This is a genomic window from Janthinobacterium sp. GMG1 (assembly GCF_034427795.1).
Taxonomy (GTDB): Bacteria; Pseudomonadota; Gammaproteobacteria; order Burkholderiales; family Burkholderiaceae_D; genus Janthinobacterium.
In genome coordinates this window covers 57,672-114,999 of sequence record NZ_JAXQNT010000011.1, presented here as the reverse complement: position 1 = coordinate 114,999, position 57,328 = coordinate 57,672, and the positions used below count along the sequence as shown (strand labels likewise).

51 protein-coding genes (1 of these 51 running past the window's edge) are annotated in these 57,328 nt (G+C 63.6%); 16 read left to right on the top strand and 35 right to left on the bottom strand.

The window, feature by feature from the left end; translation table 11 throughout:
* Positions 1–50: 50 nt before the first annotated feature.
* Both SJI03_RS24095 and SJI03_RS24090 read left to right on the top strand, forming a co-directional pair.
* Positions 51–1,268, top strand: a complete 1,218-nt coding sequence (locus SJI03_RS24095; RefSeq protein ID WP_322428889.1) for a hypothetical protein — start codon at positions 51–53, stop codon at positions 1,266–1,268.
* 25 nt (positions 1,269–1,293) lie between these two features.
* The gene (locus SJI03_RS24090) at positions 1,294–2,328 is read left to right on the top strand and encodes a ParB/Srx family N-terminal domain-containing protein (protein ID WP_322428888.1); all 1,035 of its coding nucleotides are present in this window, start codon (positions 1,294–1,296) and stop codon (positions 2,326–2,328) included.
* A gap of 77 nt (positions 2,329–2,405) precedes the next feature.
* Here SJI03_RS24090 and SJI03_RS24085 read toward each other — a convergent pair whose 3' ends face one another.
* From SJI03_RS24085 to SJI03_RS24065, 5 genes are all read right to left on the bottom strand, one after another.
* Entirely contained in the window at positions 2,406–3,515 is a 1,110-nt protein-coding gene (locus SJI03_RS24085; RefSeq protein ID WP_322428887.1) for a sn-glycerol-3-phosphate ABC transporter ATP-binding protein UgpC, read from the bottom strand.
* 9 nt (positions 3,516–3,524) lie between these two features.
* Entirely contained in the window at positions 3,525–4,394 is an 870-nt protein-coding gene (locus SJI03_RS24080) for a carbohydrate ABC transporter permease (protein ID WP_034777933.1), read from the bottom strand.
* Positions 4,391–5,275, bottom strand: a complete 885-nt coding sequence (locus SJI03_RS24075; protein WP_034777935.1) for a carbohydrate ABC transporter permease — start codon at positions 5,273–5,275, stop codon at positions 4,391–4,393. The genes SJI03_RS24080 and SJI03_RS24075 overlap by 4 nt, the downstream gene beginning before the upstream one ends.
* Positions 5,276–5,390: 115 nt before the next feature.
* Entirely contained in the window at positions 5,391–6,644 is a 1,254-nt protein-coding gene (locus SJI03_RS24070) for an ABC transporter substrate-binding protein (protein ID WP_034777937.1), read from the bottom strand.
* A gap of 245 nt (positions 6,645–6,889) precedes the next feature.
* Complete coding sequence (locus SJI03_RS24065) at positions 6,890–8,203, bottom strand: carbohydrate porin (RefSeq protein ID WP_322428886.1); 1,314 nt, start codon at positions 8,201–8,203, stop codon at positions 6,890–6,892.
* A gap of 346 nt (positions 8,204–8,549) precedes the next feature.
* On the opposite strand from SJI03_RS24065, the gene SJI03_RS24060 reads away from it, so the two are divergent.
* Positions 8,550–10,463 carry a glucokinase gene (locus SJI03_RS24060; protein ID WP_099380657.1) on the top strand — a complete coding sequence of 638 codons (1,914 nt, stop codon included), beginning with the start codon at positions 8,550–8,552 and terminating at the stop codon, positions 10,461–10,463.
* The gene (locus SJI03_RS24055) at positions 10,447–11,511 is read left to right on the top strand and encodes a LacI family DNA-binding transcriptional regulator (RefSeq protein WP_322428885.1); all 1,065 of its coding nucleotides are present in this window, start codon (positions 10,447–10,449) and stop codon (positions 11,509–11,511) included. The genes SJI03_RS24060 and SJI03_RS24055 overlap by 17 nt, the downstream gene beginning before the upstream one ends.
* A 7-nt stretch (positions 11,512–11,518) precedes the next feature.
* Here SJI03_RS24055 and SJI03_RS24050 read toward each other — a convergent pair whose 3' ends face one another.
* The 4 genes from SJI03_RS24050 to SJI03_RS24035 form a co-directional block, all read right to left on the bottom strand.
* Positions 11,519–12,442 (bottom strand): carbohydrate kinase, encoded by a 924-nt coding sequence (locus SJI03_RS24050; RefSeq protein ID WP_322428884.1) that lies wholly within the window; start codon positions 12,440–12,442, stop codon positions 11,519–11,521.
* A complete protein-coding gene (locus SJI03_RS24045; protein ID WP_322428883.1) occupies positions 12,439–13,653 on the bottom strand; it encodes an AGE family epimerase/isomerase in 1,215 nt (404 codons plus the stop codon). Before SJI03_RS24045 ends, SJI03_RS24050 begins: the two co-directional genes overlap by 4 nt.
* A gap of 68 nt (positions 13,654–13,721) precedes the next feature.
* Positions 13,722–14,723: a tetratricopeptide repeat protein gene (locus tag SJI03_RS24040; RefSeq protein ID WP_322428882.1), complete on the bottom strand. Its 1,002-nt coding sequence runs from the start codon at positions 14,721–14,723 to the stop codon at positions 13,722–13,724.
* Positions 14,720–15,562 (bottom strand): tetratricopeptide repeat protein, encoded by an 843-nt coding sequence (locus SJI03_RS24035; RefSeq protein ID WP_322428881.1) that lies wholly within the window; start codon positions 15,560–15,562, stop codon positions 14,720–14,722. Before SJI03_RS24035 ends, SJI03_RS24040 begins: the two co-directional genes overlap by 4 nt.
* A gap of 134 nt (positions 15,563–15,696) precedes the next feature.
* Between SJI03_RS24035 and SJI03_RS24030 the strand changes: the two genes are divergently transcribed.
* Positions 15,697–16,086 carry a DUF1090 family protein gene (locus SJI03_RS24030; RefSeq protein WP_322428880.1) on the top strand — a complete coding sequence of 130 codons (390 nt, stop codon included), beginning with the start codon at positions 15,697–15,699 and terminating at the stop codon, positions 16,084–16,086.
* Here SJI03_RS24030 and mmsB read toward each other — a convergent pair.
* The 3 genes from mmsB to SJI03_RS24015 are packed head-to-tail and all read right to left on the bottom strand — an operon-like array spanning position 16,083 to position 19,757.
* Entirely contained in the window at positions 16,083–16,988 is a 906-nt protein-coding gene (mmsB, locus tag SJI03_RS24025; protein WP_099380664.1) for a 3-hydroxyisobutyrate dehydrogenase, read from the bottom strand. The two genes, SJI03_RS24030 and mmsB, sit on opposite strands and share 4 nt — an antisense overlap.
* Positions 16,989–16,998: 10 nt before the next feature.
* A complete protein-coding gene (locus SJI03_RS24020) occupies positions 16,999–18,513 on the bottom strand; it encodes a CoA-acylating methylmalonate-semialdehyde dehydrogenase (protein WP_322428879.1) in 1,515 nt (504 codons plus the stop codon).
* A 26-nt stretch (positions 18,514–18,539) separates the two neighbouring features.
* Positions 18,540–19,757 (bottom strand): ABC transporter substrate-binding protein, encoded by a 1,218-nt coding sequence (locus SJI03_RS24015; protein WP_099380666.1) that lies wholly within the window; start codon positions 19,755–19,757, stop codon positions 18,540–18,542.
* A gap of 124 nt (positions 19,758–19,881) precedes the next feature.
* On the opposite strand from SJI03_RS24015, the gene SJI03_RS24010 reads away from it, so the two are divergent.
* The 3 genes from SJI03_RS24010 (at position 19,882) to SJI03_RS24000 (ending at position 23,360) form a co-directional block, all read left to right on the top strand.
* On the top strand, positions 19,882–20,799 hold the full coding sequence (locus SJI03_RS24010; protein ID WP_099380667.1) for a LysR family transcriptional regulator: 918 nt from the start codon (positions 19,882–19,884) through the stop codon (positions 20,797–20,799).
* A 50-nt stretch (positions 20,800–20,849) separates the two neighbouring features.
* The gene (locus tag SJI03_RS24005) at positions 20,850–21,380 is read left to right on the top strand and encodes an isochorismatase family protein (protein ID WP_322428878.1); all 531 of its coding nucleotides are present in this window, start codon (positions 20,850–20,852) and stop codon (positions 21,378–21,380) included.
* 108 nt (positions 21,381–21,488) lie between these two features.
* On the top strand, positions 21,489–23,360 hold the full coding sequence (locus SJI03_RS24000; RefSeq protein WP_322428877.1) for a hypothetical protein: 1,872 nt from the start codon (positions 21,489–21,491) through the stop codon (positions 23,358–23,360).
* A 6-nt stretch (positions 23,361–23,366) separates the two neighbouring features.
* Here the strand turns inward: SJI03_RS24000 and SJI03_RS23995 are convergent, their stop codons facing one another.
* Genes SJI03_RS23995 through SJI03_RS23985 form a run of 3 tightly spaced genes read right to left on the bottom strand, consistent with a single transcriptional unit; the run spans position 23,367 to position 27,611 of the window.
* Positions 23,367–24,530: a DUF1624 domain-containing protein gene (locus tag SJI03_RS23995; RefSeq protein ID WP_322428876.1), complete on the bottom strand. Its 1,164-nt coding sequence runs from the start codon at positions 24,528–24,530 to the stop codon at positions 23,367–23,369.
* 3 nt (positions 24,531–24,533) lie between these two features.
* Positions 24,534–26,636, bottom strand: a complete 2,103-nt coding sequence (locus tag SJI03_RS23990; protein WP_322428875.1) for a TonB-dependent siderophore receptor — start codon at positions 26,634–26,636, stop codon at positions 24,534–24,536.
* Between the two features lie 54 nt (positions 26,637–26,690).
* A complete protein-coding gene (locus tag SJI03_RS23985; RefSeq protein WP_322428874.1) occupies positions 26,691–27,611 on the bottom strand; it encodes a LysR family transcriptional regulator in 921 nt (306 codons plus the stop codon).
* A gap of 120 nt (positions 27,612–27,731) precedes the next feature.
* On the opposite strand from SJI03_RS23985, the gene SJI03_RS23980 reads away from it, so the two are divergent.
* Entirely contained in the window at positions 27,732–28,718 is a 987-nt protein-coding gene (locus tag SJI03_RS23980) for a zinc-dependent alcohol dehydrogenase family protein (RefSeq protein ID WP_322428873.1), read from the top strand.
* Positions 28,719–28,788: 70 nt separating this feature from the next.
* Positions 28,789–29,112 carry a tetratricopeptide repeat protein gene (locus tag SJI03_RS23975; protein ID WP_322428872.1) on the top strand — a complete coding sequence of 108 codons (324 nt, stop codon included), beginning with the start codon at positions 28,789–28,791 and terminating at the stop codon, positions 29,110–29,112.
* Positions 29,113–29,117: 5 nt separating this feature from the next.
* On the opposite strand, the gene bla is transcribed toward SJI03_RS23975, so the two are convergent.
* From bla to SJI03_RS23915, 12 genes are all read right to left on the bottom strand, one after another.
* Positions 29,118–30,047 (bottom strand): subclass B3 metallo-beta-lactamase, encoded by a 930-nt coding sequence (bla, locus tag SJI03_RS23970; protein WP_322428871.1) that lies wholly within the window; start codon positions 30,045–30,047, stop codon positions 29,118–29,120.
* Positions 30,048–30,131: 84 nt separating this feature from the next.
* On the bottom strand, positions 30,132–31,883 hold the full coding sequence (locus tag SJI03_RS23965; protein ID WP_322428870.1) for a M56 family metallopeptidase: 1,752 nt from the start codon (positions 31,881–31,883) through the stop codon (positions 30,132–30,134).
* An 8-nt stretch (positions 31,884–31,891) separates the two neighbouring features.
* Entirely contained in the window at positions 31,892–32,284 is a 393-nt protein-coding gene (locus SJI03_RS23960) for a BlaI/MecI/CopY family transcriptional regulator (RefSeq protein ID WP_034757543.1), read from the bottom strand.
* 64 nt (positions 32,285–32,348) lie between these two features.
* Positions 32,349–33,869, bottom strand: a complete 1,521-nt coding sequence (locus tag SJI03_RS23955) for a hypothetical protein (protein WP_322428869.1) — start codon at positions 33,867–33,869, stop codon at positions 32,349–32,351.
* Positions 33,870–33,942: 73 nt separating this feature from the next.
* Complete coding sequence (locus tag SJI03_RS23950; RefSeq protein WP_099380676.1) at positions 33,943–35,289, bottom strand: DUF3422 family protein; 1,347 nt, start codon at positions 35,287–35,289, stop codon at positions 33,943–33,945.
* A 121-nt stretch (positions 35,290–35,410) separates the two neighbouring features.
* Entirely contained in the window at positions 35,411–36,619 is a 1,209-nt protein-coding gene (locus SJI03_RS23945; protein ID WP_322428868.1) for a multidrug effflux MFS transporter, read from the bottom strand.
* On the bottom strand, positions 36,616–37,290 hold the full coding sequence (locus SJI03_RS23940) for a CerR family C-terminal domain-containing protein (protein WP_322428867.1): 675 nt from the start codon (positions 37,288–37,290) through the stop codon (positions 36,616–36,618). Before SJI03_RS23940 ends, SJI03_RS23945 begins: the two co-directional genes overlap by 4 nt.
* Positions 37,291–37,413: 123 nt before the next feature.
* A complete protein-coding gene (locus SJI03_RS23935) occupies positions 37,414–37,884 on the bottom strand; it encodes a copper chaperone PCu(A)C (RefSeq protein WP_099380679.1) in 471 nt (156 codons plus the stop codon).
* A 19-nt stretch (positions 37,885–37,903) separates the two neighbouring features.
* Positions 37,904–38,500 carry an SCO family protein gene (locus SJI03_RS23930; protein ID WP_322428866.1) on the bottom strand — a complete coding sequence of 199 codons (597 nt, stop codon included), beginning with the start codon at positions 38,498–38,500 and terminating at the stop codon, positions 37,904–37,906.
* Positions 38,501–38,561: 61 nt separating this feature from the next.
* On the bottom strand, positions 38,562–38,948 hold the full coding sequence (locus SJI03_RS23925; protein ID WP_322428865.1) for a DUF2946 domain-containing protein: 387 nt from the start codon (positions 38,946–38,948) through the stop codon (positions 38,562–38,564).
* A 36-nt stretch (positions 38,949–38,984) separates the two neighbouring features.
* Positions 38,985–39,578 (bottom strand): hypothetical protein, encoded by a 594-nt coding sequence (locus SJI03_RS23920; protein ID WP_322428864.1) that lies wholly within the window; start codon positions 39,576–39,578, stop codon positions 38,985–38,987.
* Between the two features lie 62 nt (positions 39,579–39,640).
* Positions 39,641–40,312 (bottom strand): Crp/Fnr family transcriptional regulator, encoded by a 672-nt coding sequence (locus SJI03_RS23915; RefSeq protein ID WP_099380681.1) that lies wholly within the window; start codon positions 40,310–40,312, stop codon positions 39,641–39,643.
* A gap of 156 nt (positions 40,313–40,468) precedes the next feature.
* Here SJI03_RS23915 and SJI03_RS23910 point away from each other — a divergent pair, with 156 nt between their 5' ends.
* Complete coding sequence (locus SJI03_RS23910; protein ID WP_322428863.1) at positions 40,469–42,103, top strand: acyl-CoA synthetase; 1,635 nt, start codon at positions 40,469–40,471, stop codon at positions 42,101–42,103.
* 14 nt (positions 42,104–42,117) lie between these two features.
* On the opposite strand, the gene SJI03_RS23905 is transcribed toward SJI03_RS23910, so the two are convergent.
* The 4 genes from SJI03_RS23905 to SJI03_RS23890 all read right to left on the bottom strand — a co-directional run bounded on the left by SJI03_RS23905 (position 42,118) and on the right by SJI03_RS23890 (position 46,093).
* Positions 42,118–43,533: an MFS transporter gene (locus SJI03_RS23905; protein WP_322428862.1), complete on the bottom strand. Its 1,416-nt coding sequence runs from the start codon at positions 43,531–43,533 to the stop codon at positions 42,118–42,120.
* Positions 43,534–43,610: 77 nt separating this feature from the next.
* Positions 43,611–44,327, bottom strand: coding sequence for a ribonuclease T2 family protein (locus SJI03_RS23900; protein WP_322428861.1), 717 nt, complete (start codon positions 44,325–44,327; stop codon positions 43,611–43,613).
* Between the two features lie 69 nt (positions 44,328–44,396).
* Positions 44,397–45,497: a branched-chain amino acid aminotransferase gene (locus tag SJI03_RS23895; RefSeq protein WP_099380684.1), complete on the bottom strand. Its 1,101-nt coding sequence runs from the start codon at positions 45,495–45,497 to the stop codon at positions 44,397–44,399.
* Between the two features lie 95 nt (positions 45,498–45,592).
* Positions 45,593–46,093: a Fur family transcriptional regulator gene (locus tag SJI03_RS23890; RefSeq protein WP_322428860.1), complete on the bottom strand. Its 501-nt coding sequence runs from the start codon at positions 46,091–46,093 to the stop codon at positions 45,593–45,595.
* A 167-nt stretch (positions 46,094–46,260) separates the two neighbouring features.
* Between SJI03_RS23890 and SJI03_RS23885 the strand changes: the two genes are divergently transcribed.
* Positions 46,261–47,229, top strand: a complete 969-nt coding sequence (locus SJI03_RS23885; RefSeq protein ID WP_322428859.1) for an IS1595 family transposase — start codon at positions 46,261–46,263, stop codon at positions 47,227–47,229.
* A gap of 64 nt (positions 47,230–47,293) precedes the next feature.
* On the opposite strand, the gene SJI03_RS23880 is transcribed toward SJI03_RS23885, so the two are convergent.
* The 4 genes from SJI03_RS23880 to SJI03_RS23865 form a co-directional block, all read right to left on the bottom strand.
* On the bottom strand, positions 47,294–49,624 hold the full coding sequence (locus SJI03_RS23880; RefSeq protein ID WP_233516272.1) for a TonB-dependent receptor: 2,331 nt from the start codon (positions 49,622–49,624) through the stop codon (positions 47,294–47,296).
* 105 nt (positions 49,625–49,729) lie between these two features.
* Positions 49,730–52,126, bottom strand: a complete 2,397-nt coding sequence (locus SJI03_RS23875) for a TonB-dependent siderophore receptor (RefSeq protein ID WP_322428858.1) — start codon at positions 52,124–52,126, stop codon at positions 49,730–49,732.
* A gap of 94 nt (positions 52,127–52,220) precedes the next feature.
* Positions 52,221–53,237, bottom strand: coding sequence for a FecR domain-containing protein (locus tag SJI03_RS23870; RefSeq protein WP_099379556.1), 1,017 nt, complete (start codon positions 53,235–53,237; stop codon positions 52,221–52,223).
* The gene (locus SJI03_RS23865; RefSeq protein ID WP_322428857.1) at positions 53,227–53,823 is read right to left on the bottom strand and encodes a sigma-70 family RNA polymerase sigma factor; all 597 of its coding nucleotides are present in this window, start codon (positions 53,821–53,823) and stop codon (positions 53,227–53,229) included. The genes SJI03_RS23870 and SJI03_RS23865 overlap by 11 nt, the downstream gene beginning before the upstream one ends.
* Positions 53,824–54,004: 181 nt before the next feature.
* Between SJI03_RS23865 and SJI03_RS23860 the strand changes: the two genes are divergently transcribed.
* From SJI03_RS23860 to SJI03_RS23845, 4 genes are all read left to right on the top strand, one after another.
* Positions 54,005–56,515 carry a sulfite reductase flavoprotein subunit alpha gene (locus SJI03_RS23860; RefSeq protein ID WP_322428856.1) on the top strand — a complete coding sequence of 837 codons (2,511 nt, stop codon included), beginning with the start codon at positions 54,005–54,007 and terminating at the stop codon, positions 56,513–56,515.
* A 110-nt stretch (positions 56,516–56,625) separates the two neighbouring features.
* Complete coding sequence (locus tag SJI03_RS23855) at positions 56,626–56,811, top strand: hypothetical protein (RefSeq protein ID WP_070222074.1); 186 nt, start codon at positions 56,626–56,628, stop codon at positions 56,809–56,811.
* Positions 56,812–56,962: 151 nt separating this feature from the next.
* On the top strand, positions 56,963–57,118 hold the full coding sequence (locus tag SJI03_RS23850) for a hypothetical protein (RefSeq protein WP_158301299.1): 156 nt from the start codon (positions 56,963–56,965) through the stop codon (positions 57,116–57,118).
* 202 nt (positions 57,119–57,320) lie between these two features.
* Positions 57,321–57,328: the beginning of a bacteriohemerythrin gene (locus SJI03_RS23845; RefSeq protein ID WP_158301300.1), read on the top strand. 391 nt of this gene lie beyond the right edge of the window; only the first 8 of its 399 coding nucleotides appear in the window; it begins with the start codon at positions 57,321–57,323; the stop codon falls past the right edge of the window.

The window sequence follows — 57,328 nt, the reverse complement described above, 5'->3', positions numbered from 1 at the left end:
CAGATGCGCTATACAATAAACGCCTGCCCAACCGCTCAAACCAGGCCGCCATGACGAACAACGACAGCAACTCCTCCCTTCTCGCCGACGTGGCCGAACGCTACGTCAAGCTGGTCCTGGCCATGGGCCAGCACGATGTCTCGTATGTCGACGCGTATTACGGCCCGCCTGCATGGCAACAAGAAGCGGTAGAACAGCAACTGAGTTTGAGCGGCATCAAGGATGGTGCAAACGCGGCGCTGGCCCTGCTGACCGACGCCGACTGCCTGCGCGCCCTCAACCTGCGCAAGCAGTTGCAGGCCGTGCTGGCCAAGGCGGACATGCTGCAGGGATCGCGCCTGGATTTCGATACGGAAAGCGCGCGCCTGTACGACGCCGTCTCGCCCCATCACAACCGCGCGTACTATGCAGAACTGGTGGCGCAGATCGATGCCCTGCTGCCTGGCGACGGCACGGTCAGCGACCGGGTCAATGCCTTGCGCGCGCAACTTGTCATTCCCGCCGACAAGCTGCGCGCCGTCATGGATGCGGCCATCCGCGCGGGCCGCGAACGCACCTTGCAATACATCGCCCTGCCCGACGGCGAAGATTTCGTGCTGGAATTCGTGACCGACAAACCCTGGAGCGGCTACAACTGGTACAAGGGCAACTACCAGAGCGTGATCCAGATCAATATCGACTTGCCCGTGTACATCGATCGCGCCGTCGATCTCGGCTGCCACGAAGCGTATCCGGGCCACCACGTCTACAACGTGCTACTGGAACGCGACCTGGTGCGCGGCAAGGGCTGGATGGAATACTGCATCTATCCGCTGTATTCACCGCAATCCCTGATCGCAGAAGGCACGGCCAATTACGGCATCGAGCTGAGTTTTACGGAGGAAGAACGGCTGGCTTTCGAGCAGCAGGTGCTGTACCCGCTGGCGGGCCTGGACCCAGCGCTGGCGCCCCGCTATGCGCAGCTCAATGCGCTGCTGGCAAAGCTGAGCTATGCCGACAACGACATCGCGCGCCAGTACCTCGAAGGCAGCCTGAGCCGCGAAGAAGCGCTGGAATGGCTGGTCAACGTACGCCTGTACCCGGCCGAGAAATCCGCGCAGCGCCTGCAGTTCTACGATGCCATGGGCGCCTATGTCATCAATTACAACCTGGGCCAGGACATGGCGAAAGCCTATGTCGAACGCCAGGGCAGTTCGCGCACCGCGCACTGGGCCGCCTTCCGCGATTTGATGTCTTCACCGCGCGTGCCCAGCGCGCTGCTGGAATGAGGCGCTGGCGATAAAGGAGAAAAGCATGCCCCACCACACCACGCACGCCGCCAGCGCCCTGCTGCTGGCCCTGTCCTTCAGCCATGCGGCGTGGGCCAAGGATGCCGCCGTCGCAGCGGCACCGGCGCTCAGCGCGCGCCAGCAGGCGCTGATGGCGACAGTCGTGGGCAACGCCGCCCATCCGCGCATCCTGCAGGTACGCCTCGATGAACTGCACCCGACCCAGCCGGCCATCGGCTACGACCAGGTGTATTACAAACTGGGACGCTATGCGGCGGAAGAACAGCACATCGCCGACATCGCCAAGCCCAAGAAATTTGCCGACCTGTGTGAAGCCAATGGCCAGGGCGATGTCTTGCCCGGCACGGCCAATGCGGCCGGCGCCACCCTGGCCGCGCCACCAGCCGGCTACCGCTGCAAGGCGGCCGTGGGCAGCCGTCCGGATGACATGAAAAGCGTCGTCATCGGCCCGCAAGGCAAACTGTACCTGACCGATGGCCACCACACGTTTTCCACCTTCTGGGATGCCGATGGCGGGCGCAATCATCAATTGAAGGTCTGGGTCAAGGTCAGCGACAATTTCAGTGCGCTGGGAGACACGGCCTTCTGGGTCCGCATGCGCGCGGAAAACAAGGTATGGCTGAGAGATGGCCGCAACCAGGCCATCACGCCGCAGCAACTGCCGTCCGCCATCGGCCTCGCATCGCTGGGCGACGATCCGTACCGCTCGCTCGTCTACTTTACGCGCGAGATCGGCTACCAACCGCCGGAGCACGCCACGGAATTTCTCGAATTCTACTGGGCCGACTGGCTGCGCCGCAAACCGACGCTGGACCTGGCGCGTGTCGACCTGCTTGATCCCGTCGCATATGCCAGCGCCATCCTGCTGGCCGCGCAAGCGATGGTGAAACTGCAAGCATCCGACATCGTCAGCGGTGACAAGCGCGCGGCGGACCTGGGCGCGCTGCGCGACATCGGCCACGAAGCATTCGACGCACTGACCGAAGACAAGGGCAAGCTGGGCTACGCCATCGCCTATAAGAAATCGCTGGCCAAATAATCGCGGCGGCGTCAACAACAACGAACAACGGCCCGCCTGTCATTCGACAAGCGGGCCGTTTTTATGGGCAGCGTCGCTTACGCGATGCGTTCACCATTCTCCGGATCGAACAGGGCCGCTTTCGACAGGTTGAACGACAGCTGCATGGTCTGCCCCGGCAGCACGGCTTCGCGCGGATGCGTGCGGCAGGTGACGGAGGCGCCGTTCAAGCGCGTCGTCAGCAGGGTGTCCGGGCCGGTTGGCTCGACCAGGTCGATCAGGCAACCGAGTTCCTGGCCCACGTCGCCGTGCGCGCTGCTCATGTCCGTGATCTGCTCCGGGCGCACGCCCAAAATCACGTCGCGGCCCGCATAGCTGCGCAGCTTGTCGGTGGCGAACGGCAAGGCCAGGCGCATGCTCTTGCCCGCGTTCTCGATGGCGACAAACACCTCGTTGCCCTCGATGACAGGCTTGACGGTGATGAAGTTCATCGATGGCGAGCCGATGAAGCCGGCCACGAACAGGTTGGCCGGATTGTCGTAGATTTCCTGCGGCGTGCCCAGTTGCTGCACTACCCCATCCTTCATGACGGCGATCAAATCGCCCATCGTCATCGCCTCGATCTGGTCATGCGTGACGTAAACGATGGTGGCTTTCAGGCGCTGGTGCAGCAACTTGATCTCGGCGCGCATTTCCACGCGCAGCTTGGCGTCCAGGTTCGACAGCGGTTCGTCGAACAGGAACAGCGACGGCTTGCGCGAAATGGCACGGCCCATGGCCACGCGCTGACGCTGGCCACCGGACAACTGCGCCGGACGACGGTCCAGCAAATGCGTGATCTGCAGGGTTTCGGCGACGCGGGCGACGATTTCTTCCTGCTCCGCCTTCGGTACTTTTTTCACGTTCAGGCCAAACGCGATGTTTTCGCGCACCGTCATCGACGGGTACAGCGCATACGACTGGAACACCATGGCGATGTCGCGGTCTTTCGGCGGCAGGTCGTTGACGACCTTGCCATCGATGAGGATTTCGCCCGAGGTGACGCTTTCCAGGCCGGCCACCATGTTGAGCAAGGTCGACTTGCCGGAGCCGGAGCCGCCGACGAGGATCAGGAACTGGCCATCCTTGATCTCGATGTCGATGCCCTTGAGGACTTCGACGCCATTCGTGTACACCTTGCGGATGCTGCGTATCGATAAACTGGACATATTCTTTCCTTAACCTTTGACTGCGCCTGCGGTCAGACCGCGCACAAAATAACGGCCTGCGACCAGATAGACCAGCAGGGTCGGCAGCGCGGCAATCACCGCGGCCGCCATGTTGACGTTGTATTCCTTCACGCCCGTGGACGTGTTGACCAGGTTGTTCAAGCCCACCGTGATCGGCTGCGAATCGCCGCTGGCGAAGACGATACCGAACAGGAAGTCGTTCCATATCTGCGTGAATTGCCAGATGATGCAGACGACGAAAATCGGACCCGAAATCGGCAGCACGATCTTGCGGAAGATCAGGAAGAAGCCGGCGCCGTCGATGCGGGCCGCCTTGATCAATTCTTCCGGCACGCCGATATAGTAATTGCGGAAGAACAGGGTCGTGAACGCCGTGCCATACACCACGTGCACGAAGACGAGGCCCGTGGTGGTATTGGCCAGGCCGAATTCGCCCAGCAAGCGTGCCATCGGCAGGATCACCACCTGGAACGGAATGAAGCAGCCCACCAGCAAGGCGGCAAACAGGATTTCCGAACCGCGGAAGCGCCAATGCGCGAACACATAGCCGTTGAAGGCGCCCAGGAAGGTCGAGATCAGCACGGCGGGAATCACCATCTTGATCGAGTTCCAGAAGAACGGCTGCATGCCGTCGCAGGTGACGCCCGTGCAGGCCGAAGACCAGGCCTTGGACCAGGAATCGAATTGCCACACGTGCGGCAAGGCCAGCAGGTTGCCGCTGCGGATCTCGTCGAGCGACTTGAACGACGTCGACAGGGTCACGTACAGAGGCACGATGTAGTACACCGCAAACAGAATCAGCAGCAGGTATACAACCACCCGTCCGAGGGTGAGGCGATTATTGCGTGTAGGTGTCATCTCATCGCCTTTGCGCTGCGCGTTTCCAGGTACATCAGCGGCACGAGCACGGCCACGATGGTGGCCAGCATCATCATTGCCGATGCCGAGCCCAGGCCCAGCTGGCCGCGGGTGAAGGAAAACTGGTACATGAAGATGGCCGGCACGGACGACGAATTGCCAGGGCCGCCAGCCGTCAATGCGATGACCAGGTCGAAGCTCTTGATGGCGATATGCGCGAGGATCAGCAGCACGCTGAAGAACACTGGACGCATGGCGGGAATCACGATGCGCCAGTAGATCGTCGGCAGCGACGCGCCATCGACTTGCGCCGCCTTGATGATTTCATCATCGATGCCGCGCAGGCCGGCCAGGAACAGGGCCATGACAAAGCCGGACGACTGCCACACGCCGGCGATCACCACCGTGTAGATGGCCATGTCGGAGTTCACCAGCCAGTCGAAGGTAAACGAGGTCCAGCCCCAGTCGTGCATGACCTTTTCCAGGCCCAGGCTGGGATTGAGCATCCATTTCCAGGCCGTGCCGGTGACGATGAAGGACAGCGCCATCGGATACAGGTAGATGGCGCGCAGCGCGCCTTCGGCGCGGATTTTCTGGTCCAGCAGGATGGCCAGGAACAGGCCGATGGCGATGCTGCAACCGATGAACAGGACACCAAAGATGCCGAGGTTCTTGAGCGAGGTCCACCAGCGCTCGTTGTCGAACAGCTCGTAATATTGCACCAGGCCGGCGAACTCGTAGTTCGGCATCAGCCGCGATTCGGTCAGCGACAGCCAACCGGTCAAAAAGATAAAACCATAGACGAATACCAAGCTGGCGATGAGCGTGGGGCCCAACACCATCTGCGGTATCCATCGGTCGAATTGCTTGCGTATGGACATAGGACAGCCGTAGAAGTAGAACTGCGTGTGGCGCCGGCCTGGTCGAACGCCAGGGCGGACGCCTGCGATGCATGCGATGCAGCGGGCGCCGGCGGGAGTGCCGGCGCCGTCGTGATTACTTCACTTTTGCCGCTTTAGCCAAGGCTGCAACCGCGTCTTTCGAGCTCATGTTGGTGTTCATGAACTTGGCGATGACGTCGGTCACGGCGCCTTGCGTGGCCGATGGCAGCGCCATGCCATGGGCGAACGATGGCACCAGGCCGCCGGTCTTGTTGGTGGCGTCCATGTCTTCCATCGATTTCAGGGCGCAAGCGTCAAACTTGTCCTTGGAAACGCCGGAACGCACGGGGATGGAACCCTTGTTCAGGTTGAAGATCGACTGGAACTTCGGATTCATGATGGCGTTGGCCAGGGCGATCTGCCCTTTCTTCGCATTCGCATCCTTTTGCGTGAACATGGCAAACGAATCGATGTTGAAGGTATAGGCCTTGTCCGTGCCAGGCGCTGCCACGCACAGGTAGTCCTTGCCCGGCACCTTGCCGGCAGCCGTGAACTCGCCCTTGGCCCAGTCGCCCATGAACTGGAAGCCGGCCTTGTTGTTGATGACCATGGCGGTCGCCAGGTTCCAGTCGCGGCCTGCCGCATCCTTGTCGATGTAGGTCTTCACCTTGCCCAGGGTGTCGAACACCTTGAGCATGGTCGGGCCGGTCAATTCCTTCTGGTCCAGCTTGAGGATGGCTTTCTTGTAGAATTCCGTGCCGCCCACGCCCAGCGCGACGGATTCAAACACGGTGGCGTCCTGCCAAGGCTGGCCGCCGTGGGCGATCGCGATGCCGCCCGATTTCTTGATTTTCTCGGCCGCGTCAAAGAACGCATCCCAGGTGGTCGGGGTGGTGGCCACGCCGGCTTTTTTCAGCACTTCAGGATTGACCCACATCCAGTTGACGCGGTGGACGTTGACGGGAGCGGCAACGTAATGGCCCTTGTATTTCATGATGTCGGCGACGACTTTCGGCAGCACGGCATCCCATTTGCCTGGAATGGCGGCATCATCGATATTGGCCAGCACGCCTTCTGCGCCCCATTCCTGAATCGATGGACCCTTGAGCTGGGCGGCCGTTGGCGGGTTGCCGGAAATGACGCGGGTTTTCAGCGCGGTCGCGGCGTTTTCGCCAGCGCCGCCAGCCACGGCGAAGTCTTTCCAGCCGAAGCCGCTTTCCTTCACGATTTGCTGCAACTGGCCCACGGACTTCGCTTCGCCGCCGGAGGTCCAGTAGTGCAACACTTCCACGTCGGTTGCAAAGGCGCTGCCGGCAAATGCCAGGGTGGTCAACGCGGCCAGTTGGGTAATCTTGAATTTCAGTTTCATCTCCACATTCCTTTTTTGATCAAGCTTTTAGGGGGCTTCGGCATACGGGGGCCGAAAAAGGTGAAATCTGCGCCTGTACCGGCGCTCTTGTGCTCAGACCCGCTTGCAAACGGGCATCATCTTCAGTGAAAAGACGGCGCCGTGATCCATGACATGACTACATTGCCTTTATATCACGGGACGGCGCCAAAAACGCATCCGCGAAGGATGCGCCAGGTTGATCTAGACTTACAACGCCTGCAAACTTAGAACCAGGTTTCTACTTGGAAACCATACGAGGTGCCGCTGGTATTGTTGTTGTAGATCGGGCCGCCGTTGTTCGACGCATTGACCGAGGCGGTGGCTGCATCGTTCCATTTGCCGTAGGTAACGAAAGCGCGCAGTTCAGGACGCGACCAAAGGCCAGGGCCGGCCGAGATCGTCGGGGCGATGGTCAGCTTGGTCAAGCGCTTGGCCGGCAGGCCGCCCGCTTGCGTCACGCGGTCCGTGCCCAGTTCGCCCACCAGCTTGAAGTTGTCGGTGAAGGCATACACGGGACGCACGCCGACCGAGGTCCAGGTCGAGGAACCGTTGGCGTTCGACTCGTCTTTTTGCCACAGGGCGACGAATTCCATGCCGAAGTTGGCCATCGGCTGGATCGCCATGTCATTGAAGATACGCGTGCGTTTCACGTCCGAACCCAAACCGGTGTCGCCCGAGGCGCCGAACTGCGCGCCCTTGCCCGTACCAGGACCGACGCCGTACTGCACGCCGAAGGTATTGCCGCCGCCAAACACTTTACCTTGACGGTGGAATGCCGACAGCTGCCAGCCGTTGTGTTTCTTGCCGTATGAGTCGTTGTCCTTGCCTTCGCCGATGATGTAGGTCGCGGCCAGGTCCAGCGTGCCGTTTTCATTGACGGGAATCTCGCCGTAGATGAAGTTCTGGCGCACGGCCGAACGGGTGCCGAGGAAGGCGCCCGGCTTGCCGCTGATCGTGCCGAGGCTGTCATCGAACTTGTTGAAGTCGTTGTCCTTGAAGAAGGCGTACGAGAATTTACCCGGTCCTGCAGGAATGCGGTCCAGGCCGGCGCCCGTGCCGTTCATGTTGATGTACTGCAAGTCCAGCATGTGGATGTCAGGACGGTAGTAGAAGCGCTTACCGATCCAGGCCGTGCCGCCGTTCAGGAAATCGAGTCCCTGCGCTTCGACATAGGCCTTGACGATGCCCAGTTTGTTGTCGCCGAAATCCGAGTTTGGCGCGTAGGCGTTGACCCAGATGGTGGCCAGGTAGTTCACGCCGCCGGACTTGGCGACGGACTTGGTGTAGCCGAATTCCGTGTAGGCGTCGCACTCATTGCCCAGACGGTATTTCATGGTGTTGCCACCCAGGCCGAAGCAGCCTTGCGAACCGCCACCGCCCGACGTATTGCTGCCGGCGCCGGCGCGCAGGTAGCCGTGGAAGCCTTCGGAATCGGATGGGTACATTGGGTCGGCGGCAGCGGAACCGCTGGCGATGGCTAAGACGATGGCAGCTGGCAGTGTCTTCAACACGGCCTTCAACATGGTGCGATGCAGCATGGTAAGTCTCCTCAGTAATTTATTTTTTATCTAGTCATTCGTGGCCGAATGTACTGGCCAGAATTCTTTCCAGCAGGGACATAGTAACTATACTACGAACAAATATCAACATATTATGTTGTAATCCTACGACTACTCTGCGACACTTTATTTGCGTACCGATAGGCGAGTTGACTGCCCTGTTTTTTCCGCCGGCGCCACCCGTTTCCGGCACTGCAGGCAAGCATTTGCGCAGGCGCCCCGCATTTTTCGGCACGCGGCACGTATACGAATTAAAATCCTTGGTTTTTGCCATAACGACAGTGCGCCGCCAAGACAGCGCACGCAAACGAGACTAGGCACCGCCATGAAAATTGATGAAAAAATGGAAGTAGCAGGCAGCGATCCGGCGGAGCGATTCAGTGAAGGGCCACGCCTGCTGGCCGACATCGGCGGCACCAATGCCCGCTTCGTGCTCGAAACGCGCCAGGGCCACCTGGAAGCGGTCGCCGTGCTGCCCTGCGACGACTACGCGTCGCTGCTCGACGCCATCACCGCCTATATGGATAGCAGCGAGGCGCGCGCCGCCGGTTCGGCGCGCGTGCGCCATGCGGCCATCGCCATCGCCAATCCCATCGACGACGACAATATCCGCATGATGAACCACCACTGGTTCTTCTCGATCGAAGCCATGCGCGCCACGCTGGGCCTCGACACGCTGCTGGTGGTGAATGACTTCACGGCGCTGGCGATGGCCCTGCCCTACCTGCGGCCCGACCAGCGCCTGCAGATCGGCGGCGGCATGGCGCGCGCCGACAGCGTCATCGGCCTGCTCGGTTCGGGCACGGGCCTGGGCGTGTCGGGCATGATTCCCGCCGAAGACCGCTGGATCGCGCTGGGCAGCGAGGGGGGCCACGTCAGCTTCGCCCCGTGCGACCAGCGCGAGATGGACGTGCTGTCCTTCGCCTGGCGCGAGCTGTCGCACGTCTCGGCCGAACGCCTCGCCTCCGGGCGCGGGCTGGAACTGATCTACCGCGCCCTGTCCGAGCGCGCCGGCAAGCCCGATGCGCTGCCGCTGCTGGCAGCCGAAATCACCAGCCGCGCCCTGAACAATGAATGCGACGTATGCCTCGAAGCAGTGGACTGCTTCTGCGCCATTCTCGGCTCCATCGCCGGCAACGTGGCCATGACCCTGGGCGCGCTGGGCGGCATCTATATAGGCGGGGGCATCGTGCCGCGCCTGGGTCCCCTGTTCGAACAGTCGCAGTTCCGCGCCCGCTTCGAGCAAAAGGGCCGCCTGAACGAATACCTGGCGCAGATTCCGACCTTCCTGATCACGGCCGAACTGCCCACCTTCCTCGGCATCGCCGCCATCCTCGCGCAAAAGCTCAAGCGCGCCCATTCCGGCGCACCCGTGCTCGAATCCGTGCGCCAGGCGCGCGGACGCATGAGCCCCTCGGAATGCAAGGTCGCCGACTGGGTCCTGAAAGAGCCGAACGCCATGCTGACCCTGCCGATCGCCGAAATCGCCCAGCGGGTCGGCGTCAGCCAGCCGACCGTGATGCGCTTTTGCCGCTCCATCGGCGTGCAGGGCCTGGCCGATTTCAAGCTGAAGCTGGCCTCCGGCCTGACGGGCGGCGCCATCACGGTGGCCCACTGCCACGTGGAGATCTCGGATTCCGACGCGGAACTGGCGCGCAAGGTGCTGGGCAATAACGCCTCGGCCGCGCTGGCCCTGCGCGACATGCTCGACGTGAAAGCGCTGACGGCCGCCATCGAACTGCTGCGCGGCGCACAGCGCGTGGAATTGCTGGCCGTGGGCAGCGCCCGCGTGGTGGCGGACGACATGCAGCACAAGCTGCTCAACCTGGGCATCGTCAGCAGCTTCTTTGCCGACCCGCAGGCGCAGGAAATGAGCGCCGCCATGCTCAAACCGGGCGACGTGGCGCTGGTCATTTCCCGCTCGGGCGCCCTGCCCGACCTGCTGCGCACCGTCAAGGTGGCGCAAGGCTGCGGCGCGCGCGTGCTGGCCATTACGGCCAGCGGCTCGCCGCTGGCCAAGCTGGCCGACGTGCTGCTGACCTTGAACCACCCGGAAGGCAACCTCAATTTCGTGCCCATGATCGTGCGCCTGCTGCAACTGATGATGCTCGATATCCTGTCAGTGGGACTGGCGCGGCGCGACACGGCGCAGCGCACCAGCGCCGCCGAACTGGAAGAAGGTCAATTGCACGGCATGCGCATCAGCGGCAAGCTGAAATTCGGTGGCCACCTCGAATAAGGCGGCGCACGCCGCCCTTGATACCGCCAGCGGCGCCACCGTGCACGACGTGGCGCGCGTGGCAGGCGTGTCGGCCATGACGGTATCGCGCGTGATCAACGGGCGCGCCAGCGTCAGCACGGCCACGCGCGACAAGGTCGAGGCGGCGATCGCCAGCCTGCATTACCAGCCCAACCTGGCGGCCAGGGCGGCCCGTACGGGTACCTTGCGCATCGGCCTGTTGTACAGCAATCCGAGCGCCGCCTTCCTCAGCGAATTCCTCGTCGGCGCCATGGATCAATGCCGCCAGGGGGGCGGCCAGTTGCTGCTCGAACGCTGCGAAGATCTGGACAGCCAGCGCGCCGGCATCGATTGCCTGGTGGCGGCCGGCGTGGATGGCATCCTCGTGCCGCCGCCCCTGTGCGATTCGCCGGAAGTGCTGGCGCAGCTGAACCAGATGGGCATCCCCGCCATCGCCGTGGCCACGGCACGCCCCTCGCCCGGCGTCTCGGCCGTGCGCATCGACGACTACGAAGGCGCGCTGGCCATGACGCGCCATTTGATCGCACTGGGCCACCGCGACATCGGCTTCATCGAAGGCGATCCGGCGCACACGCCGGCCCTGCTGCGCCGCCAGGCATTCGAGGACGCCATGCGGGAAGCGGGCTTGCAAGTGCCGCCGCACAGAGTGGCGCAAGGCTACTTTACGTATCGTTCGGGCCTCGACGCGGCGCGCCAGCTGCTGGCGCAAGCACCGCACCCGAGCGCCATCTTCGCCAGCAATGACGACATGGCCGCCGCCACGCTGGCCGTGGCGCACGGCATGGGCCTGCAGGTGCCGGCGGAATTGTGCGTGTGCGGCTTTGACGACACGCCCGTCGCCACCACCGTCTGGCCCGAGCTGACCACCATCCACCAGCCCATCGCTGACATGGCGCGCGCCGCCGTCAATCTCGTCATCGACGAAATCCGCCAGCGCCGCGCCGGCGAAACAGCGCCCGCCACGCATCATCTGATGGCGTTCACCCTGATGGACCGGGCGTCGACGGGAACATACCGTCCCCGCTAGCCGACGCCTAGCGCACCACCGTGCGCTGCACCAGCGACTCCACCAGCTCCACCGAAGGGGGCGCGCCACCGGCCGCCAGGCAGGCGCCCGCGCCCGCCGCGACGGCAAAGCGCAAATGCTGGCCGCCGTCGGCCTCGGGACGGTACATCAGGCTGTACAGCAAGCCGCCGATGCTGGCGTCGCCCGCCCCCACGGAGTCGACCACCTCGATGACGGGCGGCGCCGCCTGCCAGGTTTGCTCGCCCTGATACAGCGCCGCGCCCTGCGCACCGCGCGTATATAAATAGGTGGCTTGCGGATTCCAGCTGCGCAGCATGGCAAACGCGCCATCGATATCTTCATGGCGGAACAGGCCCGCCAGGTCTTCGTCCGACACCTTGATCACGTCAGCCAGCTGCGTCATGCGGCGCAAGGTGGCGTCGTAGCGTTCATCCATCATGATGCGGAAATTCGGGTCGTAGCTGATTTTCACGCCAGCCGCCTTGAGTTCCTGCGCCAGCGCCAGCAGCTTGCCCGCCAGCGGTTCGCGCGCCAGGCTGATGCCGCCGAAATGCACCCACTGCGCACCCTGCATCCAGCCGGCCGGCAGGAGGGAAGAGTCGAAATGCAGGTCGGCGCTGTCGTCGCCGATGAAGTAATACGTGGGCGGATGCAGTTCGTGCACGATGGCCAGCAGCGGCGACTTCGCATGGCGCTGCAAAAAACGCATGTCCAGGCCCGCCGCCCCGGTGGCAGCGGCCAGCGCGTCGCCGAAGACGTCGAGGCTGACGCCGCCCGCAAAGGCGCTGGGCACGCCCAGGCGCGCCATCACGCGCGCCACGTTCCAGGTCGAGCCGCCCACCTGGCTGTTCCAGGAGTCGGCGCCCGTGCGCAGCATGTCCGTCAGCGCTTCGCCGGCCGACACGAAAGCAGGGAAAGAGGTGGCGTTCATGCGGCACCGCCGATCACGTTCAGCACTTCATAGCAGGCACCCATGGTGTGGTAATCGGTCTTGCCGGCCGGGCTTTTCTCCTTGCTGATCTTGCCGTTTTCCGGCGTCAAAATGCGGTACCAGGCGCCGTGTTCATGGTCGACGAAGTGCGTCCAGCTGTAGTCCCAGATTTTGTCGTAGCTGTGCCAGTAGGCGTCGTCGCCCGTGCGTGCGGCCAGCACGGCGGCGGCGGCGAAGCTTTCCGCCTGCACCCAGAAGTATTTGTCGCCATCGCAGATCTCATCTTGCGGGCCGAAGCCGTAATGAATGCCGCCATGCGCGCCATCCCAGGCCTTGGCCAGGGCCGTGTCGTACAGTTCGCGCGCGCGCGGCAGCAGCCAGTCGGACGGGCCGGCCATGAACCGGCTGTGGCGCTCCATGATCAGCAGCAACTTGGCCCATTCCGTGAAGTGGCCGGGCTGGTAGCCCCACGGACGGAAGATATTGCTCTTGTCGTGCAGGTTGTAATCCCAGTCGATAGCCCAGTCAGGCGTATAGTGCTCCCAGATCATGCCGTCCGCCAGGCCCGCCTGGCGCACCGTGATGTTGTGCGCCAGCGTTTCGGCGCGGTGCAGATAGCGCGCCTCGCCTGTCGCTTCAAAAGCGGCCAGCATGGCTTCGCAGGCGTGCATATTGGCGTTCTGGCCCCGGTAGCCGTCCAGGGTGGACCAGTCGGCGCTGGCCACGTCCGCATACAGACCGTGTTCGGGCAGCCAGAAACGCTGCTCCATCAATTCAAAGGTCTCGTCCAGATACGCGCGCGCTTCCGTCACGCCAGCTTGCAAGGCGTGGGCATACGCCAGCAGCACGAAGGCCAGGCCGTAGCAGTGGTTGGCGCCGTCTTCGACTGTCTTGACGCCGCCTTTCCACGACAGTTGCCAGGCATAGCCGCCCGTGGCCGGGTCGCGGTGCACGTCGCGCAGGAAGGCCACGCCGTGGCGCAGGGCCGCCTGGTAAGCGTCATCGCCGAAGTGGCGATAAGCCATGGCGTAATTGAAGATGAAGCGCGTGCTGCTGACCAGGTGGCGCGTGCTGGCGTCGTACACCGTGCCATCATCGAGGAAGAAGTGGTAAAAGCCGCCGCTCGGGTCAAAAGCGCGCGGGTGATAAAAGTGCATCGTGTGCAGGATATGCTTTTCAAGCGTCGCCCTGGAGCGGAAGTCGGGATTCATCGGTCTCTCATGATATTGTTATCGATAACAATGATGATAGCATGCCGTCCCTGCTCCGTCATGCCTGGTCAGGGAGTCTTCGCCAGTCTGAGCTTTTCGCGCCACAGCGCCGCCTGCGCGGGGTCGGCTGCCTGTTCCAGCTCGCCCTTATCGTACACCTTGATCAGCCGTTCGATGGCTTCCCGGTCGCCCTGCTGCGCCGCCAGCAGGTACAGGGCAAAGGGCTTGGGCGCCGGCCCTTGCCGGGTCGGCCCGCCGCGCCCTTGTTCCAGCAGCCGCGCGAAACCCGTCTGGCCCGGCGGGCTTTTGGCAATGGCCGCCATCTCGTACCAGCCCAGGGCCGCCTCGTCGCTCTGCGGCACACCCTGTCCCACCTCGTACGAGTAGGCGACATTGTTCAAGCCGGGCGGATCGAGCGCCTTGGCCGCCTGCATGTACCAGCCGAACGCTTCCTTGCGCTGCGCGTCGTCCTGCGCCGTCATCATCAGGCGGTAGCCGATCTCATTGTAGGCGTAAATAAAGCCGTTCCCGGCATAGAACTTCAGCCAATGCAGCGCATGCGCCTGTTCTTCCGGGCTGCTGTGGATATTTTCAAAGTGCATGGCCACGGTGAAGTTGGCCAGTTCCACGCCTTGCGCGGCACCCTTGCGCGACCAGTATTCGCCCAGCTTGCGGTCGATGGCCATGCCCTGTCCCAGCGTATAGGCCACGCCCAGGAAAGCCTGCGCCGGACCATAGCCGCCTTCGGCCGATTTCTGCATCCACGCCAGGCCGGCGTCATAGTCGCGCGACGTGCCCTCGCCTTGGTGCAGCATCTGCGCCAGCTCCAGCTGGGCTGCCGTGTCCCCCCGTTCTGCAGCGGCGCGCGTCTTGTCGAAGGCGGCGACCTTGTCCGGCGACAGGTCGACCGGCCGGTTGATCACGGCCCGCACCCTTGCGCGCATGGCATCCAGGCCGGACATATCGAATTCGGCCAGCGCCGGATGCTGGCGCGGTTCCTTGGTGGACGCCGGCTGCGCCAGCACGGGCTGCGCCAGGGCCAGGCTCAATACAAACAGCATGGTCTTCATTTCTTTTCCTTCTCGGCCAGCTTGCCGCGCCATTCGGCCGCGTCTTCGGCATCCGCCTGCTGTCCCAGTCCGCCCTTGGCATACACGTCAATCATGCGCCGCATGGCGGGCACGTCGCCGCTCCATCCCGCCCGTTCATACCAGACCAGGGCCAGCTTGTCGGACTGTTTCACGCCCAGGCCCAGTTCATGTGCGCGAGCCAGGTTGCGCATGCCGGCCGGCTGCTTTTCACGCGCCGATCTGTCATACCAGTGGAAAGCCTCGCCGCGATCCTGTTCATCGGTGGCTGCGCGCATCAGGTGCTCGCCCAGCGCGTTGTAGGCAGGCACAAAGTGCTGTTCGTTCGCCGCCGCCTTCAGCCAGGTGATGGCCAGCGCCTGTTCTTCGGCACTGCTGTCGCCATCGATGAATTCCAGCGCCAGGATGGTTTGCGCCAGCTGATCTCCTTGTGCCACGCCCTTGCGCAGCCAGTATTCGCCCTGCACGCGGTCGATCGGCACCTTGCCGCCCACGGCATAAGCCAATCCCAAGGCCGATTGCGCCGGCGCATAGCCGTTTTCGGCCGACTTGCGTATCCAGGCCATCGATAGCGCCGTGTCTTGCGGCGCGCCGACGCCCAGTTGCAGCATGCGGGCCAGTTCCAGCTGCGCCTCGACGTCGCCCGTTTCCGCCACACGCCGGGTCTCGGCAAATTCGGCGATGCTTTCCGGACTATGGGTAGTCACATCGGCCCGTGCCTTGATGGCGATCAGCTGCAGATCGAGCAAGGTGGGCGAAGTTTGCGCCAGGACAGGCAGCGGCAGCAGAAAAGGAATCAGCAACAGGAATTTCTTGGGCATGCGGCGGTATCGGGAAGAAGAAAACACGCATGGTAGCCGATGCCCGGCCGGACAGGCGCGCACTGCAGGCGAAGTTTGACAGGGCAAGCCGGCGGGCTTACATTGCACGGGTTCACCACTTATACAGGAACGCCATGAACCGCCTCGCCACCACCGCCTTGACCCTGCTGCTCGCCGCAGCCTCCGTGGGCGCCAGCGCCGCAGACACCCAGCTGGCCGGCTGCGCCGCCAAGCGCGAAAGCATCCGCACCGAATTGCACCAGGCGCAGGAACAGGGCCTGTCCGACAAGGTCGCGGGCCTCACGCGCGCGCTCGACGAAGTCAACGCCCACTGCCGCGACAATGTGCTGGTCGAACGCCATAACAAGAAGGTGCTGAAGGCGCAGGCGAAGGTAAACCAGACGGAGCGTTCGCTGCGCCTGGCCCAGGAAGCCAATAAACAGCCGAAGAAGATCGCCAAGCTGGAAGGCAAGCTGGAAAAAGCCAGGGCGGAACTGGCCGCCCTGCAGGCGCAACAGCCTTAAGCTTTATCGCCCAATAACTGATAAATGCTGGAAAAGTCCAGCGCGCCCGATCCCGCCTTGCTGTGCAAACTATATAAATTGCGCGACAAGGCGCCCAGCGGCACGCTCGCGCCGCTGGCCAAGGCGCTTTCCACGGCCAGGCCCAGGTCCTTCAGCATCAAATCGACGCCAAAGCCGCCCGTGTAGCCGCGCGACGCGGGCACGTTCTCGGCCACGCCCGGACACGGGTTGTACACGTCCAGGGTCCAGTTGCGGCCCGAGCTTTTCGCCATCACGTCCGACACCACCTTCGGGTCCAGGCCATTGGCCACGCCCAGGCGTATCGCTTCGCTGGTGCCGATCATCAAAATCCCCAGCAGCATGTTGTTGCATATCTTGACCGTCTGGCCGCAGCCCGAACCGCCCGCGTGGAAGATGGCCTTGCCCATGACGTCCAGGTAAGGCCGCGCCGCCGCCAGCGCGGATTCTTCGCCGCCCACCATGAAGGTCAACGTACCGTTGGTGGCGCCCGCCGTACCGCCTGAGACGGGCGCGTCCAGCATGGGCATGCCCTTTTCTTCGGCCGCGCGGCCCACCTGGCGCGCCGCCTCGGTGGAAATCGTCGAACAGTCGATCAGCAGGGTGCCGGGCCGCGCCTGCGCCAGGATGCCAGTCTCGCCCAAAGGGTTACCCAAATAAGCACCCAGCACGTGGCGGCTGGCCGGCAGCATGGTGATGACGATGTCGGCCGCCTGGATCGCCGCGCCCTGATCATCGGACACGAGGCCGCCGCCATCGGCAAACTGCCGCACGCTGGCCGGTACCAAATCGAAGCCCGTGACGGCATGGCCGGCCCGCACGAGGTTTTGCGCCATGGGCAGGCCCATGTTACCCAGGCCGATGAAAACGATATTGGTGCTCATCGCCGCCTCCTTATTTCATCGAGATGGTGGTATTGACGCCGCTGCCGCCGTCGTCCGGGGCGAACCAGCGCGCCGTGACGGTCTTGGTCTGCGTCCAGAAGTACAAGGCTTGCTTGCCGTTCGGGCCCAGATCGCCCAGCTTGGACGCGCGCGAACCCGTGAAGCTGAAATACGCGACAGGCACGGGTATGGCCACGTTGATGCCCACCTGGCCCACGTCGATCTCGTTCTGGAACTTGCGCCCCGCCCAGCCGGACGAGGTGAAGATCGACGTGCCGTTGCCATTCGGGTTGGCGTTGATGAAGGCGATGGCCTGGTCCAGCGTCTCCGTCTCGACCACGCACATGGCGGGCCCGAAGATTTCCTGCGTGTAGACGGAGTTCGAGGCTGCCACCTTCGAGAAAATCGTCGGCCCCATGAAGTTGCCGCCCTCGTAACCGGCCACCTTGTGGCCACGGCCATCGAGCAGCAGCTGCGCGCCTTCGTCCACGCCTGCCTGGATCAGTTTTTCCGCGCGCTGCATGGCCGCTTTCGAGACCATCGGTCCCAGGTCGGCCGTGCGGTCGCTGCCCGGCCCCACTTTCAGCGCTTGCGAGCGGGCGACGATTTCCGGCAGCCAGGAGCGCGCTTCGCCCACCAGCACGACGACGGAATTGGCCATGCAGCGCTGGCCGGCCGCGCCGAACGCCGCGCCGATCAGGTTATTGATCGCCTGCTCCTTGTTGGCGTCGGCCAGCACCACGCAATGGTTTTTCGCGCCCATCATTGATTGCGCGCGCTTGCCCGATTCGCTGGCGCGGCGGTACACATGCGTGCCCACGTGGGTGGAGCCGATGAAGGATACGGCCTTGATGTCGGGATGGTCGCACAGCATGTTGACGACGTCGGCGCCGCCATGCACGACGTTCAGCACGCCGGCCGGCAAGCCCGCCTGATACATCAGTTCGACCAGATACATCGACGAGGACGGATCCTGCTCCGACGGTTTCAAGACAAACGTATTGCCGCAGGCGATAGCGATGGGGAACATGAAGCACGGCAGCATGACGGGGAAATTGAAGGCCGTGATGCCGGCGCCTACGCCCAGCGGCTGGTAGATATTGTAGACATCGACGCCGGTCGCCGCGTTTTCCGCGATCTCGCCCAGCTGCAGGGTGGCGATCGAGCACGCGTGTTCCACCACTTCCAGGCCCCGCATCACTTCCCCTTCCGCGTCGGGCAAGGTCTTGCCGTGTTCACGCGTGATCAGTTCAGCCAGAGTGGCGATGTTTTCGCGGATCAGGTGCTGGTACTTGAGCATGATGCGCATGCGCGCCGCCAGCGGGGTATTCCGCCAGCTCTTGAAGGCTTCCTTGGCCGTGGCGACGGCCAGGTTGACTTCGTCCGGCGTGGAAAACGGCACTTTGGCGACGATTTCCTGCGTGGCCGGGTTGATGACGTCGCGCCATTCGGTGCTGCTTGACGCATGGTGCTTGCCGCCGATGTGCAGGGGGACGGCGGGAACTGAGGTGAGGGCTTGGTTCATGTAAGGCTCCGTAAGGTATTCGATGGTTATTTCTTGACCAGGTTGCACGCCGCCGCATCCATAGTCTTGAACGCCTGGTCGGCGGGGATGGTGGACAGCACTTTCAGGTAATCCCATGCGCCTTTCGATTCGGCCGGGGTTTTCACCTGCACCAGGTACATATCGTGGATCACGCGGCCGTCGGGGCGGATCGAGGCGTTGTTCATGACGGCGTCCTTGATCGGCAGCTCGCGCATTTTCTGGGCGACGATTTTCGAATCGTCGCTCTTCGCGGCCGCCACCGATTTCAGGTAGTGGTAGACGCTCGAATACACGCCCGCCTGCACCATGGTCGGCTTGGCGCCCTTGTTGAGTGCCTCGAAGCGTTTCGCAAAGGCGCGGCTGCGGTCATCGAAATCCCAGTAAAAACCATCCGCGTAGACCAGGCCCTGGGCCGTTTCCAGGCCCAGCGCGTGCACGTCCGAGAGGAACACGAGCAAGGCGGCCAGGCGCTGGTCCTTGCCGCTGCCGATGCGGAACTCGCGCGCCTGCTTGATGGCCGAGACCACGTCTGCGCCGCCGTTGGCCAGACCGATCACCTGTGCCTTGGAGCCTTGCGCCTGCACCAGGAAGGACGAGAAATCGGACGCGTTGAGCGGATGGCGCACGGCGCCCAGCACCGTGCCGCCATTGCGCTTGACGACTTCACTGGCGTCTTTTTCCAGCGAGTGGCCGAACGCGTAATCGACGGTGACGAAGTACCAGGATTTCTGACCCAGTTTCGTCAGCGCCGCCGCCGTGCCGGCCGCCTGCGAATAGGTATCGAACATCCAGTGGAAGCCGTTCGGCGAGCAGTCTTCATTCGTCAACCGCCCCGTGGCCGGACCGCTGAACATGGCGATGCCGCCTTTCTCTTTCATCAGTTTTTGCACGGACAGGGCCACCGAGGAATTGGTCAGGTCGGCGATGGCGTCGACCTTGTCGCGATCTATCCATTCGCGCGCCTTGGAGGCGGCGATATCGGCCTTGTTCAAATGGTCGGCCGAGAGTATCTCGATCTTCATGCCCTTGCATTCGGCTTTCAGGCAATCCTCGACGGCCATCTGGCTGGCGACGACGGAGCCGCGCCCGCCCATGGCCGAATACGGGCCGGACATGTCGGTCAGGATGCCGACCTTGACGACGCCATCGGAAATCTGCGCGTGTGCGCCGCCAAAGGAAAGGGTGAGCGCCAGCGCGCCCATGGCCAGAACGGTTTTTTTCATGCGTGTCTCCTGAGGGGTGAGGGTTTTTCTTATATGTATATCTGCATTCTGCATGTGTAAAAATAAGCATTCAAGTGAAATTCATGCATAATTCCTTTGCAAAAATGCACAGAGAGGATCAGCCATGCTCGATTGGGACAATGTACGGGTCTTCCTGGAACTGACGCGCAGCGCCGGCCTCGTCGATGCGGCGAAAAAGCTGGGCATCGACCATTCCACCGTGTCGCGGCGCATGCGCAAGTTCGAGGAGCAGGTGGGCACGCAGCTGTTCGACCGCAACTACGTGGGCTACCAGCTGACGCCCGAAGGCCACCGCCTGATGGAATATGCGGAAACCATGGAAAGCACGGTGTTTGCCGCCACCGAAGAACTGGGCGAACATAACCGGCTGCTGTCGGGCCAGGTGCGCCTGGGCGCCACCGAGGGCTTCGGCGCCATCGTGCTGGCGCCCCACCTGGCGCAGTTTTGCGGACGCTATCCGCACATCAGCGTGGACCTGATCGCCGTACCCCGTTTCGTCAGCCTGTCCAAGCGCGAGGCGGACGTGGCCATTTCCATCGAGCGCCCCCTGTCCGGCCCGTATGTGGTGACGAAGCTGTCCGACTACCGCCTGAAACTGTATGCCACGCCCGCCTACCTGGGGCGCCACGCGCCCATCACCAGCGTGGCGCAACTGGCGCAGCACCCCATCATCGGCTATGTGGACGATCTGGTCTTCAGTTCGGAACTGCGCTACATGGACAACGTGGCGCCCGACTCCCTGCGCGCCTTTCGCAGCACCAGCGTGATCGCCCAGTATCACGCGGCGCGCGCGGGCCAGGCGCTGGCGATCCTGCCCTGCTTCGTGGCGCAGCAGTCGAACGAACTGGTGCCCGTGCTCGACGGCGAGATCGACCTGCTGCGCGCCTTCTGGATGGTCTCGCCCAGTGAGCGGCGCAATATCGCCCGGGTCAGCGCCCTGTGGAACTACCTGCGCAGCGCCATCGATTTGAATCACGCCTACCTGATGGGCGAAACAGCCATGCCCAGTTGGCCTGCTTGAGCAAGCCGCGGCGCGCTACACTGTCGCCACATACTAATTAGGAGAACGCCATGCTGATGGATGCGAGCCAGGCTGTTTTGGTCATTGTCGACCTGCAAGGCCGCTTGATGCCGGCCATCCACGATGCCGGCCTCGTGCTGGCGCAAAACCTGCGCCTAGCCAGGATCGCCCGCCTGCTCGACGTGCCCGTGCTGGGCACGGAACAAAACCGCCAGGGACTGGGGCCGAACGTGGAAGAGATCGCCGCCCTGTGCGAACGGACCCTGCACAAGACGCATTTCGGTGCCTGTTCTGATGGCTTGCAGGACATGCTACCCGCCGGGCGCAGACAGATCGTCGTCACGGGGTGCGAAGCCCATGTATGCATGCTGCAGACGGCCGTCGGCCTGCTGGAACGCGGTTACGACGTGATCATCGCCATCGATGCCGTCGGGTCGCGCCATGCCGCCAGCCGCGATGCGGCACTGGCCCGCCTGGACAAGCTCGGTGCCCATCTGGTGACGGTGGAGATGCTGGCCTTTGAATGGCTGCGCGATTGCAAGCACCCGCGTTTCCGCGAAGTGCTGGCACTGATTAAATAGCTGGCCCGCCTTTAATCCAGATCAAGTCCATCGGCCATTCATTTGCTAGCTTGGTAACAGCGTCGCCATTCCGAGCGGCGCGCCGTCCACATCAGCAAGGGAGCCATCATGGCCTACATCCTGCGGGGCAAGCTGTGCGGCTTGATCTGTGCCGAGTGTCCTGAAGCCTTATCCCACGTCATCGTGCGCCTGTACCGGCCGCGCGAGTCGCAAAACGTCACGGCCCTGGCTGTGGCCAGCGCCAAGGAAACCTTCGCCATCCTCACGGACGAGGAAGTGCAGGCGAAAGCGCCCTTCCTACTGGCCGAAACGCGCACGGATGACGATGGCAACTTCAGCTTTACCCTGGAAGACGCTTACCAGGGCGAGGCCGTCGAAGTCGACATCCTGTGCCCTGCCGTGCCGCATTTGAAACCGGGGCCGAAAGATCCCGTGCCGTTGCAGTTCTCCCTCACCACCATCCAGCCCCGCTGGCGCCAGGTCGACAATGATTTTCTCGCCGTCTGGGACTATTGCCTGCCGCAACGTTTCTGGTGCCTGGTGCGCGCCCGCTTCGGCGCCTGGACCATCTGCGGCCGATTGCGCACGTGCGACGCTCCCCACGCGCCGATCGCCGGCGCCACGGTGCGGGCCTTCGACGCCGACTGGCTGCAGGACGATGCGCTGGGCGTCGCAGTGACGGACGCCAGCGGGCGCTTCCGCATCGATTACCTGACGTCGGACTTCACCTTGACACCGTTCTCGCCGTTCATCAACGTGGAATTCGCCAGCGGACCCGACGTGTATTTCACGGCGCAGCTGGGCAGCGTGACGATTCTGTCGGAAACGCAATCGAACGGGCGCCAACCGGGTCGCGAAAACGTGGGCCACTGTTTCTGCGTTGAATTATGCTCGAAAGACGTCTTGCCGCCCGACGTGGAAGGCGTCCCCCACTGGCAGCAGGTGGAAATCTTCGACATCCACCCGTTCCCCTCGCTGGCCGGCTTTTCCGCGCAAGGCTATGCGGGCGGCGCCGGCGCCTCGTACGTGTTCGCCGGCGGCGTCACCTTGAAGGGCAATTGCCCGCTGCGCAACAGCGCCATCCCCGCCAACCCGCTCGAATACCGTTTCCTGATCGGCGAATGGTCCTGGCCCGGCGGCAGCGACGACCCGGCAGCCATCCCTTCGGTGGCGCCCGCCAGCCAGGCGCCGTTGACGCAAGTGCTCGGCACACACGTTGGCTATGTGTTTTACACGAATGGACTGGGTCTCGGCGATTCGGCGCCCGTCATCATCGACGCGGGCGACTTGAAACCGGGTGGCTGGATACGGGTGGACGGCAAGCCCGTCACCGTTGACATGCGCGACGGCACGACGGCCATCGTCAACGTGACGCCCAACATCTTCCTGCGCACGTTTGACTTGCTGACCGTGAATACACCGGCCATCACCAGCCTGCACCCGGCCAAGCTGCCGGGCGGCTTGCCCATCCTCGACGCTGGCCGCAGCCTGAGCGCGGCCGAGAGCGAACCGATACGCCGCTACCGCCTGGGCTTCGAGGTACGCGACGGCGTCAGCCTGGCGCTCGTGGCCACGGACGGGCTCGACTCCATCGTCTTCGACAACTCGCCCGTCATCGTGGCGCTGGACCTGGAAGAGCTGCGCAGCAATGCCTGCAACCCCATCGCGGGCGGCCTCGTGCATATCCTGTACACGATCGACCATCCGCATCTGCGCTTCTTCAATATCACGATTTCCAACAACAACGGCATCACGCACCCGCCGCCACCGCTGCCGGCCGCCAGCTTCACCCCGCCACCGCCACCGAGCAATTATCTGTTTCGTGGCGGCGCGGGCGGGCCGCATTTATCAGGCAACAATGGCGGCTTCCCCGTCAACGTGGCGCTCGATCCACCGTGCGCCTACAGGGTGGCGATCGGTTGGCAGACGCGACATTACCTGGCATCGAGCCACAGCATTGACAGGTTGTATTGCAAGTAAGCGAGCTTAGAAGTAGCGCACCCACGCCTGCGTCGACGTGCGCTTGTAATTGGCAAACGCGCGGCAAGGGAAGTACAGCACGGGCATCAGCAGCAAGGCCAGCAGCCAGACTTGCCAGATGTGCTCGACGCCATAACGGGCACCGTGGTTGGCACCCAGCACGGCCGTCAAGGTGAGGCCGATAGCCAGCAGCAGGTATAAATGCAGCAGATAGTAGAACATGGGCGCGCCGCCAAAGGTGGCGCAAGCCCGCGTGAACCAGTTATCGACGCTTTCCAGCCAGGCCATGCCCAGCAAGCCCAGGCCCAGGGTGAACAGCAGGAAATCCAGCGATGGCGGGTACTTGGTGAAGTTGAGCACGCTCATGACCGTACGCCCGGCCGTGTCGCCCGCCACCCACGGCAGGGTTTCGCCATAGATATTGAAGCCGCGCAACACGGCCAGCAGCAGCAAACTGCCCGCGCCCAGCGCCAGCAGCCGGCGACGACGGTTCTCCGGCGAACGGCTGCGCGCATACAGGGGGCCGGCCGCATAGCCGAGCACGATCACGCCTATCCACGGCAGCAGCGGATAGCTGACCTTGATCTTCATGGCGCCGTCCGCCACCAGGTAACCGCGCTGCAGCAATACCGTCAGAGCGTAATAGGCAAAGCTGCCCTCTTCCACGCGCAAGCCTGTCAACAGATGCTGTCCCGCAACAATCGCCACACCGAGCAGCACCAATATTTTCAATGGAAATTTGTGCAGCACGGCCAGCGCCATCATGGCCAGGCCGATGACCCAGATCACCTGCAAATACAGCACGGCCGGTGGAAACGCCCCGCTCCAGGCGAAGTTGACGAACACCAGTTCCAGCACGACCAGCAGCAAGCCCCGCTTGAACAGGAAACCGCCGGCGCTGCGCGGTCCGGCAGCCGGATGCGCATACAGCCAGGCAGACAAGCCCGTCAAAAATACAAACATGGGCGCGCAGACATGGGCCGCCAGGCGCGTGAAGAACAGGGCAGGATCGACGCTGGCCACATCCATCGGGTCGCTGACCTGGTGGTGTAAAAAGACCGTTTCGCGCACATGGTCGAACAGCATGATCAGCATGACGAGGCCGCGCAGCACGTCGATGACGGCGATGCGGGTACGCAGGGTGGAGGATGTAGTCAATGTCATCGTCATCGCTTAGAAACGGTAATGGGCATTCAGGGTCACCGTACGCTCGGCCCCCGGCGCCACCCACAGCTGGCTATACGAACTCGCATAATAGCTGCGGTTGAACAGGTTTTCCACGTTCAAAGCCAGGCGCAGTTTGGCGTTGGGAGAATAAGACGCCAGCAATTTGGCCGTCGTGTAGGCCGGCAGGGTGAACTTGCTGCTGACGGCCACGTCGCCCAGGCGAACGCCCACGTACTGCACACCGCCGCCCACGCTGGCCGTGCCCGTAGCCAGCGCGAATTGCTGCGTGGCCAGCAGGTTGGCGCTGTGGCGCGGCACGTTGGCGAAGCGGCTGCCCGTCACGATCGTATTGTCGCCGCGCGTGACGGTGGCGTTGGTGTAGGCATAGGCGCCCGAGACGCGCAAGCCGCGCGCCACTTCGCCCGACACGTCGAGTTCCATGCCACGGCTGCCCACCTCGCCCGCCGCGATGGCGAAGTCCGTGTTGGCGGGATTGGTCGTCAACACATTGCTCTTGCGGATGTCGTACACGGCCACCGTGCCCGTCAGCTTGCCCGTCTCCAGCTTCGCGCCCAGTTCATACGAGCGGCTGCGCTCGGCCGGGAAAGCCTGATTGGCGATGCTGATGCCGCTGTTGGGCCGGAAGCCCTTGGCCGCGCTTGCATACAGCGACCACGCCTGCGACGGCTGATACACGAGGCCTGCGCGGGGGCTGGTGGCCGACAGCGACTGGCGGTTGCTCACGTTCAGGCGATTATTCGTCACATCCTGCGTGTACGTATCATGGCGCACGCCGACCAGCGCCTTCCATTGCGCGCCCAGGTCGACCTGGTCCTGCGCATACAGGCCACGCGCCCTTTGCCCTTCCTGCGTATCGATGGACAGGGCCAGCGGAGCGGCCTTGCCTCCATACACGGGATTGAAAATGTCGATGGCATAGGCGTTGGCGGCCGAGGGATTGCGGCGCAGCTGCACCCGGTGGTCATCGAAGTGATAGGCGTCGACACCGGCCAGCACCTCATGCGCCAGCGCGCCCGTCTTGAACTTGCCCAGCAACTCGACGCGGGCAGAGACGTCGGTGGCCGAGAAATCGCGGTGGCGGCGCTGGCGGTTCAGCGTGCGGCCATCGACCAGCAGTCTGTTCGCTTCGGTCGAATAACCGCTCAATGCGCTGTCGCGGTAAGAAGCCCCTGCCTGCAGCGTCCAGTCGTCGGACAGCGCGTGGTGGATAAACAGCTGCTGCCCCAGCGACTTGACCGTCATCGGGCCGTCGCCAGGTTCGCCCAGGAAGCGCGAGACGGGGACAAGACCCAGCTTGCCGTTCACGGCAACCACGCCCCGGTCGAACGGCGCGCGCTGGCGCACCGCTTCGATTTCATACGACACGGTCGTGTGCTCGCCAGCCAGCCACAGGAAGGACGGCGAAAACAGGCTGCGTTCGACTTTCACCGTATCGCGGAAGCTGTGCCCTTCTTCATGCGCCGCGTTCAGGCGGTAGGCGATGGTGTCGCTCAACGGTCCCGTCAAATCCAGCGCTGCGCGGCGCGTGCTAAAGCTGCCGAGTGACATATCGGCACTGTATTCGGGCGCAAACTTCGGCTTTTTCGTCGTGATGTTCACCGTGCCACCCGGCTCGCCACGGCCGTACAGGGCCGAAGCGGGGCCTTTCAGCACTTCCACATTCTGCGTATTGCCGCCGTCGCGCATGCCGTTGTAACCGCGACTGGAACTGAAACCGTTGACCATGTAGTCGGAGCCGAAATTCGGGTCGCCCGTGAAGCCGCGCATGGCGTAGCTGTCCCACAGGCCGCCCAGCGGACTTTGTTTTGAAATACCGCTGGCCAGGTCCAGCGCGCCGGCCAAAGTCGTCACACCGGCGTCGCGCAGCAGGTCGCCGGTCAACACGCGCACGCTTTGCGGCAAGTCCATCAGCAAGGCATCCGTCTTGGTGGCGCCCGTGGCGGACAGGCTGCGGTAATGCTGGCGCTCGGCCTTGACGGTGACGACGTCCTGCGCATCAAAGCTATCGACGGCAGGGTCGGCTGCCAGCACCAGGGGAGAAGCGGCGGCCAGCAAAAGCGCCACGGGGCGGCGGTAAAACACGGACATGGGATTCCTGACAAGGGGCAATTCAATGCAATAGGCTTGCATTATAATTGATAATCAATTCTCATTAAAGCCTTCCCGGAAAATCTGCGCCAAAAACTCCACGAACACCTGCACCTTGGCCGCGCGCAGCTGGCGCGGGTGGAACAGCGCCCACAAGTCCGGTCCCCGCGTGCAGAACGGTTGCAGCACGGGCACGAGGCTGCCTTCACGCAGCGGCTGCAACACGGAAACGGACAGCGCCTGGACGATGCCGCATCCGGCCTGGGCGGCGGCGATCATCGATTCGATATGGTCGAAGGCCAAGGCGGCCGGCGGCGTGTGCGCATACGCCGCGTCGTCCCCCTCTCCCTCCTCGGCCTGGAACAGCCAGGGGCGCACCTGGCGCGCTTTCGGATACAGGAAATGCAGACAGGCAAACTGGTCCAGCTCCTGCGGCGTGTGCGGCATGCCATGCTTGGCGACAAAGGCGGGCGAGGCGCAGCACAGATAATCCATCTTCAGCAGGCTGCGCACCACCAGCGATGAATCCTGCGGCTCGCCGATGCGCAGCATCACGTCGGTGCCCTCTTCCACCATGTCAACCAGGCGGTCGCTGACCGTCAGGCGCAGGGAAATGTCCGGGTAGGCGGCGATAAAGCGGGGCAAGGCGGGCGCCACCAGGTTGCGGCTGATGCTGCTGGGCATATCCACGCGCAAGCTGCCCGAAGGTTTCCCGACCGCCTGTTCAAGACTGGACTCCAGCACCGCCATGTCGGCCAGCAGCTGGCGCGCCTGCACATGGCATTGCCGGCCTTCGGCCGTGAGCGACATGCTGCGCGTGGTGCGCTGCAAGAGGCGCACGCCAAAGTGTTTTTCCAGCGCCGCCACCTGGTTCGTCACGGACGAGGTCGAGATACCCAGGCGCTGCGCCGCCTTGCTGAAGCCGCCCGCCTCGACCACGGCGCAAAACACGTGCATTGCTTCCAGTCTGTCCATGCTTTTCCCTCCTGTTTTGCAAGCGATTATCCACGATTTCGAAATAGTGCATCGGGGCGCGCCCTGTTTTTCTTTGCGTGATTCCCGCCTAGACTGGGGCATCAACCACAGGAGAACCTCATGCAAGCCCTCGTCCTCACCAGCTTTGCCAGCCCCATGAGCATCGAGCACCTGCCCGTGCCGCAGCCCGGCCCCGGGCAAGTGCTCGTGCGCATCGCCGCCAGCGGCGTCAATCCGCTCGACACGAAAATCGCTGCCGGCGCCGCCCCGCACGCCCGGCCCAGCCTGCCCGCCATCCTCGGCATCGACGTGGCCGGCACGGTGGCGGCCGTGGGCGACGGCGTGACGACTTTTCATGTTGGCGCAACAGTCTATGGCATGGCGGGCGGCATAGCCGGCGTCCAGGGCTCGCTGGCCGAGTACGGCGTTTTCGACGCCGCGCTGCTGGCGCCCGTGCCGCCAGCGCTGAGCATGCGCGAAGCAGCCGCCCTGCCCCTCGTCTTCATCACGGCCTGGGAAGGTTTAGTGGATCGTGCCCACGTGAAGGCGGGCGACAGCGTGCTCGTGCATGGAGGCGCAGGCGGCGTGGGCCACATGGCCGTGCAGCTCGCCGTCGCCCTTGGCGCCACAGTGTATGCCACGGGCAGCGCGGCCAGCCGCGATGCCATCGAGACGCTGGGCGCCCGCTTCATCGATTACCGCACCAGCACGGTGGACGACTACGTGGCCGAACATACGGACGGCGCCGGTTTCGACATCGTCTACGACACGGTGGGCGGCGCCACCCTCGATGCCAGCTTCCGGGCGGCACGCATCTATGGCGGCCACGTCGTCAGTTGCCTGGGCTGGGGCACGTTCGCCCTGAGCCCGCTGACGGCGCGCGCGGCGACTTACTCGGGCGTGTTCACGCTGCTGCCCCTGTTGAGCGGTGAGAATCATGCGCGCCATGGCACCATCTTGCGCGAAGCCAATAAGCTGATCGAGGCGGGCAAGCTGCAGGTGCGGCTCGATCCACACCGCTTTACCCTGCACACGGCGCACGATGCGCATGTGGCGCAGATGGACGGCAGCGCGCGCGGCAAGCTGGTGGTGGATGTGCAGGATTGAACGCGGGCTTGTTTCCCGCGCGCTCAAGCGCTAATATGCAAGCATTAACTTGCATATTAAGGAATCGGGCATGCGTGAAAATCTGGAAAAACTGCTGGCGCAGGGGCGCGACAACGCCCTGCTGCGCTTTGGCCTGGGAGATGCTTGCCTGAAAGACCAAGACGCAGAGCAAGCGGCCCTGCACCTGGCGCAAGCCACCGTACAGCAGCCCGGCTATTCCGCCGCCTGGAAACTGCTGGGCAAGGCCCTGCACCAGCTGGGCCGCCCGGACGAAGCGCAAGCCGCCTGGACCACGGGCGTGACCGTGGCCCAGCAGCAAGGCGACTTGCAAGCCGTCAAGGAAATGACGGTGTTTCTGAAACGCCTGCAAAAACAGCTGCAGGCGGCAGAGTAAAAGGCTTAATGCGCGTGCGCCGCGCCTTTGGCTTCGGTTGGTAACGCGACGCCCCGTTCTTTCGCCAGCTTTTTGGCCAGCAAGCCGCCCGCTTCGGCCGCATAGGCGCGGCAGGCGCCGGCGTCGATCAGGGGATTATCTTGACCGCTGCGCCTGGCTGCCTTGCCCAGCACGTCCGTCGTGCCCGGATGCACGGGGATGATGATGTCGCATGGCAAGGCGGCCACCTTGGCGATGCTCGCTTCGAACGAGGCCGAAATATCGGGCGTGCCGCCTTTGCCCGTATAGCGGAAATCGCCGCTCGAATACGGGTTCAGGCTATCCGCATACACGACGTCCAGGCAGCGCTGGCCTTCGCACGATGTCCACGTCCATGTCGTGCCGCCGGGGGTGTGGCCCGGCGTCATGTGGGCCGTCAAGGACAACGGTCCTACCTTGACGGTATCGCCCTCGCCCACCAGGCTGACCTTGCGCACCTTGGCCACATGCACGACGGGATCGGCCTGGTACTGCGGATCGTCCTTGCCGTTGGTGCCGCTTTGCAGCACCGGGGCGGCGGCTGCGCTGGCCATCACGATGGCGCCGCTGGCCCGCTGCAGCGCGGCGATGCCGCCCGCATGGTCCCAATGGGCGTGCGAATTGAGGATGTATTTCACATCCTCGATGCGAAAGCCCAGCGCCTTGATGTTCGCCACGATCAGGGGTGCCGATTGCGGCAGCGCGCCGTCGAGCAGGATATGCCCCTGCGGACTCGTCACCAGCACGGCGGACAGGCCGGCCGTGCCCACATACCAGGTATTGCCAAAGACATTGAACGGCTTGACGGGAGCGTTCCATTCCTTGCAATTGTCGCAATTAACCGGTTTATCCTGCACCGGTGCGGGGGTCTTCGCCTGCACCGTGCCAGCCGCCATGGTCGCAACCGTAGCCAGCATCAACTTCGCCAATAGTGTCATCTTCATCTCCAGAGTGTAAAAAGATGGGCGCCCGCACTGGCGCGCCCGGGGGGGGGGGGGGTATCAATGCATGCGACCGGTCTTGTCGGCCAGGGTGTCGCGGATGTGTCCGGCGTCAAGCGAGCGCCGCTGCGCGCCGGCGGCGTCCAGCAGCACCACAGTGACGTGCTTGCCGCCGCTGCGCATGCGCATCGTCAGGCAGCTGCCCGCTTCGTTGCTGCTGCCAGTTTTCGACAGCACAATGTCCCAGCCCTTGCCACCGACCAATGGGTTGGTATTGTGCAAGGTACGGACCTTGCCATTGACGGCCACGCTCGCTTGCGGGTGGCTGGTGATGCGCGCGATGTCCGGATAGCGCGCGGCCGCCGCGACGATCTTCGCCACCTCGCTGGCCGTGGAGGTGTTCGCCGGCGAGCTGCCGACGGGGTCCAGCAAGGTGGTGCGCGTCAGCCCCAGGTGGCGGATCTTCGCTTGCAAGGCCTGCTGAAACGCCGCGCTGCCGCCCGGATAGGTGCGCGCCAGTGCGGCGGCGGCGCGGTTTTCGGACGGCAACAGCGCCAGTTGCAACAGCGCGTCGCGCGATACGGCCACGCCCTCGGCCAGCAGGCTGTGGCGCTGCATTGAAGCGTCGGCATCGGCGCGCACGATGCGCACTTGCTCTTCCTTATCCTGTCCTGCGTCGAGCACCACCATGGCCGTCATCAACTTGGTGATCGAGGCGATCGGTACGACGGCGTCCGCGTCTTTTGCCATCAGCACCTTGCCGCTGGCGTCATCGAATACCAGCATGTGTTTCGCGCTGACGGGCAAGTCCAGCATCACGGCGGCGGCCTCGGCCAGGGCCGCCCCGTTGACGGCAGGCTTGCCCGGCGCCTGCAGCAGCAAGGTGGCGCAAGCCAGCAGCAAGGCGGGCACGGCCAGCTTCCAGCCGCCAGTATCGGGGCCGGGCGCCATCAGGCGTTCGATTCGCGTCAGCAACGCCCCGCCCCGTGCCGACATCAGCAAGCGGGAATGCTGCGGCGCGGCTGCATGCAGGGACAGCGCATGCAGCGCCGAGGCCAGCTGCTGCGGGTCTTGCAGCGCTTGCGCAGCCAGCGCGTCGGCCACCTGTTCGCGCTCGGCCCGCATGCGCGCCGACAGCCACCAGACGACGGGGTGAAAAAACAGCAACGCCTCGGCCACGCTTTGCAACAGGTTGACCAGGTAATCCCAGCGCCGTACGTGCGCCAGTTCATGCGCCAGCAGCGCTTCGAGCAAGGCGACGGGCATGCCGCTCAGCAAGGCGGCCGGCAGCAGGATGACGGGGCGCCAGAAGCCCACGGTCACGGGACTGGACAAGCCCGCATGCAGCTTCAGCGGCACTGGCCGACTGCTGCGCAAGCCCATGCGCAAAGCCAGCGCATCGAGGCGCGCCTGCCAGATGGCGGGCGCCGCCACTGCCTGGCGGCGCAGCTTGCCAACCCAGGCCAGGCCCAGGCACAGCCGCAAGCTCATCAAGCCAACGCCGGCGCTCCAGGCCAGCACCAGGGCTGGCATCCACGCTTGCAGCGCGGCGCGCCAGGCGGGCGGCGCGTCCACCGGCAGCTGGGCCAGCGATGTGCCGGACAGGAGCGAGAGCAGGTGGACGGTGGGAATGCACAGGCACAGCAGCAGCGCCAGCGCGCAGACGGCGTAGCGCCAGCGCGCGCTGGCGTGGCGCAGCAACCACAGCAATACGGCAGACACGGCGCCGACGATCACGCCCTGCCAGACAAAATACAGCAGCACCCAGCCCAGCGCAGGAACAAGCTTGCCCAACTCAATGCCCAAACCCATGTCCAGGTTCATGGCGCGCCGCCATCCTTGCTGCGCAGTATTTTTTCAATTTCCAGGCGTTCCGCGTCGCTCACGTGCTCGCGCAGCGCCGTCAGCACGAGCGCCTTGCCGGAACCGGAAAACACCTTGCCGATCAAATCCTTGAGCAAGCTGGTCTGTAACTTTTCCTGCGCTTCGACGGCCGCATACAGTTGCGGCCGCTGGCTTTCATCGCGGCTCAGCAAGCCCTTGCCATGCATCAGCTGCAACTGGCGCAGCACGGTGGCGTAGCTGGCATCGGCACGCTCTGCAGCCAGGGCGTCGTACACGGCGCGCGCGTCGGACGGACCGCGCTGCCACAGGATGCGCAGCAGGTCCAGCTCGGCGGCCGTGGGATGGGGAGTGGAGGTATTTTTTAACATGCCGCTAGAATACCCAGTCTAGAACGCTCTGTCTAGAACTTTTTTTCTAGAGTCCCTGGCAAGACTAGAATTCGCGCAAGCGGTCGAACAGGTCCAGCAAGGCCGCCTCGTCGACGAGCGCAGTGCCCTGCCCGCCCAGTTGCTGCCGCAGCTGCACCAGCAACTCAGCCAGCACCGTGTAGATTTCCTCGCGCTCGACCGTCTCGATGATGCTCGCACGCCGCTCGATCTTGTTGAATTCAGCCACATAGGCGGTGACCATCGCTTCCAGCGCGGCGGCCACCGCCGTCGCCTCCATGGCGGCATCGATGCCGCGCGTCACGGCCAGCATATTCTTGTAGGCCAGCGCCGCCTTTTTCGCATACGCGGGGGAAATATGCTCGCGGCCATCCCAGTCGCGGAACGGGTTGAGCAGGTTGTCAGCCAGCCATTCCGGCTTGCGCGCCTTGCCCACCGACAAATCCAGTCCCAGCGCCGCCGCTTTCTTGTAGCCGGCCTTGATGGCCTTGGCCACATCAGCGGGCAAGCTGGTCAGCCACAAGGCCGACAGCTGCGGCAATTGCGTGGCTGATGGAAACTCTTCCGCCGTGTAACCGAACAGATCACAGGCGGTAAACATCCGCAGCTGGGCCAATTGCGCAAGGCTGGCCATCTGCGACGCCAGCCCCGGCTTACCCCAGATGCGCAAGGCCGTCAGATGGGGAAAGCGCTGCGCCACTTGCGCCAGATCAACGTCTTTCATGCTGACCAGCGACAGGCCGCCCAGCTGGCCGAGACCGTGGAACGGCGGCAGCGTGTGCTTGCACTGCAGTGTCAGATGGCGGCCATCGGCGCCATCGTCGATGCGCAGCGCCGGCGATGGCGCGCCGCGCAGCGCGAGCAGGCCCAGGCCTTCGTTCAAGACCAGGCTGGTGACGCCATCGGGCTGCAGGATCAAACGGCTCAAGCCACTGCCGCTGAAATCGAGCGCATGCACCGTCGATGACTGCCAGTCCAGCTCATTGATGAAGGGATTGCCTTGGATAAACGCCATCAAGGCCTGCGTGCCATCGGCCGTCTCGATGGACATCAGGCAAGGCAGTTGCTCCAGCTCGGATATGTCGTCCAACGCCTGCAAGACGCTGTCATTGATTTTCGTCGCATCCTGGCGGAAGACGTGGCCGCCGAGCGTCACTTCGCGCTCGTCCGACGCGGCCTTGAATTGCTGGCGCCGCAGCGGATCGATGCGCTCCCAGTTACGCTGGCGCAGCACGCTGTCGCCCACGTTCCAGCCGCTGCGGTAGCTGTTGACTTCCACATCCACCAGCGGCGCGATATTGCCAACGAGAGTATGGCCAGGCGGCACGTTCGCCGTGGCATAGCAGTGATCGTGGCGATTATTCCAGAAGAAATAGTCGCACAGCAGCGGCCGCATGGCTTGCACGGCCGCCGCATCGGGCAAGGCGTCGCCGGTCCAGTCCAGCTCCAGCACGGCAGCTACCGGCCTGGACGAGGATACATCCTTGATGCGGGTGACCTGGCAAGCCACATACTGCTGCAGCTCGGACGAAAACACACTGTAAACATCGCCAACATTCGGTAGCACGCAACTTCCTTTCAAAACACCTGACGGTCGAATGTTGAAAGATAGCAAAAATGACAGCGCAGCGTCGTCCTGTTCAGTCAGCGTGCAGCTTGTGATGCATGCGCCGCAGTCCCAACCAGACGGCGGCTGCCACGAACGGCACCAGGGCGCCGACGAGGATTTCCGGATTCACGGGCAAGCCCATCACCTTGGCCGCCTTGCCCGTGTAGCTGAACAGGCCAATCACGTAATACGAGATCGCCGCCACGGACAAGCCTTCCACCGCTTGCTGCAGTTGCAACTGCTGCGCCGCGCGGGCGTTCATCGATTGCAGGATTTGCCGGTTCTGCAATTCCTGCACGATGCCCACGCGCGTGCGCAGCAAGTCATTCGTGTTGGCAATGCGCTGCGCCATCGCTTCCTGGCGGCTAGCCATCGCTTCGCAGGTGTTCATGGCGGGCGTCAGGCGGCGGTCCATGAATTCCTCGACCGTCGGGATACCTTCGATGCGCACTTCGCGCAACTCGTCGATGCGCGCTTTCACGAGGCCCATGTAGGCTTTCGAGGCGGAAAAACGGTAGCTATTGTCGAGCGACAGCTTTTCAATGCGGGCTGCCAGGCGCGTGATGCGGTCGAGCAAGGCTTGCTCGGAGACGCCGTCGTCCGTCTTGCTGGCTCCCGGCGCATCGTCCGTATCAACCATGGCGGCGGCCAGGGTGGCCAGTTCGTTTTCGATGGCATTCAAGGATGGCGCCGCCTGCATGGCGTAGGGCAAGCCCAGCAAGGCCATCATGCGGTAGGTTTCGATTTCCAGCACGCGCTGCACCAATCGGCCCGACTGCTGCGAGCGCATGCCCGCATCGCGGATGACGAAACGGCTGAAGCCGTCGGACTGTATCGTGAAATCGGTCCACAATTCGCCGCCCTGCAACACTTTGCTGCCAGCCAGGGTATTGCCCTCGAACACGCGCGACAAGCCCTGCATGAAGATCTCGGCAGGCTCTGTCGCCTGCTCCAGCACCACGTGCGCGGCCACCATCAGCTTGCCCTTCAAACCCACCAGCCACTGCTGCGGCAACTGTTCCAGGGGCATGCGCTCGAACGCCTGCGCCAGAGGCAAGGCCTGCCCTGGATGCTCGGCAAAGGTAAACGTGGCAAATTCCGTGTGGCATTCCCATTTCAGGCGGAAGCGGCCAAAGTCATAATAAAAATACTTGGCTTCGGCGGCGGGCGGCGTGACGCCGAAATGCGTGCACAGGGCCGCCAGGGTGGCGTGCTGGGCCGCCATATTCGACGCACCGGGCGCCGCGCTGTCATCCTTGTAGACGGCCAGATGGGTGATCAGCTCGGGAGCGTCGAGCTGCAAAAACGGCCGCGAGTGGATTTCCGCCGCCAGCGGCACGCGCAAGGCGTGGTTCAAACTGGAGTTAATCAAGTGCATGATAGCCAAAGGTAAAGTTGCAAAACTGCTTAGACCCGCGCGCGTGCTGCTATGCCCGCGGCGGGGTCTGATTGTCACAGTGTAACAAAGCAGAATGCATGCCATCCTTTTCCAAGGGCCATCATGTTATTTTGACAATCCCCGCCACGCCCTGCTCCGCCTCCTGGCGGCTGCCCAGCCACCAGAACGCGGCGGCCAGCACGACGGCCGAAGCCTGTCCCAGCGCCAATTTAAATGCGCTGTCGAACAGCAACGGTGCGACAAAACCGGACACCAGGGCAAACACCAGCATTTGCACGAAATTTTGCAGGGACGCGGCCAGGCCCCGCATCTGCGGGAAAATGTCCAGCGTCGACATGGTCATGCCCGGCAAGGCCAGCGACATGCCGAACGCATACAGCATCACGGGCACGACAGCGAACGGGATGCTGGCCGCAAACCAGTGGTTGTAAGCGATATTGAGCGCCCCCGTGGCCGCCATGGCCAGCAAGCCCCAGCGCACCAGCACGGTGCTTTTCACCGCATGCGCCAGCTTGCCCGACAGCGCCGAGCCACCCACCAGGCCAGCCACCATGGGGATGAACATCCAGCCAAACGCCGTTTCCGGCAAGTGCAGCAGTTCCAGGATGAAATGCGGGGCCGAGGCGATGTACAGGGCGAAGCCGCCAAAGGCGAAGGCCACGGCCAGCGAACGCAGCAGGAACGCCCGGTGGCGCAAGGCCAGCCAGTAATTGCGCGCGATGTTGCCTGGGTGGAAGGGTTGGCGTTGCTCGACGGCTAAACTTTCCGGCAAGCCTTTCAGGCAGGCCAGCGCCAGCAGCACGGTGACGGAAAACGTGAAAACGAACGTCGATTGCCAGCCGTAGGCCACGTGCAGCCAGCCGCCGATGATGGGCGCGATGGCGGGCGCGATGCCGAACACCATCATGATATTGGCCAGCATCTTTTGCGCGGCCGCGCCAGACAGGGTGTCGCGCACGATGGCTTGCCCGATGACCCTGCCCGCTCCCGCCGAGGCGCCCTGCATGCCGCGGAAAAACAGCAGCCAGCCAAAGCTGGGCGCAAATGCGGCGCCGATGGAGCCCACGGCGAAGATCAGCAGCGAGGCGAGGATCACGGGGCGGCGGCCAAACGAGTCGGACAAGGTGCCGTAGAACAAGGTCATGAAGGCATAGGCGGCCAGGTAGACGCTCAGGGTCTGCTGCACCAGCACGCTGCTGACGTCGAAATGCGTGCCGATCGCGGGAAACGACGGCAGGAAGGTGTCCGTGGCGAACGGGCCCAGCATGGCCAGCCCGGCCAGCACCAGGGTCAAGTTTCTGGTTTTCATGCAAGCTCCTGCGCAACATACTGGCGACGCAAGCCGTCGAGGGCCGCCAGCGAGAAGGCGGCAATATGCCGGGCGATATCGGCGATACCCGCTTCGTCATAGGTGATTTCCGGCGCCACCAGTTCATGCACGATGCGCGAACGGGCATAGAACACGGCTTGGCCGATCACGCTGAACACGCATTTCTGTACCACGTCGTCGGGCATGGCCGGCCCCACCACGCCACGGATCAGGCTAGTGAACAAGACGTGCTGCGGGCGCACATTGCGCTCGGCCAGTTTGTGGATGGCGGCCGTCGGCTCGATCAGTTCGCGCGCCACCAGGCGGCTGAACAGCGAAGCCGGACCCGAGCGCAACATGTCGGAGACGAGCGCTTCTATGGCCAGGCGCAACTGTTCCACTGGCGGCAATTGCGCCTGCGCACTTGCCGCCGCCACATCGGCGGCCGAGGCCCGCGCCAGCTCGCGCGCATAGTCAAAAGCGGCCAGGTGCAGCTCTTCCTTGCTATGAAAGTAATAATTCACCATCGCCACATTCACGTGGGCCGCCTCGCAAATCTTGCGCACGGACGCGACCTTGTAGCCGTCGTCGGCAAACAGCTGGGCCGCCACTTGCAGGATGCGTGCGCGCGCCGGCTCCGCTTCCCTGTCACTTCTCGTTTCTTCCGTCATGCCATTCCCATCATTTAAACAGCCGTTTAATATTGCATGGAATTATATCAAACAGTCGTTTAACTTTCAGGCGGACACAAAAAAACCCGGCGAACCGGGCTTTTCAAGGGACTGGCGGCAGGCTTAGTGCTTCATCGCCGGCATCGGCGCCGAGGTGGCGCCCAGCGGACGGGCCACGGCATTGACTTCGATGGTTTCGCGGCGCTTGTCTTCGCCTTCGACGACGAGGGTCAGCGGAATCTTGTCGCCCGCCTTCACCTGCCCTTTGAGTTCCAGCAGCATCACGTGGTAGCCGCCCGGTTTCAGTTCGACGGCCTTGCCGGCCGGCAAGGCGATTTCCTTGACCTGGCGCATGCGCATCATATTGTCCGTCATGCTCATTTCATGGATTTCCGCCACGCCGGCCACGGGCGAACGCACTTCCAGCAGGCGCATGGCTTTCGGCGCCGTGATCTGCATGAAGGCGCCCGTGGCTTTTTGCTGCGGCACGGTGGCGCGCACCCACGGGTCGGTAATTTGCACGCTGGTTTGTGCGACGGCAGAGAAGGACAGCACGGTCAGGGCCGTGGCCAGCAGGGTTTTCAGATGGGTCATGATTATTTCCTCGCGATGGTTATAAGGTGTATTTCGATTTCATCAGGGTCTTGATGTCCTGCACGCATTCGTCACCCGTCAACTGGTGTTTCAAGCCCAGGCGCATGCGTCCCTCGGCATCGAGCACATAGCTGATGGCCGTATGGTCCATCGTGTACGAGCTGCCGCTCGGCACGCGGCGGTAGAAGACCTTGTAGTTGAAGGCCGTCTGCGCCGTCGCCTGCGGGTCCGTGCGCAAACCGAGGAAACTCGGATCGAAGGCGCGCATGTATTCGCCCAGCAACTCGGGCGTATCGCGCTCGGGGTCGATGCTGATAAAGATTACCTGCAATTTATCGCCATCGGCGCCCAGTTTCTGGCGGATTTCCAGCGCGCGCGACAGGGCTGTCGGGCACACGTCCGGGCATTGCGTGAAGCCAAAGAAGACCATCACATATTTGCCCTTGAAATCGGCCAGGGTGTAGACCTTGCCATCGGGGCCGCTCAACTTGAAGTCGGGCTTGTAATCGCCTCCCGTCAAGTCGAGGCCGTTGTAATGGGGTTTCGGCGCTGGTTCGCAAGCGGCAAGCGTAAGCAATCCCGCCGTACCGGCGAGAAGGAAAAGACGACGTTTCATGATAATTCCGGCCCGATGGGCGTAGTGGATACAGTTAAGACGTGGAAGGCGTGACTGGCGTTCAGGCAGCCAGAGGGGGGCCGCGCGGGCTGGCGGCCAGCCACGCGAACGGGGCCCGCGGCGCCTGGTAAAACAGGGGCGGATACAGGTCGTGGCCCGTGATGACGGCCAGCGGCGATGCTGACGACGGCGGCAAGCCCACGCTGCCCGCATGGCTCATGCAGAACGGGCAATGCTCGATGTGATGCAGCACGGAATCGGTGGTGGATGTGGCGGTCGGCGCCAGGTCCGCCTGCGTGTAGACGGCGCCGCTGGCCGAGCAAATCTCGACGGCGGCATTGTTCGCGTTCGCATGCAGCGAGGCAAAGGCATACGACAGGGACGGCGACAGCGCATTGAGCAGTATCGCCAGGCAGGCGAACCACATATGCCACTGTTTGCGCTTCAATAATGATCCCATGGCCCCGATTATAACGGAGTCTGGCTATCCGGGCGCCTGGCCGCGCAGGAACAGGCTGGGGCGCACGCCGGCCACGTCCACGCAGGCGTCGCAAAACGCGGGGATCGAGGCAAAGCCGGAACCAGCCGCCACTTGCGCCAGGTCGCGCTCGCCATGCACGCCATCGGCATCCGCTTGCGCCGCCGTGTGCAGCGCGTGCGCCAGACGCTGCTCGCGCACCAGGCTCAGCAAGGCCTCGCCCTCGGAAAACAGGCGCGCCCTGGCCTTGTGCGGCGTCACTTGCCACAGGGCCGCCAGGCGCGCCGCCGTCCATTTGCCTTGCGGCGTATCAAAGATGTGCTGCGCCAGCGCCTGGCTCCAGCGCTTGCCGCCGCCGTGGCCACCCTCCGCCTCATCGTCTTCCAGCGCCAGGGTGAACACGGCCGGCTTGCCCCGCCCCGGCATCACGTCGCAGGCGAAGCGCAAAAAGGCGGGCACGACGAAACTGTCGCCGCTGGCCAGTTTCTTGGTGGTGATTTCATTGTGCAAAGTCACAAAGCCCTGGCGCACGGTGACGCGCAGCCTGAGCGGAAAGCGCAAGCCCAGCAAGTGCAAGGGATGATCGGAAACGAGGGCCATGCGTCAGGTCAAGGTGGTGAGCGAGCCGCCAGCATGCCACACATCGCGCGTCCGGTCTGTCATCACAGCGACGCTACGCCATAACGGCGCAAGCCGTCCAGGTCGACGACGCGGATCGATTGGTAGGCGATGCTGATCAAGTTCAATTCGGCCAGGTGGCCCAGCGCCTGGTTCACGCGCTGTCGGGAAATGCCCGTCAGCAAGCCGATTTCTTCCTGCGACAGCTCAAGCACGCTGGAAGTGCGCGGGTATAACATGGGGTGGAACAGTTGCGCGATGGCTTGCGCTACTTGCGCGTCGACGGCCAGCAGGCGTTGGTTCTGGATGGTGGCGATGAACTGGCCCATGCGCTCGTTCAACTGGCGGATGACGAAGGCATTGAAGGAAAGGCTTTCGGCCAGCAGCAGGTGAAACAGGTCCACCGGCACGAGGATGATGCTCGATGCGCGCACGGCCACCACGTCGTAGCGGCGCAGTTCGCGCTTGAGCACGCTGCCCTCGCCGCACCAGCCGCCGGCCGGCACGCCGGAAAACGTGGCGCCGCGCCCATCGGCGTTGTAGACGGCCAGCTTGATCAAGCCCGTGTGCACGCCGATCCAGTGCGCCGACGGTTCGCCGCGCCGCGTGATGAAGGCGCCCGCTTCGTAATGCCTGATCACGCTACCGGTGCGCAACAGGGTCTGATGCCGCGCATCGAGGGCCGTGAACCAGTCATGGCTGCCGAGTTCAGGCATCGCTAGGTCTACACTATCGTTGCTATCCATTCCATCCTTCAATTTCACACGTCAGCTGTCACTAAGATGACAGTGATTTTCCAGCGCCGGTGCTATGCTAACCGGTATCAATCCCGAAACAGGGAGCTACAGAATTTTATTTCACAGGAGACAAGCATGACTGCTGATTTCAATACCGGCCTCGGCAAAAATAGTGCCAATTACGCCGCCCTCACCCCGCTCGACTATATCGCCAGGGCAGCCGCAGTATATGGCAATCGCCTGGCAATTGCACATGGCGCCTTGCGCCAGACGTGGGGTGAAACCTATGCGCGCACGCGCCGCCTGGCCTCCGGCCTCATCAAGCTGGGCGTGGGTACGGGCGACACGGTGGCCGTGATGCTGCCAAACACGCCCGCCATGGTGGAAGCGAGCTTTGGTGTCCCGATGGCCGGCGCCGTCCTCAACGCCCTGAATATCCGCCTCGACCTGGCGTCGCTGACCTTCATGCTGCGCCATGGCCAGGCGAAAGTCTTGCTGGCCGATACGGAATTTGCCGAACTGGCGCGCCAGATGGCGGCGCAGATTCCCGGCCTGCGCGTGATCCAGGTCAATGACGTGCTGGGACCGGAAGTGGACCCATTTGCCGACCTCGACTACGAAGCCTTGCTGGCCAGCGGCGACCCCGAGTACGACTGGCAGGGGCCGGCGGACGAGTGGGATGCCATCGCCCTCAACTACACGTCCGGCACCACGGGCGACCCGAAAGGCGTGGTCTACCACCACCGCGGCGCGGCATTGAATGCCCTGTCGAACATACTGGAGTGGGACATGCCCAAGCATGCCGTGTATTTATGGACCTTGCCGATGTTCCACTGCAATGGCTGGTGCTTCCCGTGGACCGTCGCCGCGCGCGCCGGCGTCAACGTATGCCTGCGCAAGTTCGAGCCGAAACTCGTGTTCGACCTGATGCGCGAGTTGCGCATCACCCACTATTGCGCCGCGCCCATCGTGCACGCGGCCCTGGCCAACGCGCCCGCCAACTGGCGCGACGGCATCAACTGGACCGTGCGCGGCATGGTGGCCGGTGCGCCGCCGCCAGCCGCCATGGTGGCAAAGATCGAAGCCATGGGCTTTGACTTGATCCACTCGTATGGCTTGACGGAAGTGTATGGCCCGGCCGCCATCTGCGCCGAGCAGGACGAGTGGGCGGCGCTGTCGCAGGAAGAGCGGGCCGTATTGAAATCGCGCCAGGGCGTGCGATACCACTTGCAAAGCGCCGTGGCCGTGATCGACCCGGACACCATGCAGCCGGTGGCGGCAGACGGCGAACAGATCGGCGAGATCATGTTCCGTGGCAACATCTGCATGAAGGGTTATCTGAAGAATGAAAAGGCGACACAGGAAGCGTTCGCGGGCGGCTGGTTCCATACGGGCGACCTCGGCGTCATGTATCCGGACGGCTATATCAAGCTGAAGGACCGCAGCAAGGACATCATCATCTCCGGCGGCGAGAACATTTCCAGCGTGGAAGTGGAAGACGCCTTGTACCACCACCCGCAAGTGCTGGCCGCCGCCGTCATCGCTCAGCCTGACGAAAAATGGGGCGAGACGCCGTGCGCCTTCGTCGAACTGCGCGAAGGGGCCAGCGTGACGGAAGCGGAATTGATCGCGTTCTGCAAGAACAACCTGGCCGGATTCAAGGTGCCGAAAGCCATTTATTTTGGTCCCCTGCCCCGCACGTCGACGGGCAAGATCCAGAAGTTCGAATTGCGCAAGCGCATGCAGTCGGACAAGGCCATCGACGTCTAGGCGCGTCCAGGCGCTTAGCTGCCCTTGCCGCTCAGCCACGCCGGCTGCGCCACCACCAGGCGCGAGAAGCTGGCGATGCTCGCCACGGCGGCGAACCCTGCCGCCAGGCACAGCGCATACGTCGTGCCCCGGCTGGCGGAAACCGTGAAGCAATACGCGACCAGTGCCGCGCCCGTCGCTTGCCCGATCAGGCGGGACGTGGCCACCACGCCGCTGGCGCCGCCGGCCCGCTCGGGCGGCGCGCTGCCCATGATGGCTTTCAGGTTCGGCGCCTGGAAGAAACCGAAACCGATGCCGCACAAGGCCATGCGCCAGCCGATGTCAACCGCGCTCGGATGCGCCGGGATCCACACCAGGGTCAGCAAACCGCCGGCCAGCGCCGCCAGGCCTATACCGCCCAGCACGCCCGGAGAATAGCGGTCGCTCAGGCGGCCGGCTACGGGCGCCATCACGGCGACCAGCGCGGCCCACGGCGTCATCAAAAAACCCGTCTCGACGGGTGAGCGGCCCAGTGTCACCTCAAAATAAAAGGGCAAAGAAACAAAGGCCAGGCCCTGCGCGGCAAACGTGCAGATGGCCGTCAGCGACGACAGCAGGAATAATGGACGGCGGAACAGGTCGATCGGCAGCATCGGTGCCGCGTGCCCCGCCTGGCGGCGCAGCAGCAAGACAAAGAAAATCACCACCGCCGCCAGTTCTGGCAGCAAGGTCGACAGCGCCGCGTGATGGGCCGCGTCGCCAAACAGCAAAATGAGCAAACCGAAGGCGCCCACGTTGTACAGCGCCGTGCGCGCATCGAGGGTGTGGCCGGACAATTTAGTGGCCGGCAGCATGCGGCTGGCGAGGAAAAAGCCCGCCACGCCCAGCGGCACGTTGATGGCGAACAGCCACGGCCACGAGGCCGTCGCCAGGATCAGCGAGGCAGCCGTGGGGCCGATGGCGAACGCGACGGCCACCACCAGCGCGTTATTGCCAAACGCGCATCCCAGCAAATGTTTAGGGTACAGGGCGCGCAGCAGCGCCGTATTGACGCTCATCATGGCGCTGGCGCCGACGCCCTGGAACAGGCGCGCCACCACCAGCGACGGCAGGGACCAGGCCAGCGCGCAGGCGAGCGAGGCCAAGGTAAACAGGAGCATGCCGGAGATAAACACGCGCCGGTAGCCGGCGATTTCGCCGAGGGCGGAAAACGGCAGCAGGGTCGCCACCATGGCCAGTTGGTAGACGTTCACGATCCATACGGAGGCGGCCGGCGTCGTGTGCAGCTCGCTGGCGATGGCCGGCAAGGCAGTGTTGGCAATGGCCGTATCGAGCGAGGCCATGCCCACGCCGATGGCCAGCGCCAGCATGGCCCATAAACGGGCGCCGGGCGGCAAGCCGTCCTCGCCCACCATCACGGCTTGCGTTTGCCGCTGCATAGACTGCTGCATAAATACACTACCTGTTCATCTTGCTGATCCGGGCAATACACTAGCATGTATGCAAAAAACCTGCAGGACAGGCAAGCTTACTTCTGGCAATCGATCACTTTAAAATCTTTCGAATAACAGATACGCAGCTCGCCCGAATGCTTTTCATAGCCGAGCCAGCGGCCTTTCAATTGCGGGTTGTGCTGCTTCATCCACTGGAACAGCTCGTTTTTCGGCATGGTGGAGTCCGGCAACTTCAAGGCCTGGAACAGTTCACGTTCCTTCTCAAAATACTGCTTGGGCGTATCGAAATCGCAGGCGCCATGCTTTTCCCACTCGCCCTGCAGCAAGGCTTCGCCCGGCTGCATGCACATATAGGGCAGGATGTCGGACGGCGCCAGCTTCGGCAGATTGCCCTTGCAATAGCGCGGGTGCATGTCCGTCTTGCGCGGCGGCGTCACGGAAATGTCTTCGCAGGTGGCCGGATTGGCCGACTGCGCCCACAGGCCATGCACGATCCAGCCGAACTGGTTGCTCTCGGCGCACTGGAAGGCGGCCTTTTTCGACACTGCGCCACGACGGCGCTGGCTGTCGCAAAAACCTGGCGACCACGACAGCGCCAGCATAAAGTAATCGGTGGGCACGTTGGTGCTTTGCTTGTAGCACGTGTTTTTCTCGTCCGACGGCTTGACGTCGTAATCGTAGTAACTGACGTTACGGGGAATGGCGCACGTGGCGTCGGCCGCGTGGACGGCACCAAAGGACAGGCTGAGGAAAACGGCCGCCAGCGCGGGCAGTACAGTTCGAAATTGCATCAGGTTTCCCTTTCAGAATATAAAACGCCGGCAACACAGTGCCGGCGCGGTATCAATCAAGCAAGCTGATTAGCAAACCTTGTGCATCCAGCCATGCGTATCCGGTGCCGTGCCATGCTGCAGACCCAGCAACGCTTCGCGCAGGGCCAGAGTAACGGCGCCGTTTTCATTGTTGTTGATGGTCATTTCAAAGCCGTTGGCCTTGGCCACGCCCACGGGCGTGATGACGGCGGCCGTGCCGCAGGCGAACACTTCGGTCATGCGGCCCGAGGCGATGTCGTCGCGCCATTGCTGCACGGACAATTTACGCTCTTCCGTCGCATAGCCGAGGTCTTTTGCCATTTCCAGCAGGCTGCGGCGGGTGATGCCTGGCAACAAGGTGCCCGTCAGTTCCGGCGTCACAACGGTGACTTTCTCGCCATCTTTATACACGAAGAACAAATTCATGCCGCCCATTTCCTCGATGAATTCCCGGTGCACGGCGTCCAGCCACACGACCTGGTCGCAGCCCTTCTCTTGCGCTTGCGACTGGGCCATCAGGCTGGCCGCGTAGTTGCCCGCGCACTTGGCTTCACCGGTGCCACCCGGCGCGGCGCGCACGAAGTCTTCGCTGATCCACACGGTGACGGGTTTCACGCCTTTCGGGAAGTAGGCGCCGGCTGGCGAAGCGAACAGCACGAACAGGTATTCTTCCGATGGACGCACGCCCAGGTACGGGTCGGTGGCGATCATCAGCGGACGCATGTACAGGCTCTCGCCCGTGTTCTTCGGCACCCAGTTGCGGTCTTGCGAAATGAGCGCGTCGCCCGCTTCCAGGAACAGCTCGACAGGAATGGCCGGCATGGCCAGGCGCGCGGCGCTGCGGTTGAAGCGCTCGGCATTCTGTTCCGGACGGAAAGTCTTGATGCTGCCATCCGGCTGGGCAAACGCCTTGTAGCCTTCGAAGATGGCCTGGCCGTAGTGCAGCGACGAAGCGGACGGGTCCAGCATCAACGGGCCGTAAGCCTTCAGTTCACCCTGCTGCCACTTGCCGTCGCGGTAAGGAATCACCACCATGTGGTCGGTAAAGATGCGGCCAAACGCCGGGTTGACCATGCGCGCGGCGCGCTCGGCGTCGGACAGGGGGTGGGCGGATGGGGTGACGACGAGATTCTGTGTGGAAGTGGTCATGGCAGCAGGAAACAAATAAGAGGTTCCCTATTGTAGCGCCTAATGCGCGCGGCGAGGAGGCGGATGGGCCAGCCGTTCTTGTTGCGCCGCATCAATCAAACGGCTGCCCGCGCCGGCCGGCCCCGCCCTGCCTGCGCTTCGTCGGCGCACTGGCTGCAGCGCATCTGCACGGAAATCACGTTCGCGCCGATTTCCATGCCGTGCGCCGCCGCCGTCTGGCGCAATTGCTCCACCAGCGGCATATCCTGCACCAGCACGCTGCGTTCGCAGACGCGGCACACGAGGTAGCAACTATCCGTCTCCACCTGATCCGGCTTGATCAGGTAGCGCGCCTTGTTGCCGCTGGCACTCGCCTCACGCTCGCGCAACAGCAAGCCGGCCCCTTCCATCTCCTTGAGCACGCGGTAAATCGTGCCCAGGCTGACGGCAATGCCGATATGCAGCAGTTGCTGATAAATGCTTTCCGCATTCATCGCTTGCCGCTGCGTGCCGGCCAGCACTTGCAGGATGCAGATGCGCGCGCTGGTCGGGCGCAGGCGCACGGCGCGCAAGCGCTCGAACACGCGGCCATCGCCCTGGGTTTGAATGTCTTGCATGGGATTCTCCACTTGTGCGTTCTGCTCTCCCTACCTTGCCAAGCGAAAACGTCAAAAGGGAACCGGGAAATGAAAAAGGCTCTGTCATCGATAAATAGGGGAACTACCGGAATCTTCCTTTGGCATTGCTGTCTGACTCTACATAGTTACCACACAGGGAGCAGATCATGCAGCCAGCCGAATGGATCCGTTTTATCGCCCAGTTTGCTCACCTGAACCGACGCCAGCGGCAAACAGGCATCGCCCTGCTGTGTGGCAACGCACCGCAAGACGCGACCGTCGCGTTGCTGGAAAGCGTGGCGCAGCCGCGATTGGCCTGTCCCGCCTGCCGCTCGCCTCACCTGCACCGGCATGGCCATGCGCACGGCTTGCAGCGCTACCGCTGCGTGCCTTGCGGGCGCACTCTCAATGCCTTGACGGGCACGCCGCTGGCCCGCTTGCGTCACAAGGCGCTATGGATCGCGTATGCCGATTGCCTGCTCGATTCCGCCTCGGTGCGCCAGGCCGCTCAGCAGCTGGGATTACACCGCAACACCACGTTTCGCTGGCGCCACCGCTTTCTCAGCGTGGCGAAGACGGACCGGCCGCATGGCCTGCATGGCATCGCCGAGGCCGATGAACTCTACGTGCTGGAATCGGAAAAGGGATCGAGGCAGATGACGCGTCCGGCCCGTCGCCGGGGCGGCCATGCCTTTAAACGCGGTATATCGAATGAGCAAGTTTGCATCCTGGTGGCGCGCGACCGCACGGGCCAGACCCTCGATTTCGTCACGGGCAAAGGCGCGTTGACGAAGGCGCAGCTGCACCGATGTTTGTTGCCCGTTATCGACAAGGATGTTCTGCTGGTAACGGATGGTCATGCGGCCTACCGGGCGTTTGCGAGAGAAGCGGGTATCAGCCACGAGGCCGTCAACTTGCGCGCCGGCATCCGTGTGCAGGGCGCCGCGCATGTGCAGAACGTCAATGCGTATCACAGCCGCCTGAGACAATGGCTCGGTCCGTTTCATGGCGTGGCGACGCGCTACCTGCCAAATTACCTGGGCTGGCGCTGGATACTCGACGCCAGACGCATCCGTTCACCAGAAACGTTATTGAAAGCAACGCTGGGAGCATTCCCACACTTGATGGTGACATAGCCATGAAAAAAGGCGCCATTCCAATCGCTCGAACGGCGCCTTGCGCTACCTCAAACGAACGACATCAGAACTTGATGTTGGCCGTCACGGTTGCCGAGCGGCCTGGTGCCACGCCAGCGTAGTGCGGCGACGAGACCTTGTCAAAGTACAGCTTGTTCGTCAGGTTCTGGATATTCAGCTGCAGGGTCACGTTGCGGTTGACCACGTAGCTGGCCATGGCGTCGAAGCGCGTGTAAGCCGGAGCATATTTGTTGTTGGCCACGTTCGCATAGACTTTATCGACGTAGTTCACGCCGCCACCGACCGTGATGGCTGGCGTGACCAGGTACGAGGTCCACAGCGACGCGCTGTTCTTCGGCGTGGTCGCAAACTGGTTGCCGTTGTAAGGCGATGGCGCATACACGGGCGCAGCCGTCGTGCCCGTATTGACGTAGCCATTGTTTTCCAGGACGGCGTTCAGGTGCGTGTAGCCGCCGAAAACCGACCACTCCCTGGTGATATTGCCGCTCAAGCCCAGCTCGATACCCTTGACTTGCTTGTCACCCACGTTTTGCGAGCTGCCATCCGGTGCCGTCACGCGCGCATTGCTCATGTCGCTCTGGAAATAGGCGCCGCTCAGTGACAAACGGCCGCCTGGCAGCACTTCCCATTTCGTGCCCAGTTCGAAGCTCTTGCTCTCTTGCGGCTTCAGGTTCTGGATGGCTACCGACAGGCCGTCCAGGCCGTCGCCGCCGTCATTGCCCGGTGGCGTGGACGAGGTGCCGTAGGAAACATACACGCTGCTGTTGGTCGATGGCTTGTACACCAGACCCGCCTGATAGCTGGCAAACGTGGCGTGCACATTGGCGCTGCTGGCGGCGGTGGTCTTGCCATCGAGCGTGTATTGCGGCGTGTTCAGCGAGCTCTTGTAGTCATCCCAGCGGATGCCCACGTTCAGCAGCCATTGCGGCGTGAACTCGATGGTATCGAAGCCGTACACGGAGCGCGTGTTGGTAACGATGTTGGTACGGGCCGGCGACACCGTGCGCGTGTAGACCCACGGGTCGTTGGCGTTCGGATTGAGCAGCGGCGCGCAGTTGTAGCCGGTGGCGGCGCCCGATGTCGGGCAGGTGGTCGACTTGTTGAGGAAGTTATTCGTTCCCGGATTAAACAGGTAAGAGCTGCGGTCCGTTTCTTCACGGCTGATTTCCAGGCCCAGCGTGTAGGTATGCTTGACCGAACCCGTCATGAATTCACCGCCCAGGCTGGTGGCATTGGCCAGTGCATCCGTGTCGGTGACGCGGGTGTTGGTGCGGCGCCAGACGGTGCCGTACAGCATGGTGTTGCCCTTCGAATCGTCGGGCTGGGTCCACACGTAGTCGTTGCTGGTCTTGCCGTAACGGGTCACGTTGCGCAAGATCAATTTGTTGCCGAAGTCGTGGCGCACGTCGATGGTGCCGATATCGCTCTGGGTGTCGCGGAAGTCGCGGTTCACCAGGCCATAGAAGGTGTCGCGCGGCACATTGACGGGCGTGCCGTTGCCGTTTTTCGACACATTGGCGCCCGACGAGAACGGGTTGTTGAACGGCAAGCCGGTATCGGGCAATTCGCTCGACTGCATGTGGTAGTAGCTGAGGGTCGCTTGCGTGGCCGACTTCAGGCCGAAGGTGATCGATGGCGCGATGCCCCAGCGGTCGCCATTGATGTAGTCGCGGCCGGCAACGTGGGCGTCGTGCGCCATCACGTTGACGCGCACGGCCACGTCGTCGCTGATGACGCGGTTCGCATCCAGGGTGGCGCGGCGGTACTTGGCGCTGCCCAGGCCGACGGTGGCGTTGGTGAAATTGTCGACTTTCGGCGTCTTGCTGATCAGGTTGACGCCGCCGCCCGCGGACGAACGTCCGCCGTAGGCCGAGTTCGGACCCTTGACGACTTCGATTTGTTCCAGCGCAAAGATTTCACGCGATTGCGAACCCGTGTCGCGGATGCCATCGATATACGTATCCGTTTGCGCGTTGTAGCCGCGGATAAACAGATTATCGCCCACGGGATTGCCGCCTTCGCCGGCGCCGATGGTGATGCCCGGCACGGTACGCAGCGCATCCGTCAGCGAGACGGCGCCCGTTTGCGAAATGATTTCAGCAGGAATCACCGTCACGGATTTCGGCGTGTCCAGCAGCGGCGCCGTCAGCTTGTCGCTGGCCGATTTGACCGGCGCCTGGATCAGGCGGTCAGCCGTGCCGATCACTTTAACTTCCTGCAACTGCTGCGGCTTGTCCGTCGTTTGCGCGTGCAGTGCCAGCGGCATGGCCAGGGTGGCAAATGCGGCCAGGGCCGTGCCATGCATGCGCGGCGTGGAAGTGGTGTGGTGCTTGCGGCTGCGGATGGTAACGCCCGCTTTGTCTTTCGATGTCATCGCTATCTTTCAATGTATCGGATGGAATAAATTGGCTGGCTACTGCCCCCCGGCAGTTGGCTGGCTCGTTGATTGCTTGGGTACTGCAAACTTGCTAATACAAAACTAGAACCGCCACAGTGCCGTCATGCGCAAGGCCCGGGGCGAACCGGGCGCGATGTTGTCGTTGCTGTGGGCAGAGGCGTAATATTTCTTGTTGAATAAGTTTTCCACATTCAGCTGCAGCTGAAAATGCCCGTGCGGCTTGAAGTAGACGGCGCCGTCGACACGCGTAAAACCGGGCAATACCACCGTATTCGACACCGAGGCGTACACGGCGCTGCGGGCGATCAGGCCCAGGCCGGCGCCCCAGGCGGGCGAAAAATCGTAGCGGTTCCACAGCGACAGGCTGTGCCTGGGCACATGCGCCACCGTGGCGCCCTCCACGGCCGTGGCCGCTTGCGTGGCCGTCAGCACGGCGCGCTGCCACGCATAGCCGCCGGCGATACTCCAGCCAGCTTGGACCTTGCCATTGACGTCCAGTTCCAGGCCCTCGCTGCGCTGGCCGTCGACCAGCATCGCCCGCGTCGTATCGATGGGGTCGGTGACGGCCACATTGCTGCGTTCCAGCCGGTACACGGCCGCGCTGGCGGAGAGTAGCGGCGTGACCTCCCACTTGGCGCCCAGCTCCGCGTTGCGAAAACGCTCCGGCTCGAAGACGGCATTGCTGGGCGTCAACGAGGCCAGCTGTTCACCCGCGCGCGGCAGGAAAGACTGGCTGACGCTGGCATACAGCGACAGCGCTGGCACGGGCTGATAGATGAGGGCCACGCGCGGCGACCACGGCGTATCCGTGCGGGCGATGCGCGCATCAGTACGGTTGTTGACGAAATCGACGGCAAAGCGCTCGTAGCGCACGCCGGCAACCGCCTGCCAGCGGGAACTGAAACGCAACTGGTCCTGCAGATAAATGGCGGCCGTGTCGGCCACGCCATGGTTGTCCGCATCCGTGGCGCTGGGCCGGAAAGTCACGGGCAAGTCCGTCACCGGGTGCGATGTAGGCAGGCTGATGTGGGTGACGTTGTCGCCCAGGGTAGTGAAATAGCCGGTGTTGCGCAGATTGTCCGTCGTCTGGCGGCCCAGTTCCAGGCCCGCCGTCAGCCGGTGCCGCACGCCGCCACTATCGACTGTCCACTCGACGTCCGTCTGGTTGAACAAGTTGCTCCGCTGGGTGGCGCTGTTGTATGCCAGCACGGTCACGTTCTCGCCATCGGCGCTGACGGGGCCGGGAAAGGCGTTCTGGTACAGCTTGTCGTAATCGGCCAGGCGCATGCGGTTGCGCACGCTTGCGCCGCCGCCCAGGTCGTGTTCCAGCGTCACGCCCAGCGCATCGATGTAGGCCCACGACGGGCTGCTGCCGGCGATGCCGAAAAACGTGGACGGGTCCGTCTCAAACGGCCGCCCCCGGTAAGAAGGCAGGCCCCGGTCCGTCACCCGGTCATCGCGAAAATGTTCATAGCTGGCCACTACGCTGGTGCGCGGCGACAAGCGCCAGACCAGCACGGGATTGATGGCGCTGCGGCGCACGTTGACGCCCTGGCGAAACGAGTCGCTGTTTTCCGCCATGGCATTGACGCGCATGGCCACCTCAGTGCCGAACACCTGTTGCACGTCGAGCGCGGCGCGCCGGTTGCGCCAGGCGCCCAGGCTCACGCTCGCTTCGCCGTCGTTCGTCCATTGCGGCTGCTTGGTGGCGCGGTTGATGACGCCGCCACCGCCCCCACGGCCAAAGACCATGGCGTTCGGCCCCTTGATGGCTTCGACTCGTTCGATATTGTAGAAATCGCGGTAATACTGCACGTCGTCGCGCATGCCGTCCAGGTAAAAGTCCGACGTGGAACTGTTGCCGCGCATCACCGCCGTATCGCGATTGCCCTCGCCTGCGGCCGTGCCCACGCCCGGCATGTAGCGCATGGCGTCGGCCAGGCTGCGCATGTCCTGATCGCGTATCAGTGCGGCGCTGACGACGCTGACAGCCTGCGGCGTGTCGCGCAAGGCCGTGTCATTGCGGCTGGCGGCGGCAGAGCTGGCACGGCGGTAGCCATCATCGTTGTCTCCCAGCACGGTGACAGGTGCCAGCACTTGCAGGCCCGCGCCCTCCCCGTCCAGGTCGGCGCGCAAGGGCACGGGCGCCAGGCGGACGATATAACTGCCATCCGGCAACTGCACGGCCACCAGGCCCGTGCCCGCCAGCAATTGCTGCAAGCCCTGTGGTATGGACAAGCTGGCATGCACGCCGCCGCTGCGTTTGCCCTGCGTCAAGCCGCCTTCGGCCGACAGCAATATCCCCGCCTGGCCCGCAAATTGGCGCAAGGCCTGACCCAGCGGCGCGGCGGCGATGCGGAAGCTGCGTACCGTCTCTTCCGCCGCCGGCGCCATGACAGGCACGGCCAGCAGCGCGGCAGCCAGGGACAGCGGCAGCAGGCGGCGGGCGAACGGCAGGCAAGGTGGGAACAGCGGCACGGATTTCCTTTGTTATTGCATTGTTGAGCAGGCTACTTCTACCTTGCCAAACAACTTTTCAAAAAGGGAACCACTTTTTGAGAAATATTCTTATTTACTGTTTTGACTGGGGCTGCTGGGCTTCCACCGTGACCCACCAGTCGTGCAGCCGGTTGATCCTGACGGGCAAGGTCGCTTCCAGCGCCGCCAGGATGCGGTCCGTGTCGGCCAGCGGATAACTGCCCACCAGGCGCAAGTGCGCCACGTCGGGCGCGCAGCCCAGGTGGCCGCGGCGGTAGCGCGACAGTTGCGCGAGGAAATCATCGAGCCGCATCTGCTCCGGTTGCAAGCGGTACTCGATCCAGGCGGCCGCATTCGGATCGGCGGCAAACGGCTCGCCAATCAAACCGTCGCCAAAACGCACTTGCTGGCCGGCCGGCACGATGCGCGGCGCACCGCCATCGCGGGGCGCCACTTCGACACTGCCCTCGTAGACGGCCAGCAAGGTCGCATCACCCTGTGGCTGCACGCTGAAACGCGTGCCCAGCGCGCGCAGGCGACCGTGCACGGTGTCGACGACGAGCGGACGCGCCGGCTGCCGGCTGTCGCGCGCGCTACTGATATAAATTTCGCCGCCGTGCAAATCGACGCGGCGCAGCTTGGCGCTGTAATCGATGTCGAGGGAGGTTGCCGTATTGAGCCACAATTGCGAGCCGTCGGCCAGCGCCAGCTGGCGCACGCTGCCGATAGCCGTTTTTTCAGTCGCGCGCAGACTGGCGATCCAGCTGCGCGTATCGCGCCGCAGCAGCATGGCGCCGCCCAGGCCGCTTGTCAGGCACAGCGCCAGCAGCCCCTTGACGAGGCTGCGCCGCTGGGCATCGCTCTGGCGCGGCCCCGCAGCGTCGAGCGCCTGGCGTGCCGGCTCGCCAGGCAGCAGGCGAAATTCCGCGCTGACGGCTTCCACCCGGCGCCAGGCGGCACGGTGGGCGGGCGAGGCGGCATGCCAGCGTTCCCATGCTTGCTGCTCGGCAGGATCGGCGTCTTCGCCGCGCAGCACGGCGTACCATTCGGCCGCTTCCTGCAAAATGGCGTAGTCGGCCGGCGGCATGGCAGGAGCAGGCTTAGGCGGCATCGTCCAGGCACAGCATGCATTGCAGCATGGCTTGCGCCATGTATTTCTTGACCATCCGTTCGGACACGTCCAACTGGACGGCGATCTGCGCATACGTCAGGCCATCGAGCTGCGCCAGCAGAAAAGCCTGGCGCGCGCGCGGCGACAGGGTGTCGAGCATGGCGTCAATGCGGTACAGCGACTCCACCACCAGTGCCCGCTCCTCGGGCGACGGCGCCGTCAATTCGGGACGGTTGGCCAGGGCGGCAAGAAAAGTGCGTTCCAGGGTCAGCCGGCGCCAGTGATTCACCAGCAAGCCATTGGCAACCGTGCTCAGATAGGCGCGCGGTTCGCGCAGGCTGTCCGCCGACTGCGTGGCCAGCATGCGCACGAAGGTGTCTTGTGCCAGGTCGGCTGCGCCATCGCGGCAGCCCAGCTTGCGCCACAGCCAGTTGTACAGCCAGCCATGGTGGCTGCTGTACAGGTCGCTAAAGAGATCGAGGGAAGGAGAAATGGTGGACACGGGCAAACGAACAAAGGGGCTGCCAAACTTGCCGGTCAAGTGGGTCAGCACTGCATCATGATCACGAATGAGAATGATTTTCATTTTCACACAATTTCACGACGATGTAAATTATCAAAACCATCATCCTTGCCCGGCGTGGACCTTTTGCGCAACAGTGCCACCGCACCATCATTTGCGAATGATTCTCGTTTGCGTTAAAATATCAGCCTTCCTTCTTCCCGCCATGCCTGATACCTGCATGGCGGCGCTATCGAAAGCCGCCATGACCACCTCCTCCCTTCCCCAGTTGCGCGCCAGCGCCGACGATGCGCCGCAGACTCGCCAGCTTGCAGCCCCGCAACAACGGCGCTGGCACTGGAGCTGGAAGCAGGTGTGGTTTCAATTGCACTGGTTCATCGGCATCACGGCCGGCACGGTGCTGGTGATCATCGGCCTGAGCGGCGCCACCCTGGCCTTCAAGGATGAATTGCTCGATGTCATGAACCCCGGCGTGCGCCATGTACCCGTGGAAACGCGCGCGCCGTTGACGCCAGCCCAGCTGAGCAACATCGCCGCAACGGAACACGGCCAGCGCGTGGCCTCCATCACCATGTATGCAGAAGCGGGCGCGGCGCCACGCCTGTTCTTCGCACCGAAGAATGGCCAGCGGCGCGGCGAGTCGATCTACCTGCACCCGTACACGGGCGCCACCCAGCCGGCGCTGGCGGGCGCGGAATTTTTCGAGTGGACGGAATCCTTGCACCGCTGGCTGCTGCTGCCGCGCGATCCGGGCCGGCAAGTGGCGGGCGCACTGGCCCTGTGCCTGCTGGGGCTGGCACTCTCCGGCCTGTATCTGCGCTGGCCCCGCCGTCCTCTGGACTGGCGCACCTGGCTGACCTTCGATCCTGCCCTGAAGGGCCGCTCGTTTTTGTGGAATCTGCACGCCGTGGCCGGCACCTGGTGCCTGGTCGTGTATGTGGCGCTGACCCTGACGGGCATTTACTGGAGCTATGACGTGGTGCGCGACAATATCGACGCCTGGGCCGGCAAGCCGCCAAGGATGGCACAGGCGCCGGGCAAGAAAGGCCAGCCGAAAGAGAAAGCGCCCGCCGTCGACATCGGCCCCGCCTGGAGCAGCTTCCAGCAACACGCCGCCGGCTGGACCATGGCCAGCGTACGCCTGCCGACACGCGCCGGCGAAGCCGTGCAATTCACGTGGCTGGCCAGCGATGCGCCGCACGAACGGGCGCGCAGCCGCATGAGCATTGCACCGTCCGACGGCACGCTCACGGAAAACGAACCGTACAGCCAGCAGGGCCTCGGTGCGCGCCTCGTCAACATCATTTATCCGCTGCACATGGGCACGTATTTTGGTTTGCCGGGCCGTATCATCGTCACCCTGGCCAGCCTGGGCCTGCCCCTGTTCGCCATCACGGGCTGGATGCTGTACCTGGGCCGCCGCAAGGCCAAGCGGGCTGTGCAGGCGCAGCGCGCCATGCTGGGCGCCGGCGCTCCGGGCAAGACGGATACAGGTTTGCCGACCCTGGTGGCCTACGCCAGCCAGTCGGGACAGGCCGAGCGCCTGGCCCTGGAAAGCGCGCGCGCCCTGCAGCAAGCGGGCGTGGCCGTCGACGTGCAATCGCTGGACCGCTTTGACCCCGCGCAACTGCGCCAGTACGAACGGGCACTGATCGTCGCCAGCACCTTTGGCGAAGGCGAGGCGCCGGACGGCACGCGCCGCTTTGCGCGCCTGTTGCAACAAACCTCGGGCACGCCGCTGGCGGGCCTGGAAGTCGGCATGCTGGCCCTGGGCGACCGCCATTACAGCGCCTTCTGCGGCTTTGGCCATGCGCTGGCGCAACAATTACACGCGCTGGGCGCCACTTCCCTGTTCCCCTTGATCGAAGTGGACAAGCACGACCCCGCCGCGCTGGCCGACTGGTCCAAGGCGCTGGCCCGCTGCAGCGGCAGCGCCATCGACGCCATCGGCGTGCAGGAAGAAGCGTCGTATGCCGAGTGGCGCCTGGCGCGCCGCGTGCTGCTCAACCCGGGCAGCCTGGGTGGCGAACTGCATGAAATCACCTTGACGGGCCCGGCCGGCGCCACCTGGGAAGCGGGCGCGCTGGCGGAAATCATTCCTTGCAATGCGGACGGCAGCGATGGCGAAGCAGGCAGTGCCCATCACGCGCCGCGCAGCTATTCACTCGCTTCGCTGCCATCCGATGGCGAGCTGCAATTGCTGGTGCGCCAGGAACGCCATGCGGGCGCGCAGAATCAAGGCCATGGCCTGGCCTCCGGCTGGCTCACGCGCTTCGCCCCGCCGGACGCCCCCATCCGCCTGCGCCTGCAAGCCAATCCCGCCTTCGCGCCCGCCCTGGTGGACGTGCCCTGCATTTATATCGGCAACGGTTCCGGCCTGGCGGGCCTGCGTGCGCATTTGCGCGCGCGCAAGCGGGCGGGACTGGCGCGCAACTGGCTGCTGTTCGGCGAGCGCCAGCAAGCTTTTGACAGCATCTGCGGCGCAGAGTTGCAAGGCTGGCTGGACGCTGGCCACCTGGCGCGCCTGGACCGCGTCTTTTCGCGCGATGGTGAGACACGGCAGTACGTGCAAGACCGCCTGCGCGCCAGCGCTGGCGAGCTGCGCGACTGGCTGGCGCAAGGCGCCATCGTCTGCGTGTGCGGCAGCTTGCACGGCATGGCGGCAGGAATCGATGCTGTGCTACAAGAAGTGCTGGGCCAGGAGGGCCTCGACGCGCTGCTGGCGGCCGGGCGCTACCGCCGCGACGTGTATTGATCTACATCAATCCGCCCCCGGCACCGCCCGGCTATGTGGGCAGGCGCACAGTCAGCGCCAGCCATCGGACTAGAGTGGGGACATTCCCCCCACCGTCTGCGAGGCTAGCCATGAAAAACCCCTGGATGAGCATGTACCTGAGCGCCGCCAACCGCATCGCCAACACGGCGCGCGGCCATGCGACGGCCGCCGTCAAGCGCGAAGCGGCGAAAAATACGCGGCAACTGACGCAAGTGTGGTTCGACTCTTTCCTGCCCGCCGCAGGCAAGCCACGGCGCAGCCGCAAGGCGAAATAAGCCCGTGGCACCAGGCGAACTGGTGCGGTGCATCACAGCAATAAGTTGAAGTTACGACCAGATGAACTAAACTGCAAGCATGGTAGTGCATAAGGAAGTGACCGGCAGGCGCCGCATCCCCGCGCCGCCGCCGGGACACCGGGAGACGACCATGTTGACGCTCAAAGTGCTGGCCTGCCTTGCCTTGTCGGCCTTGCTGCTCGTGCCCCTCGTGCTGAGGGATGCGATGCAGACGTCCGCCGGGCAGCAGATGCAGGTGCCGAATGTAGACGCACAAGCCCTCTGGGCTCGCTGGCCGAAGCATTAAACGCGCTAGGTAGCAGCTTACCTCATTTAAAAACGCTTTATTGCGGATGGGGATTTGTTCCCCGTTTTCCTTCATTTCTCAGTGCCTCAATCCTCCTCCTCTTCACCATACTTTTGATCCAGATCATGGATTTCCCCCTTCGCCGCGTCCACACTGGAACAGTCCGCTTCGCACCGGGACGGACTTAACCTGGAGCATCAGCATGGGTAA

Coding starts and splice junctions, on each gene's coding strand:
- SJI03_RS24095 (WP_322428889.1), top strand. CDS start 51: ATGACGAACAACGACAGCAACTCCTCCCTTCTCGCCGACGTGGCCGAA.
- SJI03_RS24090 (WP_322428888.1), top strand. CDS start 1,294: ATGCCCCACCACACCACGCACGCCGCCAGCGCCCTGCTGCTGGCCCTG.
- SJI03_RS24085 (WP_322428887.1), bottom strand. CDS start 3,515: ATGTCCAGTTTATCGATACGCAGCATCCGCAAGGTGTACACGAATGGC.
- SJI03_RS24080 (WP_034777933.1), bottom strand. CDS start 4,394: ATGACACCTACACGCAATAATCGCCTCACCCTCGGACGGGTGGTTGTA.
- SJI03_RS24075 (WP_034777935.1), bottom strand. CDS start 5,275: ATGTCCATACGCAAGCAATTCGACCGATGGATACCGCAGATGGTGTTG.
- SJI03_RS24070 (WP_034777937.1), bottom strand. CDS start 6,644: ATGAAACTGAAATTCAAGATTACCCAACTGGCCGCGTTGACCACCCTG.
- SJI03_RS24065 (WP_322428886.1), bottom strand. CDS start 8,203: ATGCTGCATCGCACCATGTTGAAGGCCGTGTTGAAGACACTGCCAGCT.
- SJI03_RS24060 (WP_099380657.1), top strand. CDS start 8,550: ATGAAAATTGATGAAAAAATGGAAGTAGCAGGCAGCGATCCGGCGGAG.
- SJI03_RS24050 (WP_322428884.1), bottom strand. CDS start 12,442: ATGAACGCCACCTCTTTCCCTGCTTTCGTGTCGGCCGGCGAAGCGCTG.
- SJI03_RS24045 (WP_322428883.1), bottom strand. CDS start 13,653: ATGAATCCCGACTTCCGCTCCAGGGCGACGCTTGAAAAGCATATCCTG.
- SJI03_RS24040 (WP_322428882.1), bottom strand. CDS start 14,723: ATGAAGACCATGCTGTTTGTATTGAGCCTGGCCCTGGCGCAGCCCGTG.
- SJI03_RS24035 (WP_322428881.1), bottom strand. CDS start 15,562: ATGCCCAAGAAATTCCTGTTGCTGATTCCTTTTCTGCTGCCGCTGCCT.
- SJI03_RS24030 (WP_322428880.1), top strand. CDS start 15,697: ATGAACCGCCTCGCCACCACCGCCTTGACCCTGCTGCTCGCCGCAGCC.
- mmsB (WP_099380664.1), bottom strand. CDS start 16,988: ATGAGCACCAATATCGTTTTCATCGGCCTGGGTAACATGGGCCTGCCC.
- SJI03_RS24020 (WP_322428879.1), bottom strand. CDS start 18,513: ATGAACCAAGCCCTCACCTCAGTTCCCGCCGTCCCCCTGCACATCGGC.
- SJI03_RS24015 (WP_099380666.1), bottom strand. CDS start 19,757: ATGAAAAAAACCGTTCTGGCCATGGGCGCGCTGGCGCTCACCCTTTCC.
- SJI03_RS24010 (WP_099380667.1), top strand. CDS start 19,882: ATGCTCGATTGGGACAATGTACGGGTCTTCCTGGAACTGACGCGCAGC.
- SJI03_RS24005 (WP_322428878.1), top strand. CDS start 20,850: ATGCTGATGGATGCGAGCCAGGCTGTTTTGGTCATTGTCGACCTGCAA.
- SJI03_RS24000 (WP_322428877.1), top strand. CDS start 21,489: ATGGCCTACATCCTGCGGGGCAAGCTGTGCGGCTTGATCTGTGCCGAG.
- SJI03_RS23995 (WP_322428876.1), bottom strand. CDS start 24,530: ATGACGATGACATTGACTACATCCTCCACCCTGCGTACCCGCATCGCC.
- SJI03_RS23990 (WP_322428875.1), bottom strand. CDS start 26,636: ATGTCCGTGTTTTACCGCCGCCCCGTGGCGCTTTTGCTGGCCGCCGCT.
- SJI03_RS23985 (WP_322428874.1), bottom strand. CDS start 27,611: ATGGACAGACTGGAAGCAATGCACGTGTTTTGCGCCGTGGTCGAGGCG.
- SJI03_RS23980 (WP_322428873.1), top strand. CDS start 27,732: ATGCAAGCCCTCGTCCTCACCAGCTTTGCCAGCCCCATGAGCATCGAG.
- SJI03_RS23975 (WP_322428872.1), top strand. CDS start 28,789: ATGCGTGAAAATCTGGAAAAACTGCTGGCGCAGGGGCGCGACAACGCC.
- bla (WP_322428871.1), bottom strand. CDS start 30,047: ATGCTGGCTACGGTTGCGACCATGGCGGCTGGCACGGTGCAGGCGAAG.
- SJI03_RS23965 (WP_322428870.1), bottom strand. CDS start 31,883: ATGGGTTTGGGCATTGAGTTGGGCAAGCTTGTTCCTGCGCTGGGCTGG.
- SJI03_RS23960 (WP_034757543.1), bottom strand. CDS start 32,284: ATGTTAAAAAATACCTCCACTCCCCATCCCACGGCCGCCGAGCTGGAC.
- SJI03_RS23950 (WP_099380676.1), bottom strand. CDS start 35,289: ATGCACTTGATTAACTCCAGTTTGAACCACGCCTTGCGCGTGCCGCTG.
- SJI03_RS23945 (WP_322428868.1), bottom strand. CDS start 36,619: ATGAAAACCAGAAACTTGACCCTGGTGCTGGCCGGGCTGGCCATGCTG.
- SJI03_RS23940 (WP_322428867.1), bottom strand. CDS start 37,290: ATGACGGAAGAAACGAGAAGTGACAGGGAAGCGGAGCCGGCGCGCGCA.
- SJI03_RS23935 (WP_099380679.1), bottom strand. CDS start 37,884: ATGACCCATCTGAAAACCCTGCTGGCCACGGCCCTGACCGTGCTGTCC.
- SJI03_RS23930 (WP_322428866.1), bottom strand. CDS start 38,500: ATGAAACGTCGTCTTTTCCTTCTCGCCGGTACGGCGGGATTGCTTACG.
- SJI03_RS23920 (WP_322428864.1), bottom strand. CDS start 39,578: ATGGCCCTCGTTTCCGATCATCCCTTGCACTTGCTGGGCTTGCGCTTT.
- SJI03_RS23915 (WP_099380681.1), bottom strand. CDS start 40,312: ATGCCTGAACTCGGCAGCCATGACTGGTTCACGGCCCTCGATGCGCGG.
- SJI03_RS23910 (WP_322428863.1), top strand. CDS start 40,469: ATGACTGCTGATTTCAATACCGGCCTCGGCAAAAATAGTGCCAATTAC.
- SJI03_RS23905 (WP_322428862.1), bottom strand. CDS start 43,533: ATGCAGCAGTCTATGCAGCGGCAAACGCAAGCCGTGATGGTGGGCGAG.
- SJI03_RS23900 (WP_322428861.1), bottom strand. CDS start 44,327: ATGCAATTTCGAACTGTACTGCCCGCGCTGGCGGCCGTTTTCCTCAGC.
- SJI03_RS23895 (WP_099380684.1), bottom strand. CDS start 45,497: ATGACCACTTCCACACAGAATCTCGTCGTCACCCCATCCGCCCACCCC.
- SJI03_RS23890 (WP_322428860.1), bottom strand. CDS start 46,093: ATGCAAGACATTCAAACCCAGGGCGATGGCCGCGTGTTCGAGCGCTTG.
- SJI03_RS23885 (WP_322428859.1), top strand. CDS start 46,261: ATGCAGCCAGCCGAATGGATCCGTTTTATCGCCCAGTTTGCTCACCTG.
- SJI03_RS23880 (WP_233516272.1), bottom strand. CDS start 49,624: ATGACATCGAAAGACAAAGCGGGCGTTACCATCCGCAGCCGCAAGCAC.
- SJI03_RS23870 (WP_099379556.1), bottom strand. CDS start 53,237: ATGCCGCCTAAGCCTGCTCCTGCCATGCCGCCGGCCGACTACGCCATT.
- SJI03_RS23865 (WP_322428857.1), bottom strand. CDS start 53,823: ATGAAAATCATTCTCATTCGTGATCATGATGCAGTGCTGACCCACTTG.
- SJI03_RS23860 (WP_322428856.1), top strand. CDS start 54,005: ATGACCACCTCCTCCCTTCCCCAGTTGCGCGCCAGCGCCGACGATGCG.
- SJI03_RS23855 (WP_070222074.1), top strand. CDS start 56,626: ATGAAAAACCCCTGGATGAGCATGTACCTGAGCGCCGCCAACCGCATC.
- SJI03_RS23850 (WP_158301299.1), top strand. CDS start 56,963: ATGTTGACGCTCAAAGTGCTGGCCTGCCTTGCCTTGTCGGCCTTGCTG.